Origin of the sequence: Streptomyces abikoensis, assembly GCF_014648775.1 — a bacterium.
Lineage (GTDB): Bacteria > Actinomycetota > Actinomycetes > Streptomycetales > Streptomycetaceae > Streptomyces > Streptomyces abikoensis.
In genome coordinates this window covers 284,153-335,274 of record NZ_BMRT01000008.1, presented here as the reverse complement: position 1 = coordinate 335,274, position 51,122 = coordinate 284,153, and the positions used below count along the sequence as shown (strand labels likewise).

The 51,122-nt window shown below is 71.9% G+C and carries 49 protein-coding genes and 1 riboswitch (1 of these 50 cut by a window edge); of the genes, 31 read left to right on the top strand and 18 right to left on the bottom strand.

From position 1 onward, the window contains the following. Positions 1 to 106: 106 nt before the first annotated feature. The gene (nadA, locus tag IE096_RS24815) at positions 107 to 1,294 is read right to left on the bottom strand and encodes a quinolinate synthase NadA (RefSeq protein ID WP_506005075.1); all 1,188 of its coding nucleotides are present in this window, start codon (positions 1,292 to 1,294) and stop codon (positions 107 to 109) included. Positions 1,295 to 1,565: 271 nt separating this feature from the next. Here nadA and erpA point away from each other — a divergent pair, with 271 nt between their 5' ends. Then, positions 1,566 to 1,922 (top strand): iron-sulfur cluster insertion protein ErpA, encoded by a 357-nt coding sequence (gene erpA, locus IE096_RS24810; RefSeq protein ID WP_121798529.1) that lies wholly within the window; start codon positions 1,566 to 1,568, stop codon positions 1,920 to 1,922. Positions 1,923 to 1,986: 64 nt separating this feature from the next. On the opposite strand, the gene IE096_RS24805 is transcribed toward erpA, so the two are convergent. Together IE096_RS24805 and IE096_RS24800 are read right to left on the bottom strand one after the other, a co-directional pair. Then, entirely contained in the window at positions 1,987 to 3,525 is a 1,539-nt protein-coding gene (locus IE096_RS24805; protein ID WP_189455328.1) for a hypothetical protein, read from the bottom strand. A 131-nt stretch (positions 3,526 to 3,656) separates the two neighbouring features. Next, positions 3,657 to 3,884 (bottom strand): hypothetical protein, encoded by a 228-nt coding sequence (locus IE096_RS24800; RefSeq protein WP_189455326.1) that lies wholly within the window; start codon positions 3,882 to 3,884, stop codon positions 3,657 to 3,659. 184 nt (positions 3,885 to 4,068) lie between these two features. On the opposite strand from IE096_RS24800, the gene IE096_RS24795 reads away from it, so the two are divergent. Further along, on the top strand, positions 4,069 to 5,043 hold the full coding sequence (locus tag IE096_RS24795) for a carbohydrate kinase family protein (RefSeq protein WP_189455324.1): 975 nt from the start codon (positions 4,069 to 4,071) through the stop codon (positions 5,041 to 5,043). A 127-nt stretch (positions 5,044 to 5,170) separates the two neighbouring features. Here the strand turns inward: IE096_RS24795 and IE096_RS24790 are convergent, their stop codons facing one another. Then, positions 5,171 to 6,556: a cysteine desulfurase/sulfurtransferase TusA family protein gene (locus tag IE096_RS24790; RefSeq protein WP_189455322.1), complete on the bottom strand. Its 1,386-nt coding sequence runs from the start codon at positions 6,554 to 6,556 to the stop codon at positions 5,171 to 5,173. A gap of 326 nt (positions 6,557 to 6,882) precedes the next feature. On the opposite strand from IE096_RS24790, the gene ctaC reads away from it, so the two are divergent. The 4 genes from ctaC (at position 6,883) to IE096_RS24770 (ending at position 11,360) form a co-directional block, all read left to right on the top strand. Further along, positions 6,883 to 7,854, top strand: coding sequence for an aa3-type cytochrome oxidase subunit II (ctaC, locus tag IE096_RS24785; protein ID WP_189455320.1), 972 nt, complete (start codon positions 6,883 to 6,885; stop codon positions 7,852 to 7,854). Further along, positions 7,851 to 9,578 carry an aa3-type cytochrome oxidase subunit I gene (gene ctaD, locus IE096_RS24780; protein ID WP_126913791.1) on the top strand — a complete coding sequence of 576 codons (1,728 nt, stop codon included), beginning with the start codon at positions 7,851 to 7,853 and terminating at the stop codon, positions 9,576 to 9,578. The genes ctaC and ctaD overlap by 4 nt, the downstream gene beginning before the upstream one ends. After that, positions 9,575 to 9,973 (top strand): cytochrome c oxidase subunit 4, encoded by a 399-nt coding sequence (locus tag IE096_RS24775; protein WP_126913790.1) that lies wholly within the window; start codon positions 9,575 to 9,577, stop codon positions 9,971 to 9,973. Before ctaD ends, IE096_RS24775 begins: the two co-directional genes overlap by 4 nt. A gap of 136 nt (positions 9,974 to 10,109) precedes the next feature. Further along, positions 10,110 to 11,360 (top strand): L,D-transpeptidase, encoded by a 1,251-nt coding sequence (locus IE096_RS24770; protein ID WP_189455318.1) that lies wholly within the window; start codon positions 10,110 to 10,112, stop codon positions 11,358 to 11,360. 18 nt (positions 11,361 to 11,378) lie between these two features. On the opposite strand, the gene IE096_RS24765 is transcribed toward IE096_RS24770, so the two are convergent. Then, complete coding sequence (locus IE096_RS24765; protein WP_126913788.1) at positions 11,379 to 11,780, bottom strand: hypothetical protein; 402 nt, start codon at positions 11,778 to 11,780, stop codon at positions 11,379 to 11,381. A gap of 216 nt (positions 11,781 to 11,996) precedes the next feature. Between IE096_RS24765 and ctaE the strand changes: the two genes are divergently transcribed. The 6 genes from ctaE (at position 11,997) to IE096_RS24735 (ending at position 19,093) form a co-directional block, all read left to right on the top strand. Further along, on the top strand, positions 11,997 to 12,617 hold the full coding sequence (gene ctaE / locus IE096_RS24760) for an aa3-type cytochrome oxidase subunit III (RefSeq protein WP_189455316.1): 621 nt from the start codon (positions 11,997 to 11,999) through the stop codon (positions 12,615 to 12,617). A 67-nt stretch (positions 12,618 to 12,684) separates the two neighbouring features. Next, positions 12,685 to 13,494: a cytochrome bc1 complex diheme cytochrome c subunit gene (gene qcrC, locus IE096_RS24755; RefSeq protein WP_126913786.1), complete on the top strand. Its 810-nt coding sequence runs from the start codon at positions 12,685 to 12,687 to the stop codon at positions 13,492 to 13,494. Then, positions 13,491 to 14,543, top strand: a complete 1,053-nt coding sequence (qcrA, locus tag IE096_RS24750) for a cytochrome bc1 complex Rieske iron-sulfur subunit (RefSeq protein WP_189455314.1) — start codon at positions 13,491 to 13,493, stop codon at positions 14,541 to 14,543. Before qcrC ends, qcrA begins: the two co-directional genes overlap by 4 nt. After that, positions 14,540 to 16,168, top strand: a complete 1,629-nt coding sequence (qcrB, locus tag IE096_RS24745) for a cytochrome bc1 complex cytochrome b subunit (protein WP_189455312.1) — start codon at positions 14,540 to 14,542, stop codon at positions 16,166 to 16,168. The genes qcrA and qcrB overlap by 4 nt, the downstream gene beginning before the upstream one ends. 150 nt (positions 16,169 to 16,318) lie before the next feature. Continuing rightward, on the top strand, positions 16,319 to 17,380 hold the full coding sequence (gene trpD, locus IE096_RS24740) for an anthranilate phosphoribosyltransferase (protein ID WP_189455310.1): 1,062 nt from the start codon (positions 16,319 to 16,321) through the stop codon (positions 17,378 to 17,380). Positions 17,381 to 17,458: 78 nt separating this feature from the next. Further along, a riboswitch (SAM riboswitch) is annotated at positions 17,459 to 17,573 on the top strand. 149 nt (positions 17,574 to 17,722) lie between these two features. Beyond that, on the top strand, positions 17,723 to 19,093 hold the full coding sequence (locus IE096_RS24735) for an aminotransferase class V-fold PLP-dependent enzyme (protein ID WP_189455308.1): 1,371 nt from the start codon (positions 17,723 to 17,725) through the stop codon (positions 19,091 to 19,093). 59 nt (positions 19,094 to 19,152) lie between these two features. On the opposite strand, the gene IE096_RS24730 is transcribed toward IE096_RS24735, so the two are convergent. Next, positions 19,153 to 19,434 (bottom strand): Lrp/AsnC ligand binding domain-containing protein, encoded by a 282-nt coding sequence (locus IE096_RS24730; protein ID WP_189455306.1) that lies wholly within the window; start codon positions 19,432 to 19,434, stop codon positions 19,153 to 19,155. Further along, positions 19,431 to 20,150 (bottom strand): rhomboid family intramembrane serine protease, encoded by a 720-nt coding sequence (locus tag IE096_RS24725; protein WP_189455304.1) that lies wholly within the window; start codon positions 20,148 to 20,150, stop codon positions 19,431 to 19,433. The genes IE096_RS24730 and IE096_RS24725 overlap by 4 nt, the downstream gene beginning before the upstream one ends. 146 nt (positions 20,151 to 20,296) lie before the next feature. Between IE096_RS24725 and IE096_RS24720 the strand changes: the two genes are divergently transcribed. From IE096_RS24720 to IE096_RS24700, 5 genes are all read left to right on the top strand, one after another. Beyond that, entirely contained in the window at positions 20,297 to 20,539 is a 243-nt protein-coding gene (locus IE096_RS24720; protein ID WP_126913779.1) for a hypothetical protein, read from the top strand. Positions 20,540 to 20,561: 22 nt separating this feature from the next. Beyond that, positions 20,562 to 21,932 carry an NYN domain-containing protein gene (locus IE096_RS24715; RefSeq protein ID WP_189455376.1) on the top strand — a complete coding sequence of 457 codons (1,371 nt, stop codon included), beginning with the start codon at positions 20,562 to 20,564 and terminating at the stop codon, positions 21,930 to 21,932. A 233-nt stretch (positions 21,933 to 22,165) separates the two neighbouring features. Further along, complete coding sequence (locus IE096_RS24710) at positions 22,166 to 23,239, top strand: C40 family peptidase (protein WP_189455302.1); 1,074 nt, start codon at positions 22,166 to 22,168, stop codon at positions 23,237 to 23,239. Between the two features lie 265 nt (positions 23,240 to 23,504). Continuing rightward, positions 23,505 to 24,584, top strand: coding sequence for a C40 family peptidase (locus IE096_RS24705; RefSeq protein WP_189455300.1), 1,080 nt, complete (start codon positions 23,505 to 23,507; stop codon positions 24,582 to 24,584). A gap of 34 nt (positions 24,585 to 24,618) precedes the next feature. Continuing rightward, positions 24,619 to 25,773 (top strand): Cif family virulence factor, encoded by a 1,155-nt coding sequence (locus IE096_RS24700; protein ID WP_229820576.1) that lies wholly within the window; start codon positions 24,619 to 24,621, stop codon positions 25,771 to 25,773. Between the two features lie 109 nt (positions 25,774 to 25,882). On the opposite strand, the gene IE096_RS24695 is transcribed toward IE096_RS24700, so the two are convergent. Beyond that, on the bottom strand, positions 25,883 to 27,124 hold the full coding sequence (locus IE096_RS24695) for a glycosyltransferase 87 family protein (protein WP_189455298.1): 1,242 nt from the start codon (positions 27,122 to 27,124) through the stop codon (positions 25,883 to 25,885). A gap of 123 nt (positions 27,125 to 27,247) precedes the next feature. On the opposite strand from IE096_RS24695, the gene IE096_RS24690 reads away from it, so the two are divergent. Continuing rightward, a complete protein-coding gene (locus IE096_RS24690; protein ID WP_189455296.1) occupies positions 27,248 to 28,390 on the top strand; it encodes a glycosyltransferase family 4 protein in 1,143 nt (380 codons plus the stop codon). Between the two features lie 70 nt (positions 28,391 to 28,460). On the opposite strand, the gene IE096_RS24685 is transcribed toward IE096_RS24690, so the two are convergent. After that, positions 28,461 to 30,257: an AMP-dependent synthetase/ligase gene (locus IE096_RS24685; RefSeq protein ID WP_189455294.1), complete on the bottom strand. Its 1,797-nt coding sequence runs from the start codon at positions 30,255 to 30,257 to the stop codon at positions 28,461 to 28,463. A 279-nt stretch (positions 30,258 to 30,536) separates the two neighbouring features. Between IE096_RS24685 and IE096_RS24680 the strand changes: the two genes are divergently transcribed. The 6 genes from IE096_RS24680 (at position 30,537) to IE096_RS24655 (ending at position 35,434) form a co-directional block, all read left to right on the top strand. Continuing rightward, positions 30,537 to 31,298 (top strand): metallophosphoesterase family protein, encoded by a 762-nt coding sequence (locus IE096_RS24680; protein ID WP_189455291.1) that lies wholly within the window; start codon positions 30,537 to 30,539, stop codon positions 31,296 to 31,298. An 84-nt stretch (positions 31,299 to 31,382) separates the two neighbouring features. Continuing rightward, positions 31,383 to 31,832: an SRPBCC family protein gene (locus tag IE096_RS24675; RefSeq protein ID WP_189455289.1), complete on the top strand. Its 450-nt coding sequence runs from the start codon at positions 31,383 to 31,385 to the stop codon at positions 31,830 to 31,832. A 40-nt stretch (positions 31,833 to 31,872) separates the two neighbouring features. Beyond that, positions 31,873 to 33,105 (top strand): ArsA family ATPase, encoded by a 1,233-nt coding sequence (locus tag IE096_RS24670; protein ID WP_189455287.1) that lies wholly within the window; start codon positions 31,873 to 31,875, stop codon positions 33,103 to 33,105. 71 nt (positions 33,106 to 33,176) lie between these two features. Then, positions 33,177 to 33,653, top strand: a complete 477-nt coding sequence (locus IE096_RS24665) for a DUF5304 domain-containing protein (RefSeq protein WP_189455285.1) — start codon at positions 33,177 to 33,179, stop codon at positions 33,651 to 33,653. A 57-nt stretch (positions 33,654 to 33,710) separates the two neighbouring features. Continuing rightward, positions 33,711 to 34,652 carry an ROK family glucokinase gene (locus tag IE096_RS24660; RefSeq protein ID WP_189455283.1) on the top strand — a complete coding sequence of 314 codons (942 nt, stop codon included), beginning with the start codon at positions 33,711 to 33,713 and terminating at the stop codon, positions 34,650 to 34,652. A 32-nt stretch (positions 34,653 to 34,684) separates the two neighbouring features. Beyond that, entirely contained in the window at positions 34,685 to 35,434 is a 750-nt protein-coding gene (locus IE096_RS24655; RefSeq protein WP_189455281.1) for an endonuclease/exonuclease/phosphatase family protein, read from the top strand. A gap of 4 nt (positions 35,435 to 35,438) precedes the next feature. On the opposite strand, the gene IE096_RS24650 is transcribed toward IE096_RS24655, so the two are convergent. Both IE096_RS24650 and IE096_RS24645 read right to left on the bottom strand, forming a co-directional pair. Next, a complete protein-coding gene (locus IE096_RS24650) occupies positions 35,439 to 36,005 on the bottom strand; it encodes a hypothetical protein (RefSeq protein ID WP_189455279.1) in 567 nt (188 codons plus the stop codon). Next, positions 35,998 to 36,768 carry an alpha/beta hydrolase gene (locus tag IE096_RS24645; protein WP_189455277.1) on the bottom strand — a complete coding sequence of 257 codons (771 nt, stop codon included), beginning with the start codon at positions 36,766 to 36,768 and terminating at the stop codon, positions 35,998 to 36,000. The genes IE096_RS24650 and IE096_RS24645 overlap by 8 nt, the downstream gene beginning before the upstream one ends. Before the next feature lie 139 nt (positions 36,769 to 36,907). On the opposite strand from IE096_RS24645, the gene IE096_RS24640 reads away from it, so the two are divergent. The 4 genes from IE096_RS24640 to IE096_RS24625 are packed head-to-tail and all read left to right on the top strand — an operon-like array spanning position 36,908 to position 40,694. Beyond that, complete coding sequence (locus tag IE096_RS24640; RefSeq protein WP_189455372.1) at positions 36,908 to 37,681, top strand: lysophospholipid acyltransferase family protein; 774 nt, start codon at positions 36,908 to 36,910, stop codon at positions 37,679 to 37,681. 28 nt (positions 37,682 to 37,709) lie between these two features. Continuing rightward, the gene (gene macS / locus IE096_RS31890) at positions 37,710 to 38,939 is read left to right on the top strand and encodes a MacS family sensor histidine kinase (RefSeq protein WP_268248347.1); all 1,230 of its coding nucleotides are present in this window, start codon (positions 37,710 to 37,712) and stop codon (positions 38,937 to 38,939) included. Next, positions 38,936 to 39,607 (top strand): response regulator, encoded by a 672-nt coding sequence (locus tag IE096_RS24630; protein WP_189455275.1) that lies wholly within the window; start codon positions 38,936 to 38,938, stop codon positions 39,605 to 39,607. Before macS ends, IE096_RS24630 begins: the two co-directional genes overlap by 4 nt. Before the next feature lie 55 nt (positions 39,608 to 39,662). Continuing rightward, positions 39,663 to 40,694 (top strand): 6-phosphofructokinase, encoded by a 1,032-nt coding sequence (locus tag IE096_RS24625; protein WP_189455274.1) that lies wholly within the window; start codon positions 39,663 to 39,665, stop codon positions 40,692 to 40,694. A gap of 127 nt (positions 40,695 to 40,821) precedes the next feature. Here IE096_RS24625 and IE096_RS24620 read toward each other — a convergent pair whose 3' ends face one another. Next, entirely contained in the window at positions 40,822 to 42,711 is a 1,890-nt protein-coding gene (locus IE096_RS24620; protein ID WP_189455273.1) for an anthranilate synthase family protein, read from the bottom strand. Between the two features lie 288 nt (positions 42,712 to 42,999). Here IE096_RS24620 and IE096_RS24615 point away from each other — a divergent pair, with 288 nt between their 5' ends. After that, a complete protein-coding gene (locus tag IE096_RS24615) occupies positions 43,000 to 44,349 on the top strand; it encodes a class II 3-deoxy-7-phosphoheptulonate synthase (RefSeq protein WP_189455272.1) in 1,350 nt (449 codons plus the stop codon). Between the two features lie 153 nt (positions 44,350 to 44,502). Then, positions 44,503 to 44,763 (top strand): (2Fe-2S)-binding protein, encoded by a 261-nt coding sequence (locus tag IE096_RS24610; RefSeq protein WP_189455271.1) that lies wholly within the window; start codon positions 44,503 to 44,505, stop codon positions 44,761 to 44,763. A 15-nt stretch (positions 44,764 to 44,778) separates the two neighbouring features. Here the strand turns inward: IE096_RS24610 and bfr are convergent, their stop codons facing one another. Then, positions 44,779 to 45,267 (bottom strand): bacterioferritin, encoded by a 489-nt coding sequence (gene bfr / locus IE096_RS24605; protein WP_189455270.1) that lies wholly within the window; start codon positions 45,265 to 45,267, stop codon positions 44,779 to 44,781. Positions 45,268 to 45,441: 174 nt separating this feature from the next. On the opposite strand from bfr, the gene IE096_RS24600 reads away from it, so the two are divergent. Then, entirely contained in the window at positions 45,442 to 46,074 is a 633-nt protein-coding gene (locus tag IE096_RS24600; RefSeq protein ID WP_189455269.1) for a sulfite oxidase-like oxidoreductase, read from the top strand. A gap of 16 nt (positions 46,075 to 46,090) precedes the next feature. On the opposite strand, the gene IE096_RS24595 is transcribed toward IE096_RS24600, so the two are convergent. From IE096_RS24595 to thiO, 5 genes are all read right to left on the bottom strand, one after another. After that, entirely contained in the window at positions 46,091 to 46,981 is an 891-nt protein-coding gene (locus IE096_RS24595; RefSeq protein ID WP_189455268.1) for a deoxyribonuclease IV, read from the bottom strand. A 5-nt stretch (positions 46,982 to 46,986) separates the two neighbouring features. Next, positions 46,987 to 48,972: a Stk1 family PASTA domain-containing Ser/Thr kinase gene (gene pknB / locus IE096_RS24590; RefSeq protein WP_189455266.1), complete on the bottom strand. Its 1,986-nt coding sequence runs from the start codon at positions 48,970 to 48,972 to the stop codon at positions 46,987 to 46,989. 244 nt (positions 48,973 to 49,216) lie between these two features. Continuing rightward, positions 49,217 to 50,014 (bottom strand): thiazole synthase, encoded by a 798-nt coding sequence (locus IE096_RS24585; RefSeq protein ID WP_189455264.1) that lies wholly within the window; start codon positions 50,012 to 50,014, stop codon positions 49,217 to 49,219. 9 nt (positions 50,015 to 50,023) lie between these two features. Beyond that, the gene (gene thiS, locus IE096_RS24580; protein ID WP_189455262.1) at positions 50,024 to 50,233 is read right to left on the bottom strand and encodes a sulfur carrier protein ThiS; all 210 of its coding nucleotides are present in this window, start codon (positions 50,231 to 50,233) and stop codon (positions 50,024 to 50,026) included. Next, positions 50,230 to 51,122, bottom strand: partial view of a glycine oxidase ThiO gene (thiO, locus tag IE096_RS24575; RefSeq protein ID WP_229820574.1) — the 3' portion only. Its footprint extends 256 nt past the window's final position; 893 of the gene's 1,149 nt are visible here — the last part of the coding sequence; its start codon lies off the right edge, out of view — the gene reads right to left on this strand; it ends in the stop codon at positions 50,230 to 50,232. Before thiO ends, thiS begins: the two co-directional genes overlap by 4 nt.

Below are 51,122 nucleotides of genomic sequence, written 5' to 3'. Positions count from 1 at the left end.
AGACCACAACTGCGTCTTGAAGACCGACGTCACGCAGGTCCCGAATTCGCCAACGGCATCCCGGGAGGGTGCGGGGCCGTCGTCGTGCCGTCGGAGTCCGTGCCGGTTACGGCAGCGCGAGCATCCGCTCCAGCGCCAGCTTGGAGTAGCGCGCGACCTCGGGGTCGACCTGGATGCGGTTGACGACCTTGCCCTCGGCGAGGGACTCCAGGGCCCACACCAGGTGCGGCAGGTCGATCCGGTTCATGGTCGAGCAGAAGCAGACCGTCTTGTCGAGGAAGACGATCTCCTTGCCCTCACTGGCGAAACGGTTCGCCAGGCGGCGGACCAGGTTCAGCTCGGTGCCGATGGCCCACTTGGAGCCCGCCGGGGCGGCCTCCAGCGTGTTGATGATGTACTCCGTCGAGCCCACGTAGTCGGCGGCGGCCACGACCTCGTGCTTGCACTCGGGGTGCACCAGGACGTTGACGCCCGGGATCCGCTCGCGCACGTCGTTGACGGAGTCCAGCGAGAAGCGGCCGTGCACCGAGCAGTGCCCGCGCCACAGGATCATCTTCGCGGCGCGCAGCTCCTCGGCGGTCAGGCCGCCGTTCGGGCGGTGCGGGTTGTAGACGACGCAGTCCTCCAGCGACATGCCCATGTCGCGGACGGCGGTGTTGCGGCCCAGGTGCTGGTCGGGCAGGAAGAGGACCTTCTCGCCCTGCTCGAAGGCCCAGGTCAGGGCGCGCTGGGCGTTGGAGGAGGTGCAGATGAGGCCGCCGTGCTCGCCGGTGAAGGCCTTGATGTCGGCGGAGGAGTTCATGTACGAGACCGGGACGGTCACCTCGGCGATGCCGGCCTCCGTCAGCACGTCCCAGCACTCGGCGACCTGCTCGGCGGTGGCCATGTCGGCCATCGAGCAGCCCGCGGCCAGGTCCGGCAGGACGACCTGCTGGGCGTCGGACGTCAGGATGTCCGCGGACTCGGCCATGAAGTGGACGCCGCAGAAGACGATGTACTCGGCGTCGGGCCGGGCGGCCGCGTCGCGCGCGAGCTTGAAGGAGTCGCCGGTGACGTCCGCGAACTCGATGACCTCGTCGCGCTGGTAGTGGTGGCCGAGGACGAAGACCTTGTCCCCGAGCTTCGCCTTGGCCGCGCGGGCGCGCTCCACCAGGTCCGGGTCGGACGGCGCCGGCAGATCGCCGGGGCACTCCACGCCGCGCTCGCTCCGCGGGTCGGACTCGCGTCCGAGCAGCAGGAGGGCGAGGGGGGTGGGCTGGACATCCAAGGGCTGGGCGGTGGTCACGACACGCACCCTTTCTGTTCTGCGGACGGCTCTGCGGACGGTGCGCACGGGTCCTTCCCGCCGAACCTTGTCGTCAATATGACGTTATCTATCATAACCGCTTCACGTCACTTTGACGATGGCCATCGCGTCGATGTGACGCATTCCCGTTCGGCCGACCGGTGTGCGAGCATGAAAGGCGGACATCACAGTCCACGCCCGGAATGAATCCGGGACCTCGGCGGTTGCTGGCGAGAGCAAGCAGTCCGCACCCGTACCGAACGACCCGGGAGTGAAGCAGATGTCCGTTCAGGACGAGAAGACCACGGTGAGCGACGGCATTCTCCTGTCCGACGCCGCTGCCGCGAAGGTCAAGACCCTGCTGGAGCAGGAGGGCCGCGACGACCTCGCCCTGCGTGTCGCCGTTCAGCCGGGCGGCTGCTCCGGTCTCCGTTACCAGCTCTTCTTCGACGAGCGCTCGCTCGACGGTGACGTCGTCAAGGACTTCGACGGCGTGAAGGTCGTCACCGACCGCATGAGCGCCCCGTACCTGGGCGGCGCCTCCATCGACTTCGTCGACACCATCGAGAAGCAGGGCTTCACGATCGACAACCCCAACGCCACCGGCTCCTGCGCCTGCGGCGACTCCTTCAGCTAAGCCTGACGCGAAGGGCGGCACCCCCGGTGGGGTGCCGCCCTTCGCCGTACCCGCGCGTACCGCGCTACTTCTGCTGCTGCTCCCGCACGGTCTCGCCGGACCCCAGGTCCACGACCTTGCGGTCGTCCAGCGGCCGGTCCAGCGACACCGTCGTGTCGAAGCGCTTGAGCATCATCACGCAGTACCGGCCCGGCTCCTTCTCCGTGCCCGTGACCTTCACCGTCACCGCCGCCCCGGACTCCTCCTTCGACGCCGCGTAGTCGCTGCACACCCCGCCCCAGAAGTGGAGCACCAGCTTCCGGCCGCCGTCCGTCGCGGTGTACGACTCCACGCGCACCACCCCGGACTTCGCCGGCCCGGAGCCCGGCGTCGTGCCCGGCGAGCCCGGCGGGGGAGCGCTCTGCCGGGCGATGAACTTCGGGTCCACGGCCGGCTGGGCGATCGTGACGGTGTCGCCCTTGCCGCCGCCCGGCAGATCCGCCGTGAACAGCCACGAGGGCACCAGCGCCGGCCGCCCGCCCACGGACTGCGCGGACAGCCCCGGCACCGCGCCGCGCACGGTGACCGTCGCGGGCCCGTCCGGCTTCCCGTCCGGCTTCCCCTCGCAGGGCGCCGTCGCGTCGTCCTTGTACGGCACCGGCGTCGCGCAGCCGCCGACCGCCGGAGTACCCGGCGCCGGGACCTTGTTGAGCTCGGCCAGCGCCCGGTCCGCGCTCAGCAGCGGATAGCTCGCGCCCTTCGCCGGGACCAGCAACCGTCCGCTGCCGCCGACCAGTTGCGCGTCCGACCCGACCCGCAGGCTGGTCTGCCAGCCGTAGGTGGGCAGGGAGTCCACCACCGGGTCGGCGGTGACGGTCCGCACGGCCCCGTACGTCTTGCGGGCGTCCGTCCGCGCGCCCTCCAGCCCCAGGGCCTTGAGCACGGGCGCGGCCACGCTCTTCGCCTTGTCCTCGGACACGGGCTGCGAGGCGGCCGGGTCCGGGGGGAGGGACGGGACGCCGTCACGGAAGGACGGGCAGCCCGGGGAGTCCGTGCCCTTCTTGGGGCCGGCGCCCGGCGGGTGCTCGCAGTGCGCCCCGCCCGGCACGCCGTAGCGCGAGTACGCCCAGTCGCCCGGGCCCTTCCGGCCCACCTGGAGCGTGGGGCCCGCGGCGTCGGGGGAGCCGCCGACCGTCCAGGTGTCCTGGACCAGCCGGGGCGCGCCCGAAACCCCGAGGGCCTTGGCGAGCGCCGCCACCTGCTCGGCGGTCACCTCGCGGTCGGCCACCCGGACGGCGCCGGTCCGCGGTCCCTCGGGCAGTGCGCCCTCCGCGCGGTAGCGCACCCCGTGGGGGTCCGGCTCGCCGACCGCGATGCCCTGCGACGGGCCGCCGGAGCCGCTCGTACGGCCGTAGCCGTCCAGCGCGAGCGGTGGGGGAGTGCCTCCGGTGTCGGCCGCCCGGGGTGGGGTGCCGCCGGCACCGCCCGTCGCCGTCGCCGCCCAGTACGCGCCTCCGCCGCCCGCCAGCAGCACGGCCGCCGCCACCGACGCCACCGCCAGCGGCGAGTGCCTGCGCCGCCGGTTCTCGGGGCCGCCGCCCGGACCGCCGCCCTCGGTGCTCACCACATCGCTCCTTCGCTCCGCTCAAAGTGATGTACAGCCACCTCCCCCGGGAGGGGGACGGCGCTTGGACGGAGCGCAGGAGCGAGCGGTTCCACCGGGCGGTCGGCACCGGGCGGGCCCCGGTGGCCGGGTCAGTCGCCGTACTCGGACATTCCGTCCAGCAGCCGGGCCGAGCGGTCGGGCACCGAGACCCCGTGGATGAGCGAGATCGGCGTCCTCCCCACCCGCCGCGTCTCCCGGGAGGCGGGGGGAACGGTCCAGTCGCGTGCCATCCGTGCGCAGTCCTCGCGCAGTCCGGCCAGGGACTCCGGGTCGGGTGCGGAGACGTGCGGAGTGACGTCCTTCACAGTCTTCGGCATATCCGCACCGTACGCACGGGAGAGCCCGCGATGAAAGACCTACTATTAGGTAGATTTACGTACCGAGTGGCGGGAAGCGGACCTGGTCATCCGGCCGGAACCCGGTAGCGTGGTGTGGCTCTGCTTGATGAGAGCCGTCGTTCATGTCATCCACAGTTACCGCCCCCCAGGGAGCAGACCCGTCGTGCGTATCGCTGTCACCGGCTCCATCGCCACCGACCACCTGATGACCTTTCCCGGCCGCTTCGCCGATCAGCTCGTGGCGGACCAGCTGCACACGGTCTCCCTCTCCTTCCTCGTCGACGAGCTCGACGTCCGGCGCGGTGGCGTGGGCCCGAACATCTGCTTCGGCATGGGGCTGCTCGGTCTCAAGCCGGTCCTGGTGGGCGCCGCCGGCGCCGACTTCGCGGACTACCGCGCCTGGCTCGACCGCCACGGCGTCGACACCGCCTCCGTGCACATCTCCGAGGTCCTCCACACCGCCCGCTTCGTGTGCACCACGGACACCGACCACAACCAGATCGCGTCCTTCTACACCGGCGCGATGAGCGAGGCCCGGCAGATCGAGCTCCAGCCCGTCGCCGACCGCGTCGGCGGCCTGGACCTGGTCCTGATCGGCGCGGACGACCCCGAGGCGATGCTGCGCCACACCGAGGAGTGCCGCGCCCGCGCCATCCCCTTCGCGGCCGACCCCTCCCAGCAGCTCGCCCGCCTCGACGGCGACGACATCCGGGTGCTGATCGACGGCGCGGCGTACCTGTTCACCAACGAGTACGAGAAGGCGCTCATCGAGTCCAAGACGGGCTGGACGGGCGAGGAGATCCTGGCCAAGGTCGGCACCCGCGTCACCACGCTGGGCGCCCAGGGCGTGCGCATCGAGCGCCTCGGCGAGCCGGTGATCGAGGTCGGCCCCGCCCAGGAGGAGGCCAAGGTCGACCCGACCGGCGTGGGCGACGCCTTCCGCGCGGGCTTCCTCGCGGGCGTCACCTGGGAGCTGTCGCTGGAGCGCGCGGCCCAGCTGGGCTGCATGCTCGCGACGCTCGTCATCGAGACGCTGGGCACGCAGGAGTACGAGCTGCGGCGCGGCCACTTCATGGAGCGGTTCGCGAAGGCGTACGGCCACGAGGCGGCGGCCGAAGTCCAGGCCCACCTGGCCTGACCCTTGGTGGGGGGCTCCGCCCCCCACACCCCCCGTTTCGCCCACCCGCCCACCCGATCACCCGGAAACGTCGATGCCGGGCAATCGGGCGGGTGGGTGGGCGAATCCCGCCGCGGTAGCGGCGGCTTCAGGCGCGGCGCCGCACCCGATACGCGACCCCGCGCTCAGCGGGCCGCTCCCCGAGATACTCCTGCGAGCGCATCTCGCACCACGCGGGGATGTCGAGCCGCGCGGCCTCGTCGTCGGACAGGACGGTGACGAGCCCACCCACCGGCACGTCCCCGATGACCTTCGCCAGCTCGATCACCGGAATCGGACACCGCTTCCCGAGCGAGTCGAGGACGACCTCCTCCTCGCTCCCGGCGGAGGCGGGCGCGCCCCCCGTCGGGGCGCCCAGCCGCTCCCGTACCTCCCGGACGGCACGGGGAAGCACCCGGAGGAACTCCTCCACGTCTTCCGAGGACGCCCCTCGGGGCAGCGAAACCCGCACGTTCCCCTCCGACAGCACCCCCATCGCCCGCAGCACATGGCTCGGCTCCAGCGTGCTGGACGTGCACGAAGACCCCGACGAGACCGAGAAACCCTCCCGGTCCAGCGCGTGCAGCAACGTTTCCCCGTCCACGTAGAGGCAGGAGAACGTCACCAGGTGCGGCAGCCGCCGTACCGGGTCGCCGACGACCTCCACGTCCGGGACGAGCTCGGGCACCCGGGCGCGGATCCGGTCGACCAGTGCCCGCAGCCGTGCGGCCTCCTCCGCGGCCTCCGCGCGCACGGCCCGCAGGGAGGCCGCGGCGGCGACGGCCGCCGGGAGGTCGGGGAAGCCCGGGGCGCGGCCGGACTCCCGTTCGTCCACCGGTCCGCGCGCCGCGAACCGCACGCCCTTGCGCACGGCCAGCAGACCCACCCCCGCCGGGCCGCCCCACTTGTGGGCGCTGGCGGTCAGCAGCGACCAGCCGGGGGCCACCGGGCCCCAGCCGAGCGACTGCGCCGCGTCCACCAGCAGCGGCACCCCCGCCTCCCGGCATGCCTCGGCCACCTCGGCGACGGGCTGTTCGGTGCCCACCTCGTGGTTGGCGGACTGGAGGGCCGCGAGCGCGGTGTCCGGGCGCAGGGCCGCCGCGTAGCCGGCGGGGTCGACGCGGCCGGCGCGGTCCACGGGGACCCGGGTGACGCTGCCGCCCTCCGCCTCCAGCGCGTCGCCCGAATGGAGGACGGCGGAGTGCTCCACGGCCGACACCACCAGATGGCGGCCGGCCCGGCGGCGTCCGGCGAGCGCGCCGGCGATGCCGTCGTGCAGGGCGCGGGTACCCGAAGGAGTGAATGCGAGCTCGTCGGGCCGGCAGCCGACGGCCTCGGCCGCGGCCTCGCGCGCGGCGTCCAGCAGCAGCCGGGCGCGGCGGCCCTCGCGGTAGAGGCGGGCGGGGTCGGCCCAGCCCTCGTCGAGGGCGGCGAGCAGCGCCTGGCGGGCGACCGGGTGGAGGGGGGCGGCGGAAGCGGCGTCGAAGTAGGGCACACATGAACGCTAACTCCGGGCGGGGGCAGGCCGCGGAGGCGTCCCCGCCCGCCCGTCGCGGAGGTCGTTCCCGAAGCCGCTCGCAGGGCTGTGGGCTGCGCGGACGCCCACTCCTGACGGTCCTCCAGATGGCCTCCGGAGCCCTTGATTCCACCCCTTCGGGGACCGGATCGGCGCGTTGGGCACCCTCCCCGCGCGACCCCAAATAGCGTCCAGTAGGGTTTGGTCCGCATAAACATCCAAACCCCTGCCCGCAGCGGGCCGGCGACCGACCAGCGAGACGGCCGCAGCCGGCCGCACGGGCGAGACTCTCGGGAAGGCGCTACGTGAGTCCCAACGGCTCCGACCGCTCGTCGCGGCGCCCGGTGCGGCGGAAGCTGCTGCAGGCGCTGGCCGCGGGCGCTGTCCTGGCGACCGCCACCGGTTGCACATCGAAGGACTTCCCCCGCCTCGGCATGCCAACGCCCGTCACGGAAGAGGCACCGCGGATCCTCTCCCTCTGGCAGGGCTCCTGGGCCGCGGCTCTCGCGGTCGGTGTCCTGGTGTGGGGCCTGATTATCTGGAGCGTCATCTTCCACCGGCGCAGCCGCTCGAAGGTGGAGATTCCCACGCAGACCCGGTACAACATGCCCATCGAGGCGCTGTACACCGTGGTCCCCATCATCATCGTGTCGGTGCTCTTCTACTTCACCGCGCGTGATGAGAACAAGCTGCTGACCAACCCTGACAAGCCGCAGCACGTCGTCAACGTGGTCGGCTTCCAGTGGAGCTGGGCGTTCAACTACATCGAGAACGTCGACGGCAACACGGCCACCCCGGCGCAGCCGCTCCGTGAGAACAAGGAGCTCAACGCCATTCCCGACCGGTTCCTGAAGAAGGCGCCGCAGGGAGCGGAGGGTGTCTACGAGGTCGGCGTCCCCGGCGACCGCAACCCGCAGACCGGCAACCCGGGTCCGACCCTGTGGCTGCCCAAGGGTGAGACGGTCGAGTTCGTCCTCACTTCGCGGGACGTCATCCACTCCTTCTGGGTGGTGCCGTTCCTGATGAAGCAGGACGTCATTCCGGGCCACACCAACAGCTTCACGGTGACCCCCAACAAGGAGGGCACCTTCCTGGGCAAGTGCGCCGAGCTCTGCGGCCAGGACCACTCCCGGATGCTCTTCAACGTCAAGGTCGTCTCTCCCGAGCGGTACAAGGCGCACCTGAAGGAGCTGGCGGCCAAGGGCCAGACCGGTTACCAGCCGGCGGGCATCGCGCAGACGGATCACGCGAAGAACGCGGAGACCAAGAACAAGTGAGCATCCTCAACGAACCCCAGGGTGCCGCCGCCGCAACAGCCACGGCAGCACCGCCCGTACGCCAGAAGCAGCCCGGCAGTCAGGTGATCAAGTGGCTCACCACCACTGACCACAAGACCATCGGCACGATGTATCTGGTCACGTCGTTCGCGTTCTTCTGCATCGGCGGCCTGATGGCGCTCCTCATGCGCGCCGAGCTGGCCCGTCCGGGCACGCAGATCATGTCGAACGAGCAGTTCAACCAGGCGTTCACGATGCACGGCACGATCATGCTGCTGATGTTCGCGACGCCGCTGTTCGCCGGATTCGCGAACTGGATCATGCCGCTGCAGATCGGCGCGCCCGACGTGGCGTTCCCGCGGCTGAACATGTTCGCCTACTGGCTGTACCTGTTCGGCTCGCTGATCGCGGTGGCCGGCTTCCTCACCCCGCAGGGTGCGGCCGACTTCGGCTGGTTCGCCTACTCCCCGCTGTCGGACGCGGTCCGTTCGCCGGGTGTCGGCGCCGACATGTGGATCATGGGTCTGGCCTTCTCGGGCTTCGGCACGATCCTCGGTTCGGTCAACTTCATCACCACGATCATCTGCATGCGCGCGCCCGGCATGACGATGTTCCGCATGCCGATCTTCACCTGGAACGTGCTGCTGACCGGTGTGCTGGTCCTGCTCGCCTTCCCGGTGCTGGCCGCCGCGCTGTTCGCCCTGGAGGCGGACCGTAAATTCGGGGCCCAGGTATTCAGTGCGGAAAACGGTGGAGCACTGCTCTGGCAGCACCTCTTCTGGTTCTTCGGACACCCCGAGGTGTACATCATCGCGCTGCCGTTCTTCGGCATCATTTCCGAGGTCATTCCGGTGTTCTCCCGGAAGCCGATGTTCGGTTACTGGGGCCTGATCGCGGCGACGATTTCCATCGCCGGTCTTTCCGTGACCGTGTGGGCGCACCACATGTATGTCACCGGTGGCGTGCTTCTGCCGTTCTTCTCCTTCATGACGTTCCTCATCGCGGTTCCGACCGGTGTGAAGTTCTTCAACTGGATCGGCACCATGTGGAAGGGCTCGCTGTCCTTCGAGACCCCGATGCTGTGGGCCGTCGGCTTCCTGATCACCTTCACCTTCGGTGGTCTGACCGGTGTCATCCTGGCCTCGCCGCCGATGGACTTCCACGTCTCGGACTCGTACTTCGTCGTCGCGCACTTCCACTACGTCATCTTCGGCACCGTGGTCTTCGCGATGTTCTCCGGCTTCCACTTCTGGTGGCCGAAGTTCACCGGCAAGATGCTGGACGAGCGCCTGGGCAAGATCACCTTCTGGACGCTGTTCGTGGGCTTCCACGGCACGTTCCTGGTGCAGCACTGGCTGGGTGCCGAGGGCATGCCGCGTCGTTACGCGGACTACCTCGCCTCCGACGGCTTCACCACGCTGAACACCATCTCGACCATCAGCTCCTTCCTGCTGGGCCTGTCGATCCTGCCGTTCTTCTACAACGTTTGGAAGACCGCCAAGTACGGCAAGAAGGTCGAGGTCGACGACCCGTGGGGCTACGGCCGCTCGCTGGAGTGGGCGACCTCCTGCCCGCCGCCGCGGCACAACTTCCTCACGCTGCCGCGCATCCGCTCCGAATCGCCGGCGTTCGACCTCCACCACCCGGAGATCGCGGCCCTGGAGCTCGAAGAGAACCTCGCGGGCGAGAAGGCCCTCGCGGGTGGCAAGGAGGCCGGCAAGTGAAGATCCAGGGCAAGATGTTCATCTGGCTCTCCGTCTTCATCCTCGCCATGGCGATCGTCTATGGCGTGTGGTCGAAGGAGACGGTCGGCACGACCGCGCTCTTCATGTCCTTCGGCCTGTGCATCATGGTCGGCTACTACCTGGCGTTCACCGCGCGCCGGGTGGACGCGGGTGCCCAGGACAACAAGGAGGCGGACGTCGCCGACGACGCCGGCGAGTTGGGCTTCTTCGCCCCGCACAGCTGGCAGCCGCTCTCCCTGGCGGTCGGTGGCGCCCTCGCCTTCATGAGCATCTGCTTCGGCTGGTGGCTCATGTACTTCTCGGCCCCGATCATCCTGATCGGCCTCTTCGGCTGGGTGTTCGAGTTCTACCGCGGCGAGAACCAGAACCAGTAGGTTCCGCGCACCACACGACGGGCCCCGCGCACCTCACGGTGCGCGGGGCCCGTCGCGTCGTTCACCCGTGTGCGGCGTTCACCCGTGTGCACTCGCACCGGAAGCCGCGCGCGTCGATCCTTCCTACGGTGTGACCATGAGTCAGTCACCCCGACACGGCACGGTGCCCTTCTGGACCCTGCTGCTGTCCTCCGTGGCCCTGGTGGTGGTCACCGCGTGCGGCGGCTCGTCGAACCCGCTGGCCGACGAGCCCTACGACGCCACGGACGTCGGCCTGGCCGGCGGCGCCGGGGACGGCCAGAAGGCGGATCCCGGCAGGCCCGTCGAGGTGACCGCCGAGGGCGGCGACCGCATCACGGACGTGACGGTCACGGACGCCTCCGGCCGGCGCGTCAAGGGCGACCTGGACGCCGACGGCTCCCGCTGGCGCAGCACCGGCGCCCTGTCCGCCGGGGTGCGCTACACCGTGCGCGTCAGCACGGAGGACGAGGACGGCGCCCAGGGCCGCCGGACGATGGATTTCGAGACCAGCCGGGCCAACCGGGTACTCCGGGTCGCGTTCGGCCCGCAGAGCGGCACCTACGGCGTCGGACAGCCCATCACCGCCGAGCTCAGCGAGCCCGTCCAGGACCCGGCCGCCCGCGCCGTCGTCGAACGCACCCTCAAGGTGGAGTCCGAACCCGCCGTCCAGGGCTCCTGGTACTGGGTGGACAACAAGACCCTCCACTACCGCCCGCAGGAGTACTGGCCCGCCCACGCCACCATCGACGTGCGCGCCACCCTGGAGGGCATCAAGGTCGGCAGCGGCCTCTACGGCGGCCCCGTCAAGGGCGTACGGATCACCACCGGCGACCGGGTGGAGGCCGTCACCGACGCCAGCGCCCACTACATGTCGGTCCTCAAGAACGGCCAGGAGGTCCGCTCCATCCCCGTGACCACCGGCAAGCCCGGCTATGCCACCCGCAACGGGGTCAAGGTCGTCCTGGGCCAGGAAGCCTTCGTACGGATGCGCGGCACCAGCATCGGCATCTCCGAGGGCAGTTCGGACGCCTACGACCTGCCCGTCTACTGGGCCACCCGGGTCACGTGGAGCGGCGAATACGTCCACGCCGCCCCCTGGTCCGAGGGCTCGCAGGGGGCGGACAACGTCAGCCACGGCTGCACGGGCATGAGCACCGCCAACGCCAAGTGGTTCTTCGACAACGTGCGCGTCGGCGACATCGTCAAGGTCGTGGGCAGCGCCGGGGCCACCATGACGCCCTTCGACAACGGCTTCGGCGACTGGAACATGCCCTGGAAGCAGTGGCGCGAGGGCAGCGCCCTGACCGCGGGGAAACGCGAGGGCACCGGTCCGGCCGACACGGCCCGGCTGCGCCCCCGCCTCTAGCCCGCGCGCCCGCGCCCGTCAGGCGTCCACCGACTGCCGCTGCCTCAGCAGCCCCGCCAGCGCCCCCGCGAGGGCCACCGGGTCCACCGGATGGGTGACAGCCGCGTCGGCCCTGCTCCAGGTGGCCAGCCAGGCGTCCTGCGGACGGCCGATGAGCAGCAGCACGGGCGGGCAGCGGAACACCTCGTCCTTCAGCTGCCTGCACACCCCCATGCCGCCCGCGGGCGCCGTCTCGCCGTCCAGGACGCACACGTCCACCCGGTGCTCCTTGAGGGTCCGCAGGACCGCCGGCAGGGTCGCGCACTCCAGATAGCGCACCTCCGGCACGTCGGCGGCCGGCCGCCGGCCCGCGGCCAGCCGCACCTGCTCCCGCTTGCTCGCGTCGTCGCTGTAGACCAGCACCGTGGCGGTCGTCCGCATCGTTCCTCCATGCTCGTGGGCAGGCAGGGCTGTTGTGCGCGGATGCTACTCCGCGAAGACCGCCCGGCAGGAGGGGCCGACGGCCCCCGCGAGGCGCCCGAAGTGCCGCTTCCTCCCTTTGGGGGACCGCCCCAATGGGCCATACGAGCTGGCCATACGGTCTTGACACACCGAACGGCACCCCCCGGGGTGAGCGCGAGATAAGCGACCGACATAATGTCGGTCGTGGCGACAGCAACAGCAACAGATACCGGGCACGCGCACCCGTCGGTCAATCGACCGAACCTCACCAGCGTCGGAACCATCATCTGGCTGAGTTCCGAGCTGATGTTCTTCGCGGCCCTCTTCGCGATGTACTTCACCCTGCGATCGGTGACCGGCCCCGACCACTGGAAGGAAATGGCGTCCGCGCTGAACCTTCCGTTCTCGGCCACCAACACCACGATCCTGGTGCTCTCCTCCCTCACCTGCCAGCTCGGCGTCTTCGCCGCCGAGCGCGGTGACGTGAAGAAGCTGCGCCTGTGGTTCGTGATCACCTTCGTGATGGGTGCCATCTTCATCGGCGGCCAGGTCTACGAGTACACCGCCCTGGTCAAGGAAGAGGGCCTCTCCCTCTCCTCGGACCCGTACGGTTCGGTCTTCTACCTGACGACCGGCTTCCACGGCCTGCACGTGACGGGCGGTCTCATCGCCTTCCTGCTGGTCCTGGGCAGGACGTACGCGGCCAAGAGGTTCACCCACCACCAGGCGACGGCGGCCATCGTCGTGTCCTACTACTGGCACTTCGTCGACGTGGTGTGGATCGGCCTCTTCGCCACGATCTACTTGATCAAGTAATCGGTCCCGTCCCGCACCGGACCAACAGTCCAGATCGACGCAGAAGATCCTGACACCGGGGTAATCCGTGAAAAAGCTCTCCGCACGACGACGCCATCCGCTGGCGGCGGTCGTCGTCCTACTCTTCGCGCTGGCGGTAACTGGGGGGCTGTACGCCGCGTTCGCGCCGGCCGACACGGCCAAGGCCGATGACAGCGCCCAGTCCCTCGCCATCGAGGAGGGCAAGAAGCTCTACTCCGTGGGCTGCGCAAGCTGCCACGGCACCGGCGGTCAGGGCACCACCGACGGGCCGAGCCTGGTCGGCGTGGGCGCCGCCGCCGTCGACTTCCAGGTCGCCACCGGCCGTATGCCGCTCCAGCAGCAGGGCGCCCAGGCGCCCCGCAAGAAGGCGATCTACTCCCAGGCCGAGATCGACCAGCTGGCCGCGTACATCGCCTCCCTCGGCGCGGGCCCCGCCCAGCCGACCAAGAGCCAGTACAGCCCGGAGGGCGCCGACATCGCGAAGGGCGGCGAGCTCTTCCGCACGAACTGCGCCCAGTGCCACAACTTCACCGGCAAGGGCGGCGCGCTCTCCAACGGCAAGTACGCCCCGTCGCTCGAGGGCGTCAACCCGAAGCACATCTACGAGGCCATGCAGACGGGCCCGCAGAACATGCCTTCCTTCCCCGACACCACCATGTCGGAGAAGAACAAGAAGGACATCATCGCGTACCTCGACACGGTCAACAGCGACAAGACCAAGAGCCCGGGCGGTCTCGAGCTGGGCGGGCTCGGCCCGGTCAGCGAGGGTCTGTTCGCGTGGATCTTCGGTCTCGGTGCCCTGATCGCCGTCGCCATCTGGGTCGCGGCCCACACCGCTAAGGCCAAGAAGTCATGAGTAGCCAAGACATTCCTGAAGAGACCCTGCCCGCCGCGCACGGCGACGCGCACGGTGCCGTAGCCACCGCCGACGACCCGTTCGCCGACCCGGGGCTGCCGCCGCACGAGCACCGCAAGCAGGACATCGACGAGCGGGCCGCCCAGCGCTCCGAGCGCGTGGTCGCGTTCCTGTTCACGCTGTCCATGCTGGCGACGGTCGGTTTCATCGCCGCCTATGTGTCCCTCCCGGTCGACAAGAGCATCTACGTCTTCCCGATCGGTCACATCAGCGCCCTGAACTTCGCGCTGGGCCTGACCCTCGGCGTGGCGCTGTTCTGCATCGGCGCGGGCGCGGTCCACTGGGCCCGCACCCTGATGTCCGACGTCGAGCACGCCGACGAGCGGCACCCGATCGAGGCCTCCCCGGAGGTCAAGGCCAAGGTGCTGGCCGACTTCAAGGCGGGCGCCGAGGAGTCGACCTTCGGCCGCCGCAAGCTGCTGCGCAACACCATGTTCGGCGCGCTGGCCCTGGTGCCGCTCTCCGGCGTGATGCTGCTCCGCGACCTCGGTCCGCTGCCCGGCACCAAGCTGCGCAAGACCGCCTGGTCCGAGGGCAAGATGCTCATCAACCAGAACACGCTGCAGCCGCTGCGCCCGGAGGACGTCCAGGTCGGCTCCCTCACCTTCGCCATGCCCGAGGGCATGTCCGAGGAGGACCACGACTTCCAGAAGGAGATCGCCAAGGCCGCCCTGATGATCGTCCGGCTCCGCCCGGAGAACATCAAGGACAAGAAGTCCCTGGACTGGTCCGCCGACGGCATCGTCGCGTACTCCAAGATCTGCACCCACGTCGGCTGCCCGATCAGCCTCTACGAGCAGCAGACGCACCACGTGCTGTGCCCGTGCCACCAGTCGACCTTCGACCTCTCCGACGGCGGTCGAGTGATCTTCGGCCCGGCCGGCCACGCCCTTCCGCAGCTGCGGATCAAGGTCAACGACAAGGGCTACCTTGAGGCCATGGGCGACTTCTCCGAGCCCGTCGGTCCTGCGTACTGGGAGCGCGGATGAGTACTGCCACCACTGACAACCGCCGCAAGGCACCCGCGGGCGAGCGGGTCGCCGACTGGGCCGACGGCCGACTGGGCATCTACAGCCTGGCCAAGGTCAACATGCGGAAGATCTTCCCGGACCACTGGTCCTTCATGCTGGGTGAGGTCTGCCTCTACAGCTTCATGATCATCATCCTCACGGGTGTGTATCTGACGCTGTTCTTCCACCCCAGCATGAACGAGGTCGTCTACCACGGCTCGTACGTCCCCATGCAGGGCATGCGGATGTCCGAGGCGTTCAAGTCGACCATGGACATCAGCTTCGACGTCCGCGGTGGTCTGCTCATCCGGCAGATCCACCACTGGGCGGCGCTCATCTTCGTCGCGGCCATGCTCGTGCACATGATGCGCGTCTTCTTCACCGGCGCGTTCCGCAAGCCGCGTGAGGTCAACTGGGTCTTCGGCTTCCTGCTGCTGGTCCTCGGCATGTTCACCGGTTTCACCGGTTACTCGCTGCCGGACGACCTGCTCTCGGGCACCGGTGTCCGGTTCATGGAGGGTGCGATCCTCTCCATCCCGATCGTCGGCACCTACGTCTCGATGTTCCTGTTCGGGGGCGAGTTCCCCGGCTCGGACTTCGTGCCGCGGTTCTTCTCGATCCACGTCCTGCTGCTGCCGGGCGTCATGCTCGGCCTGCTGGTGGCGCACCTGATCCTGGTCTTCTACCACAAGCACACCCAGTTCCCCGGCCCCGGCCGGACGAACAACAACGTGGTCGGCATGCCGCTGCTGCCGGTCTACATGGCCAAGGCCGGAGGCTTCTTCTTCCTGGTCTTCGGTGTGATCGCGGCCATCGCCGGCCTCGCGTCGATCAACCCGATCTGGGCCATGGGCCCGTACCGCCCGGACCAGGTGTCCACCGGCGCCCAGCCCGACTGGTACATGGGCTTCTCCGAGGGCCTCATCCGTGTGATGCCGGGCTGGGAGATCAACCTGTGGGGCCACACGCTCGTCCTGGGCGTGTTCATCCCGCTGATGATCTTCCCGCTGGTGCTGGCCGCCATCGCCGTCTACCCGTTCATCGAGTCCTGGGTCACCGGCGACAAGCGTGAGCACCACCTGCTGGACCGCCCGCGCAACGCCCCGACGCGCACCGCGTTCGGTGTCGCCTGGCTGACCTGGTACCTGGTGCTGCTGGTCGGTGGTGGAAACGACCTGTGGGCCACCCACTTCCACCTGTCGATCAACGCCATCACCTGGTTCGTCCGGATCGGCTTCTTCGTCGGCCCGGTCCTCGCCTTCATCGCCACGCGCCGGATCTGCATGGGTCTCCAGCGCCGCGACAAGGAGAAGGTGCTGCACGGCCGTGAGTCGGGCATCATCAAGCGCCTGCCGCACGGTGAGTTCGTCGAGATCCACGAGCCGATCTCGCAGGAGCAGATGCACACCCTCACGGCCCACGAGCAGCCCAAGCCGCTCGAGCTGGAGCCGGAGGTCGACGAGAACGGCGTGGCCCGCAAGATCGGCGCCGGCCAGAAGCTCCGCGTGAAGCTCTCGAAGGGCTTCTACGGCGAGGGGACCCACATCCCCAAGGCCACCGCGGAGGAGTACCGGGAGATCACGAGCGGCCACGGCCACCACTGATCCCCACAGCTGATCACTGATCGCCACGGCAAGAGCCCCGTCCAGTGCCTGGACGGGGCTCTTCGCCGTTCCCGGGCGTGGATAGGCTGGACCGCGTAACGGGGACCCCGGACGGTCCCCACCAGGGACCGACCACCAGGAGTGTGGACCATGAACGTGACCCCGACAGGCGGCGAGCGCTCGGTGGCCCACACCTGGCCGGGCCTCCTGGACGCCCTGCTCGGCGGTGTGGACCTCGGCGCCGACGACACGGCCTGGGCCATGGACCGGATCATGCGCGGGGAGGCCACCGACGCCCAGATCGCGGGCTTCGCCGTCGCCCTGCGGGCCAAGGGCGAGACGGTCGCCGAGATCTCCGGCCTGGTCCGGGCGATGTACCGGCACGCCAACCTCATCGAGGTGCCCGGCCCCAGTGTCGACATCGTGGGCACCGGCGGCGACGGCGCCAAGACCGTCAACATCTCCACCATGTCCTCGATCGTCGTCGCGGGCGCCGGGGCGAAGGTCGTCAAGCACGGCAACCGCGCCGCGTCCTCCGCGAGCGGCGCCTCGGACGTCCTGGAGAAGCTCGGGGTGAATCTGGAGCTGACCCCGCGCCGGGTGGTGGAGGTGGCCGAGGAGGCCGGCATCACCTTCTGTTTCGCGGTGAAGTTCCACCCCGCCCTGCGCTATGTGGCTCCCGCCCGCCGTGAGCTGGGCATCCGCACGACCTTCAACGTCCTGGGCCCGCTGACCAACCCCGCGCGGGTCAAGGCCCAGGCGACCGGCGTCGCGGACGCCCGGATGGCACCGATCCTGGCCGGGGTGCTGGCCGAACGCGGCTCCTCCGCACTGGTCTTCCGCGGCGACGACGGGCTCGACGAGCTCACCACCACGGCCACCTCGCGGGTGTGGATCGTGGGGGACGGCCAGGTGCGGGAGGAATCGTTCGACCCCCGGGACGTCGGCATCGACCTGGTGCCCATCGAGGCGCTGCGGGGCGCCGACGCCTCGTACAACGCCGATGTGGCCCGCCGGCTGCTCGCCGGGGAGACCGGCCCGGTCCGGGACGCGGTGCTGCTCAACTCCGCCGCCGCGCTGGCCGCCCTGACGCCGACGGACGCGCCGCTCACGGAGCGGATCCGGGCCGGGATGGCGCGGGCGGCCGAGTCCATCGACTCGGGCGCGGCCCGGCGGGTGCTGGAGAAGTGGGTGGAGGCCAGCAACCGCTGAGTCTCCCCGCCCAGGGCGCGGTCCGCATCGCGGACCGCGCCCTTGCGCATTCAAGATCCTGTGGCATGATGCTGCGCAGGTCACGAGTGACAGCGTTTCGGCCCCGGCTTGCTGTCCGGCAACCCTCCTTCCGTGGCGGGGTGCCCCGGGTGATGACCAGGCCGCAGGCAGACGCCTGTGGCAAGCGCGGATCCCTCGCCAGGGATCCTGGTTGTCGAGGGAGACCTTTCTGTGTTGCAGCGAATGCGATAGGGCCTACGGCCCCGTTTCCGGTAATCCCGCGTACGCCCTCGTGCGGCGTGCGCGTGCTGTCCTCCATCACCCCTGCCGGGAGAATTCGCCATGTCCGCATGCCCTGTTGCCCCTGCCGCCGCCACCCTTGCCGAGCCGCTGCCCGTTCTCGGTCACGACGTCCGCGTACCGCTCGTCACCGGGGGCGAGGTGACGTACGCCGCGCTCGACTACGCCGCCAGCGCACCGGCGTTGCGGCGGGTGTGGGACGACGTCGCCGCCTACGCGCCGTACTACGGCAGCGTCCACCGGGGCGCCGGGTACCTCTCACAGCTGTCGACCGACCTGTTCGAGGGATGCCGGGCCACCGTCGCCGGCTTCCTCGGCTGCCGCGAGGGCGACCAGGTGGTCTTCACCCGCTCCACCACGGACTCGCTGAACCTGCTGGCGTCCGTACTGCCCGCCGGCTGCCGGGTGTTCGTCTTCGAGACCGAGCACCACGCGGCCCTGCTGCCCTGGCGGGACGCCGAGGTCACCTACCTCGACGCCCCGCGTTCGCCGGACGAGGCCGTCGAGACACTGGAACGGGCGCTGGCCGACCGCGAGCCCTACGGCCCGGCGCTGGTGTGCGTGACCGGCGCGTCCAATGTGACCGGCGAGCTGTGGCCCGTACGGGAGCTGGCGGCGGCCGCGCACGCGCACGGCGCGCGCATCGTGCTGGACGCCGCCCAGTTGGCGCCGCACCACCCCGTGGACGTCGCCGGGTGGGACGTCGACTGGGTCGCCTTCTCCGGGCACAAGCTGTACGCGCCGTTCGGCGCCGGCGTCCTCGCCGGGCGGGCCGACTGGCTGCGGGAGGCCGAGCCGTATCTGGCGGGCGGCGGCGCCAGCCGCAGGGTGGCCCGGGACGCCGAGGGGGGCGTCGAGGTCGAGTGGCACGACACCGTGGCCCGGCACGAGGCCGGTTCGCCCAACGTCATCGGGGCCTACGCCATCGCCGCCGCCTGCAAGGCGCTCCAGGAGACCGGCTTCGACCGGCTGGTCGAGCGCGAAAGGGAGCTGATCGCGCGGGTGCGGGGCGGACTGGCGGACGTCCCGGGGGTGCGGGTGCTGTCGCTGTTCGGCGCGGACGCCCCGCGCGTGGGTGTCCTGTCCTTCGTCGTGGACGGCTGGAACAGCTCCCACTTCGCGGCGGCGCTCTCCGCGGAGTACGGCATCGGGGTGCGGGACGGGCTTTTCTGCGCGCATCCGCTCGTCCGCGTCCTGCTGGACGGCGATCGGGGGGCGCCCGGCGAGTGCGGCTCGCCCGACGGGCGGTCGCTGAATGCCATTCGGGTGAGCTTCGGGGCGGGGACGCCCGATGAGCATGTGGAGCGGTTCGTACGGGCCGTGCGGGAGCTTGTCACCGAGGGGGCTCGGTGGGAGTACCGCACCGAGGGTGGGCGGTGCGTTGCGGTTCGGCCGCGGGCCGTCGTGGGCTGAGCGCGCCCACGCGGCGGCAGCCGCATATCGACGCTGCCCCGCGCCCCTTCGGAGCCCGGCTAGTTGTCGAGGCCGATCGCGAAGGCCGCTTCCAGGTCGTGCTGGGAGTACGTGCGGAACGCGATGTGGGTCTCCGTCGAGGCCACGCCCGGGACCTTGCTGATGCGGCCCGGGATGAGGTCCGCGAGGTCGTCGTGCCGGGCCACGCGGACCATCGCGATCAGATCGGCCCCACCGGTGACCGAGTAGACCTCGCTGACGCCCTCGATGGCGGCGATGGTCTCGGCGATCTCGGGAATCCGGTCCACGTCGGTCTTGATGAGCACGATCGAAGTGATCACGTCGGTTTGTCTCCTTCGGTGGACCTGGCTGCGCCCTTCACTCTAGCCGCAGGTGTGCGAAGGCCCCAGGCGTAGCCGAATCCGAGTGCGAATCCCACGACGTGGGCCAGATAGGCGACCCCGGGGCGCCCGGCGTCCGTCCCCGTCGCCAGCCACTGGAGTGCGAACCAGAACAGCAGTACGGCCCAGGCGGGGAAGCGCAGCGGCAGGAAGAACAGGAACGGGAAGAGGCTGGTGACCCGCGCCCTGGGGAAGAGATAGAGGAACGCGCCGAGCACCCCGGAGATGGCTCCCGACGCGCCCACGAGCGTGCGTTCGGAGTGGGCGTGCACGGCGGCGTAGCCGAAGAGGGCGAGATAGCCGGTGAGGAGGTAGCAGCAGAGGAACGCGGCACGGCCCAGGTGGGCCTCGGTCATGGCGCCGAAGACGTAGAGGAAGAGCATGTTGCCCAGCAGATGCAGCCAGTTCCCGTGCACGAAGAGCGCGGTGAGCGGGGTGCACAGAGCCCAGGGGGAGCCGTGGAGGAGCTCCTGCGGCACGACCCCCCAGTGCTCGAAGTAGTCGGTCTGGGCTGCCAGCAGTCCGGGGCCGGTGCCGTAGACCGGATTCAGGCCGGAGACGGGGCCGATCAGGAAGACCGCGCCGCAGACGGCCAGGATCGTCCAGGTCACCCAGGGGGTGTCCGGGCGGCCCGGGCGCCCTGCCGTTTCGATCATGGCCAGATCATGGCGTACCGGGCGCAACCCGTGCAGAGCGCCTCGCCGGGCCGTCCGTGCGGGCCGCACGCCCCGCGCCCGGCGACCGGCAGGCCGTAGGGTTACGGGGAGCACCCCGCGGACCACAGACGAGGACGGACGACACGATGGGCGTTGTTCCCCAGCCGACAGCCGGGAACCGGTGGCGCTGCACCCTGTGCGGCAACCTCACGCGTTTCGACGTCACGCGGACGACCAAAGCCGTGGAGTTCGTGCACCTCGACCTGGCGGGGGAGCCCGCGGTGGAGGAGCGCGAGATCGTCAGTGAGACGATCGAGTCCGTGCGTTGCCGCTGGTGCAACGCCGTCGACCAGATCGAGCTGGTGGCCCGGCCGGGCGCCGATGCCTGACGAACGGGAGCGATAAGCGGTGGTGGAGCACACGGACGGCGTGGAGGCGGCCGGTGACGCCGGCGGGGCCGACGACGGCGTCAGCGAGGTGCTCGACCGCCCGCTGCCCGAAGGCATCCGGCGGCGGGTCATCGGGCTCGTCGCGGAGGCGTTCGGCGGACTGACGGTCGCGGAACTGCCCGCCCAGTTGCGGCAGTACGCCCGGTTCACCCCGTCCCGCCGGGCCAAGTTCGCGGGGAACGCCATGGCCGCGGCCGTGGAGAGCGACTCGGCCTTCCGGCAGCGGATCTCCGCGCGGCTGCGGGAGACCGGTTCCGAGCTGGCGGAGGCCCTGGAGGCCGGTTCGCCGCCGGCGGCCGCCGATCCGGAGGACGTGGCCGCCATGGCGTTCGTGCTGCGGCCGGCCGGCTGGGTCAAGCTGGTCACCGCGGCGGGCGAGGAGGCGGCCCGGGCGAGCGCCGAGCGGGCCGACGAGGAGGCCCGGCACGAGCTGACGCGGCTGCGCGAGGAGCTGGCGGCGGCGCGGGCGGAGGCGAAGGCCGAGGCCGACCGGGTCCGTGCCGAGCTGGAGACCGTCCGGCGGGACGCCGAGTCGTTGCACCGCAAGCTGCGCAGCGCGCAGAGCGATGTGCGGCGCGGCGAGGCGGCGCTGCGCAAGGTCCAGGGCGAGCTGGAGGCGTTGCGCGCCGAGGCCGCCGCCGAGAAGGCGGCGGCGCAGGGCGAGGCGCGCCGGGCCAAGGCCCGGCTCGCGGAGGCCGAGGCGGCCCTGGAGGCGAGCCGCCGGGCGACGCGCGAGGGCCGCAGCGTGGAGGACGTCCGGCTGCGACTGCTGCTGGACACCGTGCTGGACGCGGCGCAGGGGCTGCGCCGCGAGCTGGCGCTGCCGCCGGTCTCGGTGCCGCCGGCCGACACGGTGGACGCGGTGCGGCCGGGCACGATGACGCCCCGGGACATCGCGACGCGGGCGCTGTCGGAGACCGATCCGGCGCTGCTGGACCAGTTGCTGGCACTGCCTCAGACGCATCTGCTCGTCGACGGCTACAACGTCACCAAGACCGGCTATCCGACGATGCCGCTGGACAAGCAGCGGCTGCGGCTGCTGGGCGGGCTGGCGATGCTGGCCGCGCAGAGCGGCGCCGAGGTCACGTGCGTCTTCGACGGCGCGGAGCTGGCCGCCCCGGTGCTGCTGGCGCCGCCGCGCGGGGTGCGGGTGCTGTTCAGCAAGCCGGGTGTGACGGCGGACGAGCTGATCCGTCAGCTCGTGCGGGCCGAGCCGCCGGGCCGGCCGGTCGTCGTGGTCTCCACGGACCGTGAGGTGGCGGACGGGGTGGCCAAGGCGGGGGCGCGGCCCGTCGCATCGGCCTTGCTGCTCAAGCGACTTGCCCGCACCTGACGGTCCTCGCAGCTGACCGTCAAGCGGTCATTACCGACTGTGTCAGGTTGGTAAAGGATGTACCGCTGACAAAGATTTTTCGCAAGAAAATTTGAACGGTGGCGACGGTGGTCACTAGGGTCATGCCTCGAACCTTCATTCGCGGAATCACCCGTTCGGGTGGGCGGTGAAGGTCCCGTCGTGCCCCAGGACTTCGCGCGGCGGGCGGCCCAGAGTAGAAGGAGCTCGTCTCCGTGGCGTCCCACCGTCGTCCCAAGAAGCCGAGCCGCACTCGGGCCACCGTGCTGACCGCGACCGCGGCCATGGCCGTGGCCCTCTCCGCGCAGGCCGCGCACGCCGACACCAAGCTGTCGAAGTCCGAGGCCAAGGACCAGGTCGACAAGCTCTACGAAGAGGCCGAACAGGCCACCGAGAAGTACAACGGGGCCAAGGAGCAGCACGACAAGCTGGAGAAGCAGGTCAGTGAGCTCCAGGACAAGGTCGCGCGCGGCCAGGACGAGTTCAACCGGATGCGCGGCGCCCTCGGCCTGATAGCCACCTCGCAGTACCGCACCGGCTCGATCGACCCCACGCTCCAGCTGCTGCTCACCTCGGACCCCGACACCTACCTGGACCGGGCCTCCAGGCTCAGCCAGCTGAGCGCCAAGCAGGCCGACACCCTCCGGCTGATGGCCGCCAAGCAGCGCACCCTCAAGCAGGAGCGCGCGGCGGCCGCCTCCAAGCTCGCGGACCTGGAGTCCACCCGCAAGGCCGTGGAGCAGCACAAGGACGAGGTCCAGGGCAAGCTGGCCGACGCCCAGAAGGTGCTCAACCAGTTCTCCGAGAAGGAGCGCGCGGAGATCACCGGCGGGGACCAGAAGGGCGCCTCCGGAAGCAAGGCCGACAGCGGCAAGAGCGGTGGCGACAGCGGCCGCGCCAGCCGCTCCGAGAGCCGCCCCAACATCCCCGCGGGCTCCGGCCACGCCGCCGCCGCTCTGGCCTACGCGCAGAGCCAGGAGGGCAAGCCCTACGAGTACGGCGCGACCGGAATGTCCACCTGGGACTGCTCCGGCCTCACCCAGTGGGCCTACGGCCAGGCTGGCGTCTCCCTCCCGCGCATCTCCCAGGACCAGGCCAACGCCGGCACCCGGATCTACGACCAGAGCCAGCTCAAGCCCGGCGACCTGGTCATCTTCTACGGCGACCAGCACCACGTCGGCCTCTACGCGGGCAACGGCCAGGTCTTCCACGCCCCCCGCACCGGCGCCTACGTGCGCTACGAGGCGATGGGCAACATGCCCTTCCAGTTCGGCGTGCGCGTCGGCTGATCGGGTTAACACCTCTGCTGAACCTCTGCCGTTCATCACTTCCGCCGCGCCATGCCGCCCTTTCGGGCGAATCACGACTACGGCAAGTGACACCGCGCCCCGCCGATGACCTGCGTCTGTCGGCGGGGCGCCGTTTTTGCCGCCCGCGAGGTCTTTGAACCCGGGGTGAGCACGCCGCTACTGTCTGGCGCGCGGTGCCCGGCCGTCGTCCGCCCGTCGACCGGGCGGCAGGGTCCGCACACAGTGGAAGGGAGTGCGGCACCCCGTGGCGTCCCATCGCCGTTCGCAGTCCGGTCTCACCCAGAGTGTCCGGGTCACCGTCCTGTCCGCCGCCATGGCCACCGCCGCGGCCGCCTTCTCGGCGGCCCCCGCGCTCGCCCGGCCCGGTGACCCCGCCGACGACTCCAAGACCTCGGGGACGGTGAAGGCGCGGCTCGACCAGCTCTACGAGCAGGCCGAGCAGGCCACGGAGAAGTTCAACGCGGCGGGGGAGCGCGCCGACGCCCTGCGCGAGCGCGTGGAACAGGTCGCCGACCGTGTGGCGCGCGGCCAGGAGAAGGTCAACCGGATGCGCGACGCCCTCGGCCTGATCGCCACCGCCCAGTACCGCCACGGCGCCGTCGACCCCGCCATCGAGCTCATCCTCTCCTCGGACCCCGACGGCTACCTGGACAAGGCCGCCACCCTCGACCGCGTCACGGGCCGTCAGGCCGGGCAGCTGCGCGCCCTGCTGGCCGCCCAGCGCACCCTGCGCCAGGAGCGCCAGGAGGCCGCCCGTACCCTCGCCGAGCTGGAGGACAGCCGCCGGGCGGTCGAGCAGCACAAACGGGAGGTCGAGGACAAGCTCGCCTCCGCCCGCCGGCTGCTCAACTCCCTGCCGGACGCCGCCCGCGAGGAGTACGCCCGCGCCTCGCGCTCCGAGGAGCGCTCGGGCGGCCCGCTGCGGGCCGCCGCGGCCGCTCTGCCCTCCCTCGGCGACGTCTCCGCGGCCGTCGGCTCCGGCCGGGGCCTCGCCGCGGCCATGGCCGTCCGGCAGGCCGTCGGCTCGCCCTACGCCTGGGGCGCCACCGGGCCGGGCGCCTTCGACTGCTCCGGGCTGATGCAGTGGGCGTACGGCCGGGCCGGGGTGGGCCTGCCGCGCACCTCGCAGGCGCAGCGCAACGCCGGGCGGCACGTCTCGCTCTCCGAGGCCCGGCCCGGCGACCTGGTGATCTACCGCGACGACGCCAGCCACGTGGGGATGTACGTGGGCAACGGCCAGGTCGTCCACGCCCCCTACCCGGGGGCGCGGGTGCGCTACGACCGGGCCGACATGATGCCCATCTCGTCCGTCACCCGTCCCTGACGGCGGCCGCCCGCGCGGTGCGTACGATGCGGGGGTGACGGACGGTGACGGCAGCGGCAACACGGGGATCGGGCGGCGGGCGGTGTGCGCGCTGGGCGTCGCCGGGCTGCTCGGGCTCTCCGGCTGCGGGCCCGCCGCGACGTCCGAGCCGGACGAGGCGTCCGTGCGGCGGCTGCTCGACCGGTGGGCGGCGGCGGTGCGGCAGCGGGACGAGGCCGCCTACCTGGCCGTCATCGACCCCGCCGCCGACGGCTACCGCGCCGAGCGCCGCCTGGTCCTCGCCAACCTCGCCGCCGTGCCGCTGGCCTCCTGGGAGTACCGGCTGGTGCGGCTCGCGCGCGGCGCCGTCGCCGAGGCCGAGCTGCGCTACCGGCTCGCCGGCCACGACGCGGCCCCCGTCACCGTCCCGCTCCGGCTGACGCTCACGCGGCGGAGCGGCCGCTGGTACGTCGCCGGGCAGGAGGCCCGGCACCCGGCGGGGCAGCTGTGGGAGCAGGGCCGGGTCACGGCCGTGCGGGGCGGGCACAGCCTCGTCCTGGGCGTGGGCCAGGACGAGTCCCTGCTGCGCGCGGTGGCCGGCCTCGCGGACGCGGCGGTACCGGCGGTGGACGCGGCGTGGGGCGGGCGCTGGGCCCGCCACGTCGTGGTCGAGGTGCCCGCTTCGCTGGAACGGATGGGTGCCCTCTTGGAGACGCCCGCCGCGAACTACCGGGGCATGGCGGCGGTGGCCACGGGCGACCGGGTCGTCGTCAATCCCGAGGCGTACGGGGAGCTCGCCGACTTCGGGCGGCGGATCGTGTTCACGCACGAGACGACGCACGTCGCGACGCGGGCGGTGACGACGGCGGCCACGCCGAAGTGGCTCTCCGAGGGCTTCGCCGACTGGGCCGCGTACCGGGGCACGGACCGCACGGCCCGGCAGGCCGCGCCCGAGCTCGCCGCGTCCGTCGACGCGGGCGACCTGCCGTCGGGGCTTCCCGCCGACGACGACTTCGCCTTCACGGGCGGGGCGGGGCGCTTGGCACGCGCCTACGAGGGCGGCTGGCTGGCCTGCCGCCTGATCGCGGAGGGGTGGGGGGAGGGGGCGCTCAGGGCGTTCTACCGGACGGAGGCGTTCCGGGAGTTGCTGGGGGCGAGCGAGGGGGAGTTCGCGCGCAGGTGGCGGTCGTACGTGGCGGGGGCCTTTTGAGGTGCCCCGGTCCCGCCCTTTCACCGTTTCGTCCTCAAACGCCGGACGGGCTGAAATCAGCCCGTCCGGCGTTTGAGGACCGGGGTCCGGGGCGGAGCCCCGGGAACAACTACCCCGGCACCAGCGCCGACTCCCGCTCCGCCGGCGGATCCGGCTCCCCCTGCGGCAGGTGGCCCTCGGTAACCGTCTCGCGCCACAGCCGCGAACACGCCACCACCGTCGCCGCCACCAGCAACCCGTTGCGCAACGTGAGCGTCGCCACCCCCAACTTGTCGCTCGCGACCACGTGCGAGAACCAGATGGGAAACTCCAGCTGCGTCAGCGGCGCGGCCATCAGCACCAGCAGGATCGGCAGCCGCTGCCGCGGCGTCCCCATCGTGACGCAGACCGCCGCCAGGCCGATCAGCCAGATCATGTACTGGGGGCTGATCACCCGGCTCGTCGTGGTGAAGAGCAGCACCGCCGCGAACGCCGCGTCGTACGGCGTCGTCGGCGTGAAGCGGCGGGCCCGCAGCCGCCACAGCAGCAGCCAGCCGAACGCCAGCACGCTCAGCCCCAGCGCCAGCGCGCTCACCGCGTGGACGTGCCGGCCGAGGAATTCCACCGAGCCGTAGTTGAGGCGCGCTTTGCCGTGCCAGCCGATGTGCCGGGCCAGGTGGAAGACCAGCGAGCCCAGGGACTCCACCTCGGTGCCCCGGTCGCGCTGGAAGGTCAGGAACGCCAGCGCCCCCGGCATCGCGGCCGTGAAGAACATGCCCAGCACCCCCGCCGTCACCAGCGCCGCGCTCCAGACGGACCGGGTGGCGCGCCCGCGCGGGGTGCCGATGACCAGCAGGACCGGCCAGATCTTGAGCAGCGCGCCGAAGCCCGTCAGGGCACCTGCCAGCCGGGTGCGGCGGCCCACCGTCAGCAGCGCGGCGACGGCGACGGCGGTGACCATCACGTCGTAGCGGGCGTAGACGATCGGCCCGAGCAGCGGGACGCCCGTCACCCACACCCAGACGCCCAGCGGGCCGCGCCGGCCGTCGCGCGCCGCGTACAGCAGCATCCCCATGACGGCCGCGTCGGCCGCGAGGCAGAGGACGAAGAACGCCGGCGCGTAGTTGAGGAACGGCAGCAGTCCGGGGGCGAGGACGGCCAGCGCGGCGGCCGGCGGGTACTGCCAGGTCACGTCGTCGTACGGGAAGATGCCGCTGCGCAGGACGCCGTACCAGCCCTGGTAGATCACCTCGATGTCGACGGACACGTCCGAGCCGGGCATGTCCCACACCCGGAACACGCACATCATCAGAACGGCCCGGGTGACGGTCCACACCCCGATCGAGAGCCGCAGACCAGTGCCCGCCACCATCACTTCACCTCATCCCGCCGTAGGCATGTGGTAACTGAGAGGAATCATGCCGGTCGAGGGGGCCCGCGCGCGCGGCGACGCGGCGCGGTTGACGCCTGTTCGAACCCGGTACTGTCGGCGGCGATGGACAAGACCCTGATCGTCACGAACGACTTCCCGCCCCGCCCCGGCGGCATCCAGGCCTTCCTCCACAACATGGCGCTGCGTCTGGACCCGGCGAGCATCGTCGTCTACGCCTCCACCTGGAAGCGGAGCGAGGAGGGCCGCGAGGCCACCGCGCGCTTCGACGCCGAGCAGCCCTTCCCGGTGGTCCGCGACCGGACGACCATGCTGCTGCCCACGCCCCGGGTGACCCGGCGCGCGGCCGAGCTGCTGCGGGAGCACGGCTGTACGTCGGTGTGGTTCGGGGCGGCCGCGCCGCTGGGGCTGATGGCGCCCGCGCTGCGGCGGGCCGGGGCCCGCCGGCTGGTGGCCACCACCCACGGTCACGAGGCGGCGTGGGCCCAGTTGCCGGGCTCGCGGCAACTGCTGCGCAGGATCGGCGAAGGCGTCGACACGATCACCTATCTGGGGGAGTACACGCGGTCCCGGATCGCCTCCGCGCTGACGGACGAGGCGGCGGCCCGCATGACGCAACTGCCGCCCGGCGTGGACGAGAAGACCTTCCACCCGGCATCCGGCGGCGCTGAGACCCGGGCGCGGCTCGGGCTCGCGGACCGGCCGGTCGTGGTGTGCGTCTCCCGGCTCGTCCCCCGCAAGGGCCAGGACACCCTGATCGAGGCCATGCCCCGGATCCTCGCGGCCGTGCCCGACGCGGTGCTGCTGATAGTCGGCGGCGGTCCCTACGCGGATGACCTGCGCGAGCTCGCCGACAGGACCGGTGTCGCCCACGCGGTCCGCTTCACCGGGCCCGTCCCCTGGGAGGAGCTGCCCGCCCACTACGGCGCCGGAGACGTCTTCGCGATGCCCTGCCGGACGCGCCGGGGCGGCCTGGACGTCGAGGGGCTCGGCATCGTCTACCTGGAGGCGTCCGCGACGGGCCTGCCGGTGGTCGGCGGCGACTCGGGAGGCGCCCCGGACGCGGTGCTGGAGGGGGAGACGGGCTACGTCGTGCGCGGCGGCTCCGCCGAGGAGGCGGCCGACCGGATCGTCACCCTGCTGAACGACCCGGAGCTGCGCCGCCGTATGGGCGAACGCGGCCGGGCGTGGGTGGAGGAGCGCTGGCGCTGGGACCTGCTGGCGGAGCGCCTGAAGGAACTCCTCTGACAATGGCTCCTCTGACAATGGGTAAGGGGCTCGCGCCGTGGCGCGAGCCCCTTACCCATTGTCGGCCGGGTCAGCCGTGGTAGATCGCCTCGATCTCGTCCGCGAAGTCCTTCGCGACGACGTTCCGCTTGAGCTTGAGCGACGGCGTCACATGGCCGGACGCCTCCGTGAACTGCGCGGGCAGGATGCGGAACTTGCGCACCGACTCGGCCTTGGAGACCGCCGCGTTGCCGTCGTCCACCGCCTTCTGCACGTCCGCGAGCAGCTCCGGGTCGTCGGCCAGCTCGGCGGCCGTGAGCCCGGCGGGCTTGCCGTGCTGCTCCAGCCAGCGCGGCAGGAAGTCCTCGTCCAGCGTGACCAGCGCGCCCACGAACGGGCGGCCGTCGCCGACGACCATGCACTCGGCGATCAGCGCGTGCGCCCGGATCCGGTCCTCGATCACGGCGGGGGCGACGTTCTTGCCGCCGGCGGTGACGATGATCTCCTTCTTGCGGCCGGTGATCCGCAGGAAGCCGTCCTCGTCGAGGGTGCCGAGGTCGCCGGTGTGGAACCAGCCGTCGGAGAGCGCCTCGGCCGTGGCCGCCTCGTTGTTCCAGTAGCCGGTGAACAGGTGCTCGCCGTGGAGCAGCACCTCGCCGTCGTCGGCGATCCGCACCACGGAGCCCGGCAGGGGCTGGCCGACCGTGCCGATCCTCGGCTTGTCCCACGGGTTGAAGGCGGTGGCGGCGCACGACTCCGTCAGGCCGTAGCCCTCCAGCACCGTGAAGCCGATGCCCCGGTAGAAGTGGCCCAGCCGCTCGCCCAGCGGGGCGCCGCCGGAGATCGCGTGGGTGGCGCGGCCGCCGAGGACCGCGCGCAGCTTGCCGTAGACCAGCTTGTCGAAGATCTTGTGCTTGAGCCGCAGGCCGAAGGAGGGGCCCGCCGCGGTGTCCAGCGCCCGGCTGTAGGCGATGGCGGTCTCGGCGGCCTTGTCGAAGACCTTGCCCTTGCCGTCGGCCTGCGCCTTGGCCCGGGCACCGTTGTAGACCTTCTCGAAGACCCGCGGCACGCCGAGGACCAGCGTGGGACGGAAGCCCTGGAGGTCGTCGGTGAGGTTGCGGATGTCGCTGACGAGACCCAGCCGGATGGGGGCCATCACCGAGGCGATCTCGACCAGGCGGCCGAAGACGTGGGCGGCGGGCAGGAACAGCAGCACGGACGACTCGCCCGTGTTGAACAGCGGCTTGAGCCGCTCGACGACGTTGCCGCACTCGGCGAAGAAGCTGCGGTGGGTGAGCACACAGCCCTTGGGGCGGCCCGTGGTGCCGGAGGTGTAGACGATGGTCGCGGGCGAGTCCGCGGTCGCCAGCGCGCTGCGCTCGTCCACCGCCTCGTCCGTCAGCGCCTCGCCCGCGGCCCGCAGCCGGTCCAGGGCGCCGCGCTCGATCTGCCAGATGTTGGCGAGGTCCGGCAGCCGGTCGCGCACGGACTCGACCGCCGCCTCGTGCGCCGGCGTCTCCACCAGGCAGGCCACGGCACCGGAGTCGCCGAGGATCCACTGGATCTGCTCGGGGGAGCTCGTCTCGTAGACCGGCACGGTCACCGCGCCCGCGCTCCAGATGGCGAAGTCCAGCAGCGCCCACTCGTAGCGGGTGCGCGACAGCAGGCCGATCCGGTCGCCCGGCTCGATCCCCGCGGCCATCAGTCCCTTGGCGACGGCCCGCACCTCGGCCAGGAAGCCCTCGGCGGTGACGTCCTCCCAGCGGTCGTCGACCTTGCGCCCTATGACCGCCACCTCGGGGTGGAGTGCGGCGTTCCGGCGGATGAGATCCGTCAGGTTGCCGTCGGCGGGGACCTCGTACAGGGCCGGAAGGCTGAACTCGCGCAAGACTGCTGCTCCTCGTCGGGCGCCGGCGCCGCCGCGTCTTCGAGGGGCGCTGCGTCGGCTGCGGTCCATTGATCAGGCAGGGGGGATGCTGGACAGCGTGGACTGCCCGGACGTTACCCACCAGTACGGATTTCGAACAGAGGGTCGTGCCCAGATGTTCCATGCGTCACATGCCACGGGACCGCTCCCCGCACCCTAGCCCCTAGGCCAGGTGACCGGGAAGTAACCGCAGGTCGGGACCCTTCCGGAGGCCCCGCCGCAACACCTAGGGTGATCCGTATGCGAGTCCATGTGGTCAGCGACGTGCACGGCAACGCCGAGGGGCTGGCGCGGGCCAAAGACGGCGCCGACGCCCTCGTCTGTCTCGGCGACCTGGTCCTCTTCCTGGACTACGCCGACCACTCGCGCGGCATCTTCCCCGAACTGTTCGGCGTCGAGGCCGCCGACCGGATCGTCGAGCTGCGCACCGCACGCCGCTTCGAGGAGGCCCGCACCCTCTCCCGGGCGCTGTGGGAGGGCATCGACCGCGAGCGGGCCGTCGAGGAAGCGGTGCGCAAGCAGTACGCCGAGCTCTTCGCCGCCTTCCCCACCCCCACCTACGCCACCTACGGCAATGTGGACATCCCCACCCTCTGGCCGGAATTCGCCCGCCCCGGCACCACCGTCCTCGACGGCGAGCGCGTCGAGATCGGCGGCCTCGTCTTCGGCTTCGTCGGCGGCGGCCTCCGCTCCCCCATGCGCACCCCCTACGAGATCGACGACGAGGTCTACGCCGCCAAGCTCGCCGCCCTCGGCGAGGTCGACGTGCTCTGCTCCCACATCCCGCCCGACGTCCCCGAGCTCTGCTACGACACCGTCGCCCGCCGCTTCGAACGCGGCAGCGCGGCCCTGCTGGAGACCATCCGCGCCACCCGCCCCAGATACGCGCTCTTCGGCCACGTCCACCAGCCGCTGGCGCGCAGAATGCGCATCGGGGCGACCGAATGCGTCAACGTCGGCCACTTCGCCTCCACCGCGACACCCTGGGTGCTGGAGTGGTGACTCGCGGCGGGAGGTAGCCTTCACCGGCAGACCTTTCAGCTGACCATTCACCAGGGCGCGCACCGGTACGGAGGAGCCACACAGATGGCCGAACACACCAGCTCGAGCATCACGATCGAGGCGACGCCGGACGAGGTCATGGCGGTCATCGCCGACTTCGGCCGCTACTCGGAGTGGACGGGCGAGGTCAAGCAGGCCGAGGTGCTCGAGACGGACGAGCAGGGCCGCGCCAGCAAGGTGCGCCTGGTCCTGGACGCCGGCGCCATCAAGGACGACCACACCCTCAACTACAGCTGGCCCTCGCCCGGCGTCGTCGAGTGGTCCCTGGACAAGTCCCAGATGCTGCGCCAGCTCGACGGCTCGTACAGCCTGGAGCCCGAGGCGGGCGGCAAGCACACCAAGGTGACCTACACCCTCACCGTCGATGTGAAGATCCCCATGCTCGGCATGATCAAGCGCAAGGCGGAGAAGGTCATCATCGACCGCGCCCTCGACGGCCTGAAGACCCGCGTCGAGAGCGGCGCCGCGTCCTGACGCCCTGACCCCCACGCACACTCCGCCCGGAAGGCTCTCCTTGCGCACGGTCCTCGTCACCGGTCCCGGCGGCGCGGGCCGCACCACCGTCGCGGCGGCCACCGCCCTGGCCGCCGCCCGCGTGGGACACCGGACACTGCTGCTCACCAGCGACCGCGGCCCCGCCCCGGACGCCGTCCTCGGCACCGCCCTCCCCACCGGGGGCACCGACGACGACCGGGGCGGACCGTGGGCACCGCCCGTGGCCGCCGCCCCCGGACTGTGGGCCGCCCGTGTGGCCCCGGCCGCCCACTTCCGCGCCCTGGCCGGCGAACTCCAGGAGCGCGGCGCCGCCGTCTTCGACCTCCTGGGCGCCACCCCCCTCGACCCCGAGGAGCTCACCGAACTCCCCGGCGCCGAACCCCTGGCCCTGCTCGCCGCCCTCCGGGCCGCCCACGGCGAGCCGGACCGCTGGGACCTGCTCGTCGTCGACATGCCGCCCCTGCTCCAGACCGTGGCCCTGCTGGGCCTCCCCGAGCAGCTCGGCCGCTATCTGCACCGCCTCCTGCCCCCCGAGCGCCAGGCCGCCCGCGCGCTGCGCCCCATGCTCGCCCAGCTCGCCGGCGTGCCCATGCCCGCCCAGCGGCTCTACGAGACCGCCGAACGCTTCCAGCGGGAGCTGGCCGCCGTCCGCGACGTCCTGGAGGCGCCCGGCACGACCGTACGGCTCGTCGCCGAACCCGGCCCGCAGGCCCTCGCCGCCCTCCGCACCGCCCGCGCCGGGCTCGCCCTCCAGGGCTGCCGGATCGATTCGCTCGTGGCGAACCGGCTGCTGCCCGAGGACTCCGCCGACCCCTGGCTGGCCGCCCTCGCCGCCGAGCGGCGCGGCGCCCACAAGACGCTGTGCGACGAGTTCCTCGCCGACGGCGTCACCGTGCGCGAGCTGCCCCACCTCGGCCGCGCCCCCCAGGGCCTCGCGGACCTGGAGCTCCTCGCCGCCCGCGCCACCCTGCCCACCGCGGACCGGCCGCCCGCCGAACCCTGGGCCGTCGAGGACCGCCTCGCCGCCGACGGCATGCTGATCTGGCGGATCCCGCTGCCCGGCGCCACCCGCGAGGGCCTCGGCCTCGTCCGCCGGGGCGACGAACTCGTCGTCTCCGCCGGTCCGTTCCGCCGCGTCCTCACCCTGCCCTCCGCGCTGCGCCGCTGCGGCGTCGCGGGGGCGGGGCTGCACGACGGCGAGCTGTGCGTGCGCTTCGTCCCGGACCCCGGCCTGTGGCCCCGGACACCCTGACCGGGACGCCCGGAACGGCCCGGCGTCGGTCGGGTAACGTCGAAGGAAAATCCAGCCAGCGGGAGTCCGTCATGAGCGAAGCCACCGAGCGCCCCGGCCCCGGCCAGGCGCCCGACCCCGACGCCTGGGAGCGGGCCTGCGCCGAGGACCTCGCCGCCGAGAACACCCGCCGCGCGGCCGGCGGACCGGGCGAGCAGCCCGGCAGCGCCGCCGAGGAACTGCGCAGACTCGTCGAGGCCGTGGCCGGCAAGGTCACCGCTCAGCTGCCGCTCGCGGGCGCGGCCGCGCAGGGAGCGGTGCGCGAGATCGTCGAGACGGCCAAGGCGGCCGCGCAGCCCGTCATCGAGCGCAACCCCCAGGTCTTCGACCACCTGGCCGCCGCCGGCTCCGAACTGCTGGCCGCCTACCGTGCCGCCGTGACGGGACAGGAGGCGCGCTGGACCCGCGACGAACCGGCGCACGAGCCCCCCGCGCCTCGCGCGCAGGGAAGCGAGCCGCGCGAGGGCGAGGCGAAGAACGGGGGGAGCGAGCGCATCGACCTCGACTGATCCCGCCCTCCGGTACGGTTACTCCTGGCGGGGTTCGAGCGAAAAACCGAGGTACACATGGGACTCACCATCGGCGTCGACATCGGCGGCACGAAGATCGCGGCCGGCGTGGTCGACGAAGAGGGCTCGATCCTCGCGACGTGCAAAGTGCCGACCCCGGACACCCCCGAGGGCGTGATCGACGCGATCGCCGACGCGGTCCGCACGGTCAGCGAGGGCTTCGAGGTCGAGGCCGTCGGCATCGGCGCCGCCGGCTACGTGGACGACAAGCGGGCCACGGTCCTCTTCGCCCCGAACATCAACTGGCGGCACGAGGCGCTCAAGGACAAGGTCGAGCAGCGCGTCGGCCTCCCCGTCGTCGTCGAGAACGACGCCAACGCCGCCGCCTGGGGCGAGTACCGCTTCGGCGCCGGCCAGGGCCACGACGACGTCATCTGCATCACCCTCGGCACCGGCCTCGGCGGCGGCATCATCATCGGCAACAAGCTCCGCCGCGGCCGCTTCGGCGTGGCCGCCGAGTTCGGCCACATCCGCGTGGTGCCGGACGGGCTGCTCTGCGGCTGCGGCAGCCAGGGCTGCTGGGAGCAGTACGCGTCGGGCCGCGCGCTCGTCCGCTACGCCAAGCAGCGCGCCCAGGCCACCCCGGAGAACGCGGAGATCCTGCTGGGCCTCGGCGACGGCACCGTCGAGGGCATCGAGGGCAAGCACGTCAGCGACGCCGCCCGCCAGGGCGACCCCGTCGCCATCGACTCCTTCCGCGAGCTCGCCCGCTGGGCCGGCGCGGGCCTGGCCGACCTGGCCTCGCTCTTCGACCCCTCGGCGTTCATCGTCGGCGGCGGCGTCTCCGACGAGGGCGACCTCGTCCTTGACCCGATCCGCAAGTCCTTCCGCCGCTGGCTCGTCGGCGGACAGTGGCGCCCCCACGCGCAGGTGCTCGCCGCCCAGTTGGGCGGCAAGGCCGGCCTGGTGGGAGCGGCCGACCTGGCCCGTCAGGGCTGAATCCTGGGACGAGTTCCTTGAGCGGAGGGGCGATGCTCGCGGACCTGCCGGAATCCTCGACCGAAGCGGACGGGTCCGTGGTCCGCGTGCTCTCCTACAACATCCGCTCCATGCGTGACGACGTCGCGGCGCTGTCCCGGATCATCCGGGCCTGTGCGCCCGACGTCGTCTGCGTTCAGGAGGCGCCGCGCTTCTTCCGCTGGCGCAAGGCGGCCGCCCGCCTCGCCCGGGAGTCGGAGCTGGTGTACGTCACCGGTGGCGGCACCGCCTCGGGGCCGATGATCCTCGCCTCGCTGCGCGCCCATGTGGAGCGCGCGGAGGACGTGCTGCTGCCCCGGCGCCGCGGGCTCCACCAACGGGGGCTGGCCACGGCCGTCCTGCGCTTCGGCCGGGCCCGGCTGGGCGTCGTCAGCTGCCACTTGAGCATCGACGCGGACGAGCGGTACGCGCAGGGACGGCTGCTGCTGGAGCGGGTACGGGGGCTGGGGGTGCCGCACGCCGTCGTGGCGGGCGACCTCAACGACCGGCCCGACGGACGGACGTTCGGCCTGCTGGCGGGGGAACTCCAGGACGGATGGGCCGTCAGGCCGTGGGGGCGCGAGCACACGACGCGGCTCGGGGACCCGCTCCAGCGGATCGACGCGGTCTTCGCGACCGGGGGCGTCGAGGTGCTGGGGTGCGGGGTGCCGATGGGGTTGCGGGGGGTCGCCGAGAGCGATCTGCGCGCCGCGACGGATCATCTGCCGGTGCTGGCGGCTCTGCGGGTGCCGACCGCTCCCTGATCGGCTAAACCACCGCTCCGCGGCCCGGGTCGTCATCGTCCTCGTCGCCGTCCTTCATGCGCAGGACGAGCGTGGCGAAGCCGCCCAGGAAGCCGCCGACGCCCAGCGTCGTCACCCACCAGGTCAGCTCCTGGCGCAGCAGCACCATGACGAGCAGCAGCAGGGGGCCACCGAGGACCGCGAGCCAGGCGAAGCGCGAGGTGACGTCACCCGTGGGCAGGGGCGGGGGCTCCGGCGGGACGAAGTGGCCCTCGTCCGCCGCCGGGGCGCCGGCGTCGGCGCCGGTGGGACCGGGCTCCGGCTCCGGCGTGGTCCAGTCGCGCGGGCCGATGCCCGGGGCGAAGACGACGGAGCCTCCCGGCCGCTCGGGCGCGGCCGGCGGGGGCTTCTCCTCGGGGGCCGGCTCCGGCGCGGCGTCCTTCGCCTCGTCCAGGTCGCCGGTCGCGGGCCAGCGGCCCTTCTCCGGGTCGGGCTGCTCGCCGTAGGCGGCGACGAGCTCGGCCCAGGCGCGGTCCTCGTCCAGGGGGTCGCGGCTGTCGTCGCGGTCGCGGTTCGCGTCGGGCTCAGCCATGGGACGCCGCCGCGGGGGAGCCGGCGAGCCGGCTGATGAACGCGTGGGTCTCCTCGAAGATCGTCTCCGCGTCGTGGTCCAGGGTGGCCACGTGGTAGCTCTTCTCCAGCAGTCGCTCGGTGACGTCCAGGGAGGAGACCCGGGACAGGATGCGCGCGGAGTCGGCCGGCGGCACCACATGGTCCTGGGGGCTGCGCAGCAGCAGCAAGGGCTGCGTCACCTGCGGCAGTTCGGTGTCGAGCTTCCGCAGGAAGCCGCGGAAGGAGTGCGCCGCGTGGAGCGGCACCCGGTCGTAGCCGGTCTCCTCGATGCCCGGCTTGGCTATGTCGCTGGCGATGCCCTTGGTCGTCGGCACGAGGTGGCGCATCACCGGCAGGGTCCGGGCGGCCAGGCCGTGCACCTTGTTGGCCGGGTTGACCAGGACGATGCCGGAGACCGCCGCCCCGTGGCGGGCCGCGAGGCGCAGCGTCAGGGCGCCGCCCATGGACAGCCCGCAGACGAAGACCCGGGAGCACCGCTCCCGCAGCCGCCACAGCTCACGGTCGACCTCCGCGTACCAGTCCTGCCAGCCGGTGATCGCCATGTCCTGCCAGCGGGTGCCGTGCCCGGGCAGCAGGGGAAGCGAGACCGTCAGGCCCCGCTCCGCGAGATAATTGGCCCAGGGCCTTACGGACTGCGGGGAACCGGTGAAGCCGTGACACACGAGGACGCCGACCTCTCCGCCGTCATGGCGGAACGGCTCGGCTCCGGGGAGGAGCGGCACCGGGATCTCCGATCAAGGGAACGAGACAACGGACAACGAGAGGGTCTGGCCCTCAGCCTACGCGGAGCGCCGCACGGCGGGTAGGCAGGTTAAGGTCTCCTCGTCACACACAGGAGGTTCTCGGTTGTTCTACGGCGCAATGAAGCTGTCCATCGGCGGGTCGCTGAAGCTTGCCTTCCGGCCGTGGGTGGAGGGCTTGGAGAACATCCCGGCCGAGGGGCCCGCGATCCTCGCGAGCAACCACCTGTCGTTCTCGGACTCCTTCTTCCTTCCCGCGGTACTGGATCGCAAGATCACGTTCATCGCCAAGCAGGAATACTTCACCTCCCCCGGGGTCAAGGGGAAGCTGACGGCGGCGTTCTTCAAGGGCGTCGGCCAGCTCCCGGTCGACCGTTCCGGTGCCCGTGGTGCCGGTGAGGCCGCGATCAAGAGCGGTATCGAGGTGCTGGAGCGCGGTGAGCTCTTCGGCATCTACCCGGAGGGCACCCGCTCCCCGGACGGCCGTCTCTACCGCGGCAAGCCGGGCGGGCTCGCCCGGGTGGCGCTGGCCACCGGCGCGCCCGTGATCCCGGTCGCCATGATCGACACGGAGAAGGTGCAGCCGCCCGGGAAGGTCCTGCCGAAGATGATCCGGCCGGGCATCCGGATCGGAAAGCCGCTGGACTTCAGCCGTTACCACGGCATGGACGGCGACCGCTTCATCCTCCGCTCGGTGACCGACGAGGTCATGTACGAGATCATGAAGCTCTCCGGCCAGGAGTACGTCGACATCTACGCGACCGCCGCCAAGCGGCAGATCGCGGAGGAGGCGAAGAAGAAGGCCGAGGAGGAGAAGGCGGCCAAGGCCGCCGGCCTCGACAAGGCCGACTCGACGGAGAAGGCGGAGAAGACGGAGGACGAGCCCGGGGCGTAGCCGCCCGGGCCTCGGGGGGTCACGTCACATGACACAGCGCACCGGCACCGGGCGCCCGCGTGCCGTGCGGATGTCGGTGGAGCTGCCGCTGTGGCGTGCCCTCACCGGCTACCGCATCCTGACGCTCGGCTACGCGCTGGCCCTGTTCTGCGTCAACTACCACGAGTACGCCCACCCGCTCGGTGCGGCGCTCTACATGGGCGTACTCACCCTGTGGATGCTGCTGACCTGGAACAAGGTCTCGGCCCCCGAACGCTGCACCAGGTCCTTCCTGATCGCCGATCTGAGCATCGCGCTCGGCGGAGTCCTGCTCAGCGCCGTCGTCGACTCCGCCCAGCGCGTCGACGGAGGCGCGGCCACCCTCCCGTCCATCTGGACGGGCGGCGCGGTACTGGGCCTGGCCATCAAGGGCGGCTGGCGCTGGGCGGCCGTCGGCTCCACGCTGGTCGCCGTCGCCAATCTCGTCGAGCGCGGCCACCCGGCCCGCGACACCGTCCACAACGTGCTCCTGGTCTGGGTCTCCAGCATCGCCATCGGCTACATCGTGGAGGTGGCCCGTGCCAGTGAGCGCACCCTCGCCCGCGCCCTCCAGATCGAGGCGGCCACCCGGGAGCGCGAGCGCCTCGCCCGCGACATCCACGACAGCGTCCTCCAGGTCCTCGCCATGGTGCAGCGCCGGGGCGCGGCCCTCGGCGGCGAGGCGGCCGAGCTGGGCCGGCTGGCCGGCGAGCAGGAGATCGCCCTGCGCACCCTGGTCGCGGGCGGTCTGGTGCCCCCGCGGGGCACACCACGGCAGCTCGCCGAGGACGCCGAGCTCGTACGGTCCACAGGCACCCCGCCACGCCCCCCGGAGGGGCCCTGCGACCTGGGCGCGCTGCTCGCACCGCACGCGGGAGCCGCCGTCTCCTACGCCGGGCCCGGCACGCCCGTCCTTCTGGAGGCGGCCGCGGCGGCGGAGCTGGCGGCCGCCGTCGGCGCCGCACTGGACAATGTCCGTGAGCACGCCGGGGACGGCGCGCGGGCCTGGATCCTGCTGGAGGACGAGCCGGACGCCGTGATCGTCACCGTGCGGGACGACGGGCCCGGCATCGCCGAGGGCCGGCTGGCGGCAGCCGAACGGGAGGGGCGCATGGGCGTCGCCCTGTCGATCCGCGGCAGACTGCGGGACCTGGGCGGCAGCGCCGAGCTGCTGTCCGTGCCCGGTCAGGGCACAGAAGTCGAGTTGAGAGTCCCACGGGGGAGCGAGGCCGGGAAATGAGTGGCGAACAGACCGTGAAGGTCATGGTGGTCGACGACCACCCCATGTGGCGCGACGCCGTCGCCCGCGACCTGGCCGCCGCCGGGTACGACGTGGTGGCCACCGCCGGCGACGGCCCCCAGGCCGTGCGCCGGGCCCAGGCCGCCCTCCCCGACGTCCTGGTCCTCGACCTCAACCTGCCCGGCCTGCCCGGCGCGGCCGTCTGCAAGCAGCTCGTCGCCGACCGGCCCGAACTGCGCGTCCTGGTGCTCTCCGCGAGCGGCGAGCACGCCGACGTCCTGGAGGCCGTCAAGTCCGGCGCCACCGGCTACCTCCTGAAGTCCGCCGGCGCGGAAGAGCTGCTGGACGCCGTCCGCCGCACGGCCGTCGGCGACCCCGTCTTCACCCCCGGCCTGGCCGGACTGGTCCTCGGCGAGTACCGCAGGCTGGCCGCCGACCCCGCCCCCGCCGCCCCCGACGAGCCCGGCGCGCCGCGGCTCACCGACCGCGAGACGGAGGTCCTCCGCCTCGTCGCCAAGGGACTGTCGTACAAGCAGATCGCCGAACGGCTGGTTATTTCCCACCGGACGGTGCAGAACCATGTGCAGAACACCTTGGGCAAGCTCCAGCTGCACAACCGCGTGGAGCTCGTCCGCTACGCGATAGAGCGAGGTCTCGACGACGCCTGACCGCGCGTTCCCGGCCGGGCGGCCTTCGAGGCCCCCGGCGAACGGAAGGTGTGTCATGCGGATCGGAGTGCTCACCGGTGGCGGCGACTGCCCCGGCCTCAACGCGGTCATCCGCGCGATCGTCCGCAAGGGCGTCCAGGACCACGGTCACGACTTCATCGGCTTCAAGGACGGCTGGCGCGGCCCCCTCCACGGCTCCGCCGTCCCGCTCGGCATCCCGGCGGTCCGCGGCATCCTGCCGCGCGGCGGCACGATCCTCGGATCGTCCCGGACCAACCCCTTCAAGGAGCCCGACGGCGTCCGCCGCATCACGGAGAACCTCGCCGGGCACGGGGTGGACGCCCTGATCGCCATCGGCGGCGAGGACACCCTCGGCGTCGCGGCGCGGATCGGTACCGAGTACGGCGTCCGCTGCGTGGGCGTGCCCAAGACCATCGACAACGACCTCTCCGCCACGGACTACACCTTCGGCTTCGACACCGCCGTCAACATCGCCACCGAGGCCATCGACCGCCTCCACACCACCGCCGAGTCCCATATGCGGGTCCTCGTGGTCGAGGTCATGGGCCGGCACGCGGGCTGGATCGCGCTCCACTCCGGCCTGGCGGGCGGCGCCAACGTCATCCTTGTCCCCGAGGTGCGCTTCGACGTCGACGAGGTCTGCGGCTGGGTCACCTCCCGCTTCCGGGCCAGCTACGCGCCGATCGTCGTCGTCGCGGAGGGGGCCATGCCGCGGGACGGCGACGTGGTCCTGAAGGGTGCGGCCGCGCTGGACTCCTTCGGGCACGTCCGGCTCTCCGGGGTGGGGGAGTGGCTGGCGAAGGAGATCGAGTCCCGCACGGGGAAGGAGGCACGGACGACCGTGCTGGGGCACGTGCAGCGCGGGGGGACGCCGAGCGCGTTCGACCGGTGGCTCGCCACGCGGTTCGGGCTGCACGCGATCGCCGCTGTGGGGGACGGGGATTTCGGGACGATGGTCGCGCTTCGGGGCGCGGACATCGTCCGCGTTCCGTTGGCTGACGCGACGGCGCGGTTGAAGACCGTGCCGCTGTCTCTTTACGAGGAGGCCAAGACGTTCTTCGGCTGACCCGCCGTGGGGGGTTCCGCGCCTTCGGCGCGGTCCTCCCCCACCCGCCCGCCCGGCGCCCAGCAACGTCATGACGTTTCCGGGTAATCGGGGGGCGGATGGGGGAAACCGCCGCGTCAGCGGCGGCTCAGACCCGCACCGCGGAGAGCAGCTCGGCGACGATCGCCGACCCGTTCAGCGTCAGGACGGACTCCGGGTGGAACTGGACCCCCGCGAAGCCGGGCCCCCGCAGCGCGTGGACATCCCCCGTCGCGGGATCCCCGCACACCTCCACGCCCTCGGCGTCCCCCCGTGCCGTGAACGTGTTGTAGAACCCCACCGTCTCCTCCCGCCCGAAGAAGTCGATCCGCTCCTGCGCCCCCTGGAACGGCACGTCCTTCCGGACGATCTCCAGCCCCAGCTCCGCCGCGATCAGCTCGTGTCCCAGGCACACGCCCAGCAGCCCGTGCCGGTGCCCCCGCAGCAGTTCCCCCGCCAGCCCGCGCAGCGTCCGCATCTTCGGGTCGGCCGCGTCCGAGGGGTTCCCCGGGCCGGGCCCCAGCACCACCGGGCCCTCGTGGCCCAGCGCCGCGTCCCGCAGCCCGGGCTCGTCGTAGCGCCGCACCGACACCGTCAGTCCCGAGGTGCGCAGGAGATGGGCGAGCATCGCCGTGAAGGTGTCCTCGCCGTCGACGACCAGCGCGTGTCCGCTCAGCACGGAGGCGGAGTCGGCGGACTGCATGCGCAGCCAGAAAGGGGCCAGGTCGGCTCGGCGCGCGTCCAGCGCGCTCCGTACCCGGGGGTCGTCGGCGAGCCGGACGTCCGGGGCCGTCGCCGGGCGTACCGGTCCTCGGCGCACGCCCAGGGCCGTCAGGACGCCCGCCGCCTTGGCGTGGGTCTCGGCGACCTCGCCGTGCGGGTCGGAGCGGCGCACCAGCGTCGCGCCGACGCCGACCCGGAGCCGGCCGTGGCGGTCGATGTCGGCGGTGCGGATGAGGATGGGCGAGTCCAGCGTCTGGGCGCCGCCCGCGTCCCGGCCGATCAGGGCGAGGGCGCCCGCGTAGTAGCCGCGGCCGCGGGGTTCGTGGCGCTCGATGACGCGGCAGGCGTTCTGCACGGGCGAGCCGGTGACGGTCGCGGCGAACATCGTCTCGCGCAGCACGTCGCGCACGTCCAGCGAGGAGCGGCCGCGCAGCTCGTACTCGGTGTGGGCGAGGTGGGCCATCTCGCGCAGCCGGGGGCCGACGACGACACCGCCCATGTCGCCGACGGTGCACATCATCTTCAGCTCCTCGTCGACGACCATCGAGAGCTCCTCCACCTCCTTGCGGTCGTGGAGGAAGCCGAGCAGGTCGTCGGCGGACGGGCCCCCGGCGGGATAGCGGTAGGTGCCGCTGATCGGGTTCATCACGACCGTGCCGCCCGCCATCCGCACGTGCACCTCGGGGCTGGCGCCCACCAGCGTGCGCTCGCCGGTGTGCACGACGTACGTCCAGTACGCGCCGCGCTCGCGGATGAGCAGCCGGCGGAAGAGGGCCAGCGCGTCGGGCGCCTGGAAGCCGTGGATCTCGCCCTCGAAGGTGCGGCGGATGACGAAGTTGGCGCCCTCGCCGGTGCCGATCTCGTCCTCGACGACGCGCCGGACGATCTCCGCGTACTCCTCGTCGGCCACGTCGAAGGCCCCGCCCTCCACCCGCACCTCGTGTGCGGGGAGCGCGCCGAGGACCTCGTCCAGCGGCAGCTCGTGGGTCTCCTCCGGCCGCAGGACCAGCAGGGGCGTGCCGTCGTCGCGGACGTCGAAGCCGCGCTCGCGGATCTGGCGGAAAGGGACGAGGGCCAGCGCGTCGTGCACGGGCGCGCCGCCGGCGGGCGGTCCCGCCGGGAGCGGGATGCCGGTCAGGTGCTCCACCTCGGTGACCGGGCCGCTGAGCAGTTCGACGACGCCCTCGGGGTGCCCGGGGGCGCGGCGGTGGAGCAGGGCGAAGGGCGGGTGACCGGCGGTGGTGAGCCGGGCGAGGAGGGCGGCGGTACGGGACATGGGCGGGTTCCTTCCTGGTGGGGGAGGAACGGCCCTCGTCCGGCGCCTTCAGACGCCGAAGGCCGCCCCTCTGGGCGGCCTTCGCGAGAGCGCTGGTGGGTACGCGCGTCAGTGGGCCGCCGAAGGAGCGGTCCACCACCACAGCTGGTTGGAGAGCACGTACATGGGCGGCACAGTACCCGACGATCGGCGGGGATGTCGCCGGATTTCGGGGAATCCGTCTCAGTCCGTGTCTCAGAGTCCGGTCCGGCCCTTGGGTCGCCGTCGCGACCCCGTAATGTTGAGGGCGTGACCGTGAACGCTGAAATCCACGCCGGTGGCAACACCTGGCGCTCCCTGCCCGCGGCGCAGCAGCCTGACTGGCCGGACCAAGAGGCTCTGCGCGATGTGATCGCCGAGCTCGAGTCCTATCCGCCTCTCGTCTTCGCGGGCGAGTGCGACCAGCTGCGCCAGCGTCTGGGAGCCGTCGCCCGTGGAGAGGCGTTCCTGCTGCAGGGCGGCGACTGCGCCGAGGCCTTCGACGCCGTCGGCGCCGACCAGATCCGCAACAAGCTCAAGACGCTCCTGCAGATGGGCGCGGTGCTGACGTACGCCGGTTCGGTGCCGGTCGTCAAGGTCGGCCGCATCGCCGGCCAGTACAGCAAGCCGCGTTCGAAGCCGACCGAGACCCGCGACGGCGTGACCCTGCCGACCTACCGCGGCGACTCGGTCAACGGCTTCGCCTTCACCGCCGAGGCCCGTACGCCGGACCCGCAGCGGCTGAAGCGGATGTACCAGGCCTCGGCCTCCACGCTGAACCTGGTGCGCGCCTTCACCACCGGTGGCTACGCCGACCTGCGCCAGGTCCACGCCTGGAACCAGGACTTCGTGAAGTCCTCGCCCTCCGGCCAGCGCTACGAGCAGCTGGCCCGGGAGATCGACCGCGCGCTGAACTTCATGAACGCCTGCGGGGTGGACCCGGAGGAGTTCAAGACCGTCGAGTTCTACGCCTCGCACGAGGCGCTGGTGCTGGACTACGAGTCCGCGCTGACCCGTGTGGACTCGCGGACCGGGCAGCTGTACGACGTCTCGGGCCACATGGTGTGGATCGGTGAGCGCACCCGGCAGCTGGACGGGGCGCACATCGAGTTCGCCTCGAAGATCCGCAACCCGATCGGGGTGAAGCTCGGGCCGACGTCGACGCCCGAGGAGGCGCTCACCCTCATCGAGCGGCTCGACCCCGAGCGCGAGCCGGGCCGGCTGACGTTCATCACCCGGATGGGCGCGGACAAGGTCCGCGAGAAGCTCCCCACCCTGGTGGAGAAGGTCACCGCCTCCGGTGCCCAGGTGGCCTGGATCTGCGACCCGATGCACGGCAACACCTTCGAGGCGGCCTCGGGCCACAAGACCCGCCGCTTCGACGACGTGCTGGACGAGGTCAAGGGCTTCTTCGAGGTCCACAAGGCCCTCGGCACCCACCCGGGCGGCATCCACGTCGAGCTCACCGGTGACGATGTCACCGAGTGCGTGGGCGGCGGCGACGAGATCTTCGTCGACGACCTCCACCAGCGCTACGAGACGGCGTGCGACCCCCGCCTCAACCGCAGCCAGTCCCTGGACCTGGCGTTCCTCGTCGCGGAGATGTACCGCGACCAGTAGGAAGATCTGTAGCGAGACGCCGTGGGGCGCGGATCGACGTGATCCGCGCCCCACGGCGTTGTCTTTCGGCCACCCGGCCGGGTAAGGTAAGGGTTACCTTATTGATCAATAAGGTAATGGGCCCTTCTCGTTCCCCGGCAAGGCGGTGACCGCGTGTACGTCTGCTCGTGCTTCGGCATCACGGAGCAGCAGGTGCGCGAGCACGCGGACAAGGGGGCGTGCACGCCCCGCAAGATAGCCTCCGCCTGCAAGGCCGGCACCGACTGCGGCAGCTGTGTGCGCCGCATCCAGGCCCTCCTCGGCCGGGGCGCGTGCCCGCGCCGGGAGCTGGCCGACCAGGGGGGCGCCGACGTGCTGGGCGCCGACACGGCGCTCGTACCGGCCTCCGAGGCCGTGGCGCCGGTCGCCGCCTAGCCGGCGCCGCCGGGCCTAGTTGCTGCCGCCGTTCTCCTGCTCGATGAACTGGGCGATGTACAGCGGCTCACCGAGTTTCTCGATCAGCTCCAGCTGGGTGTCGAGATAATCGATGTGATCCTCCTCGTCCGCGAGGATCGACTCGAAGATATTGGCCGAGGTGATGTCGCCCTTGGCCCGCATGACCTCCACCCCGCGCCGCAGCCGGTCGATGGCCTCGACCTCGACCTGGCGGTCGGCCTGGAACATCTCGGTGATCGTCTGGCCGATCCGGACGTGGAAGAGCCGCTGATAGTTGGGCAGCGCCTCCAGGAAGATGATCCGGTCGGTCAGGGTCTCCGCGTGCCGCATCTCGTCGAAGGACTCGGCACGGGTATGCGAGGCGATCTTGGTCCAGCCGTGGTGTTCCTGGAGTTTGGCGTGCAGGAAGTACTGGTTGATGGCGGTCAGCTCGGCCGTCAGCTGTTCATTGAGGAACTCGATGACCTCGGGGTCTCCCTGCATCGCAGAGGCTCCTTCCCAGCAGGTGTCCAGCAGTTTGCGCGCATCCTCGCACCGCCCGGGGGAGCCGTCCAGTAAGTGCACACTTAGTGGGAGTTGCCCGGATATGGAGTGAGGGGGCCCGCTGTGGGCGTCCCCCGGTCATCAGCACCCCCACGGGTCTGACACCATTGAGCCATGGGGCTCTCGAAAAATACCGAAAGCCGCAAAGGGGAACATCTTCAGCTGCCTCCGGGGCAGCGGCTCCAGCGCGGATGGCCGGTTACGCACTACGGCCCGGTACCGAAGTTCAAGCCGGACCGCTGGGAGTTCCGTGTCTTCGGCTCGACCGCCGACGGCGACAAGCGCTGCTGGACGCACGACGAGTTCTCCGCGCTGCCGTACACGACGGTGGTGGGGGACCTCCACTGCGTCACGAAGTACAGCATGCTCGGCGCCGAGTGGGGCGGGGTCTCGACCCGGACGATCCTCGAACTGGCGCCGCCCGCGCCCGAGGTCACGCATGTGATGGTGTGGGCCGAGTACGGCTTCAGCTCGAATCTGCGGCTGTCCGACTTCGCCTCGGAACAGAGCATTTTCGCCACCCACAAGGACGGCGAACTCCTCACCGCCGAGCACGGCTTCCCCGTCCGGCTGGTCGTCCCGCACCTCTACGCCTGGAAGGGCCCCAAGTGGGTGCGCGGCGTGGAGTACATGACCGCCGACCGGCGGGGCTTCTGGGAGGAGCGGGGCTACCACAACGTCGGCGACCCCTGGCGCGAGCAGCGCTACTCCTACCAGGAGCTGCCGGGGGAGGGGCCGGAGCTCTGAGGCTCCGCCGGGTCTCTCAGACCGGCTCGCGCAGCGCCTTCAGGCGGGCCACGTCGGCGGCGTGGCCCTCCTTGCCGCCGGGCGTCTCGATCGTCAGCGGCACGCCCGCCGTCTCCGGGTGCAGGAACAGCTCGGCGAAGGGCTCGGCGCCGATGTGGCCGGAACCGATGTTCTCGTGGCGGTCCTTGTGGGCGCCGACGACGTCCTTCGAATCATTGGCGTGAATCAGCCCCAGCCGCCCCGGGCCGGTCACGGCGACCAGCTCGTCGAGCGTCCGCTTCATCCCGCCGGGCTCCGCGAGGTCGTGCCCGGCCGCGAAGAGGTGGCAGGTGTCGAGGCAGACGCCCAGCTTCGGATGGTGCTCCAGCGCCTCGAAGTACGGGCCGAGGTCCTCGACCAGGGAGCAGAGCGAGGAGCCCTGCCCGGCCGTGGGCTCCAGCAGCAGCCGGGGATCGTCGTCGTGGGTGAGCTCCGCCAGCAGCGGCAGCAGCCGCTCGTGGACCTGCGCCAGCGCCTCCGCGCGCGGCCGCCCGCCGGTCGCCGAGCCGGTGTGGACGACGACGCCGAGCGCGCCGATCTCCCGGCCCCGGCGCAGTGAGTGCCGCAGCGAGTCCACGGACTTCTCGACGGTGGCCTCGGTGTGCGAGCCGAAATTGATCAGATAGGGGGCGTGGACGTAGGCCGGTACGCCCTCGGCGGCGCAGGCCGCCCGGAACTCCTCGTCCTGCCGGGGGTCGCCGGGCGGGGTCGCCCAGCCGCGCGGGTTGGCGACGAAGACCTGGACGGCCTCGGCGGCCAGCTCTCGCGCGTAGGCCAGGCCGACCCTGGCGAGCCCGCCGGCGACGGGGACATGGCCGCCGACGGGATTGCGCGCAGGGCCGGGCAGGAGGTCGTGGGTATCGCTCATGACGCTCAGAAACCGCTCTTCAGCTTGATGACGATGGTGTCGCCCTTGGCCGCCTGCGAGCCGCCCCGCACGGACTGGCTGTCGACGGAGTCCTGCGGGAAGAAGAACGGCCGGTCGACCTTCACCTGGAAGCCCGCGGCGGTCAGGATCTGCTTGGCGACGGCCTCGCTCTTGCCGGTGACGTCCGGGACCGTGACCATCTCCCTGCCCTTGGAGACCGTGAGGGTGACGGTGTCGCCCTGGGCGGCCTTCTCGCCCTGGCCCGGGGACTGCTGGGCCACCGCGCCCTGGGGCTTGTCGGAGTACACCTGGGCGTCCGCGACCTTGACGTCGAAACCGGCGTCCCGCAGCGTGGCGGTGGCGTCCGCCAGCGGCATGCCCGTCACGTTCGGCACGGGGATCTGCTTGCCCTTGCTGACGACGACGGCCACGGCCGTGTCGGGCCGCAGCTCGGTGCCCGGCCTGGGGTCGGTGGACAGGACCGATCCCTTGGGGGTCTCGTCGCTGAACTGCTGGGTGACGTCCCCGACCGTCAGGCCCTGGCCCTGGATCTTCTTCTTCGCATCGTCGAGGGACAGCCCGGCGACATTGGGCACCTCCGACTTCTGCGGGCCGCGCGAGACGGTGATGGTGACCTTGCCGGTGTTGCGGATGCGCTCGCCCGGCTTGGGGTCGGTGGCGATGACGTGGCCGCGCTCGACGGTGTCGCTGAACGCCTGCTGCGTCTTCACGCCGAGCCCGGCCTTGTCCAGCTCGGCCGTCGCCTTGTCCTGCGTCATGTCCAGGACCGCCGGCACGGAGGTGAACTGGCCGGAGTTGATGTACCAGACGCCGGTGCCCGCCAGCACGGCCAGCAGCGCGGCCGCGACCGCGAGGACCCAGCGGCGGGACAGCCCCGCCAGCGGTCCCCGGCGCGGCCCGGGAGCGGGCGCGGGCGCGTGCCCGTAGGCGTGCCCGTGCCCGTGTTCGGGGCCCGGCGGTGGGGGCGGCGGCGTCGCCGGGAGCTCCAGCCGCGTGGTGCGGTTGAGCGCGTCCTCCTCGGCGGGCAGCGGGGCGGCCGGGCGGGGGATCACGCTCGTACGGTCCTCGGAACCGGCCGGGGCGGGGGCCGCCGCCCTCGGCGGGACCAGGTCCAGCTGCTCCTCGGACAGTGCCGCGCGCGCCTGGCGGAGCTGCCCCAGCAGGCCGGCCGCGTCGGCCGGGCGCAGCCGCGGGTCCCGGGCCGTGGCCGAGGCCACCAGGGCGTCCAGCTCCGGCGCGAGCCCCGGGACGGCGGCCGACGGGGCCGGCACGTCCTCGTGGAGGTGCTGGTAGAGGACCTGCGCGGGGGTGCCGCCGCTGTGCGGCTTGGCGCCGGTCAGCATCTCGTACAGGACGACGCCGCAGGCGTAGACGTCCGCGCGGGGATCGGCCGTGCCCTGCTCGATCTGCTCGGGCGCGAGGTACGACACCGTGCCCAGGACGGCACCGGTGCTGCTCGTGGTGTTGGTGTCCACCGCGCGGACGAGCCCGAAGTCGGCGACCTTGACCCGGCCGTCGTCGCCGATGAGGACGTTCTCCGGCTTCATGTCCCGGTGCACCAGCCCCGCGAGGTGGGCGGCGCCCAGGGCGGCCAGCACGGGCTCGGCGATGTCGAGCGCGGCACGCGGGCCCAGGGCGCCGCGCTCGCGCAGGATGTCACGGAGGGTGCAGCCCGCGACGTACTCCATCGCCAGATAGACGTACGCGCCGTCCGTGCCCTGGTCGAAGACGCTCACCACGTTGGGGTGGTCGAGCCGGGCGACGGACTTGGCCTCGCGGATGAAACGCTCCACGAAGGCGGCGTCCGCGGCGAGGGAGGGGTGCATCACCTTCAGGGCGAGCACCCGGTCGAGCCGGGTGTCCAGGGCGCGGTAGACGGTGGCCATGCCGCCCACGGCGACTCGCGCCTCGACGCGGTAGCGGCCGTCGAGCAGCTGGTCGACAAGGGGGTCGGGCAGGGTCGTATCCACGGCACACGAGTCTACGAGTCGATACCGGGTGGCCCGTATGGCCTGCGGCTCGTGCGTCTGTTCTGCAGCCGAACGGTGACAGGGGCGCTGGTGGCGGGCCCTGCGGGCGCTCGCCCCAGCCCCGCCCTTTCACCGTTTCCGGGAGGGGCTGCGCCCCCTCGCACCCCCACCGGTTTGTGGGCAGGCGTTCCGCAAGGCGGAACGGGTGGGCACAAACCGACCCACCGGGCCGCACCGCCCCCGGCTACGCGAACGCCGGTCGCTCCGGGTCCAGCATCGCCAAGCCCTCCGCAGGAGACGACGCCTCGGCGAAGTGCCGCCGAGGGATGCGCCCCGCGCGGTGGGCCAGCCGGCCCGCCTCGACCGCGTGCCGCATCGCCTCCGCCATGAGCACCGGCTCCTGCGCCCGCGTCACCGCCGACGCCAGCATCACCGCCGCGCACCCCAGCTCCATCGCCAGGGCCGCGTCCGACGCGGTGCCCGCGCCCGCGTCGAGGATCACCGGGACGGTGGCGCGCTCGGTGATCAGCTGGAAGTTGTGGGGGTTGCGGATGCCCAGGCCCGAGCCGATGGGCGCGCCCAGCGGCATGATCGCCGCGCAGCCGACGTCCTCCAGCTTCCGGGCCAGGACGGGGTCGTCGTTGGTGTACGGCAGCACGGTGAAGCCGTCGTCGACGAGGATCTCCGCCGCGTCCAGGAGCTCGATCGGGTCGGGCAGCAGGGTGCGCTCGTCGGCGATCACCTCCAGCTTGACCCAGTCCGTGCCGAGCGCCTCCCGGGCCAGCCGGGCGGTGAGGACCGCCTCGCCCGCCGTGAAGCAGCCCGCCGTGTTCGGCAGCACCCGGATGCCGTGCTTCTCCAGGACGGAGAGCACGGACCCCCGTACCGTCGCGTCCAGCCGCCGCATGGCGACCGTCGTCAGCTCCGTGCCGGAGGCGATGAGGGCGCGTTCCAGGACGTCCAGACTGGGGGCACCACCCGTGCCCATGATCAGCCGGGAGGTGAACGGGGTGTCCGCGATGGTGAGCAGATCGTCCGCCATCTGTACTGATCAGCCTCCCTGCACCGCGGTGAGCACCTCGACGCGGTCGCCCTCGCCGAGGGCGGTCGCCGGCCACTGGCCCCGGGGGACCACGGCCTCGTTGACGGCGGCGGCGACCCCGCCGCGCGCCGTGGTGAGCGTCGCCACGAGCCCGTCGAGCGTCGTCCCCGCCGGGACGGCGCGCCGCTCGCCGTTGACGCTGATGATGTGCGTGGTCATGCGGGCTGCTCCTGGAGTACGGGGGTGGTGAAGCGTCGGGGGGAGAACGGGTGGGCCTCCTCGGGCAGCCGGCCGGTGGTCAGCACCTCGGCCATCACGTCCCCGGTGACGGGGGTGAGGAGCACGCCGTTGCGGTGGTGGCCGGTGGCCGCGTACAGGCCCGGCAGGGCGGTCGGGCCCAGCAGCGGGGCGTTGTCGGGCGAGCCGGGGCGCAGCCCGGCGAGGGTCTCCACGAGCGGCAGCTCGGTGATGCCGGGCACCAGCTCGTGGGCGTCGCGCAGCAGCTCGTAGACGCCGCCGGCCGTCACGGTCGTGTCCCAGCCCAGTTCCTCGGTCGTCGCCCCGACGACCAGCTCGCCGTTCTCGCGCGGCACGAGGTAGACGTGCCCGCCGCGCACCACGGCCCGGACGGTCCGGGAGAGGAACGGCCCGTTCACGGCCGTGTACGAACCCGGCACCCGCAGCCGCAGGACCTGGCCCTTGACCGGGCGCACCGGCGGTACGACGTCCTCGGGCAGGCCCGCCAGCCGGCCGCTGAGGCTCCCGGCGGCCAGGACGGTCCGGTCGGCGGCCAGCCGGGTGCCGTCCGCGAGCAGCGCTCCCGTGGCCCGGTCGCCGGTCAGCAGCAGCCGTACCGCCTCCGAGCGGTGGAAGGCGACGCCCTCGCGCTCGCAGGCCACCAGCAGCGCCCGGGCGAGCCGCCGGGGGTCGGTCTGGTGGTCGCCGAGGGCGTGGAGTCCGCCGCGCACGCCCGGCGCGAGCATCGGTTCGAGCCGGCGGCACTCGCGCCCGGTCAGCCACCGGGATTCCAGACCGCAGCGCTGCTGGAGGGCGTGGAGCTCCCGCAGATGGGCCCGGTCGTCGGCGTCCAGGGCGACCGCGAGCGTCC

Excerpts from the sequence above, each read along its gene's own strand:
- IE096_RS24630 (WP_189455275.1), top strand. The coding sequence starts at position 38,936 with ATGAGTGGCGAACAGACCGTGAAGGTCATGGTGGTCGACGACCACCCC.
- IE096_RS24800 (WP_189455326.1), bottom strand. The coding sequence starts at position 3,884 with ATGCCGAAGACTGTGAAGGACGTCACTCCGCACGTCTCCGCACCCGAC.
- IE096_RS24675 (WP_189455289.1), top strand. The coding sequence starts at position 31,383 with ATGGCCGAACACACCAGCTCGAGCATCACGATCGAGGCGACGCCGGAC.
- IE096_RS24690 (WP_189455296.1), top strand. The coding sequence starts at position 27,248 with ATGGACAAGACCCTGATCGTCACGAACGACTTCCCGCCCCGCCCCGGC.
- thiS (WP_189455262.1), bottom strand. The coding sequence starts at position 50,233 with ATGACCACGCACATCATCAGCGTCAACGGCGAGCGGCGCGCCGTCCCG.
- IE096_RS24660 (WP_189455283.1), top strand. The coding sequence starts at position 33,711 with ATGGGACTCACCATCGGCGTCGACATCGGCGGCACGAAGATCGCGGCC.
- IE096_RS24695 (WP_189455298.1), bottom strand. The coding sequence starts at position 27,124 with ATGGTGGCGGGCACTGGTCTGCGGCTCTCGATCGGGGTGTGGACCGTC.
- IE096_RS24625 (WP_189455274.1), top strand. The coding sequence starts at position 39,663 with ATGCGGATCGGAGTGCTCACCGGTGGCGGCGACTGCCCCGGCCTCAAC.
- IE096_RS24665 (WP_189455285.1), top strand. The coding sequence starts at position 33,177 with ATGAGCGAAGCCACCGAGCGCCCCGGCCCCGGCCAGGCGCCCGACCCC.
- IE096_RS24735 (WP_189455308.1), top strand. The coding sequence starts at position 17,723 with ATGTCCGCATGCCCTGTTGCCCCTGCCGCCGCCACCCTTGCCGAGCCG.
- IE096_RS24725 (WP_189455304.1), bottom strand. The coding sequence starts at position 20,150 with ATGATCGAAACGGCAGGGCGCCCGGGCCGCCCGGACACCCCCTGGGTG.
- IE096_RS24765 (WP_126913788.1), bottom strand. The coding sequence starts at position 11,780 with ATGCGGACGACCGCCACGGTGCTGGTCTACAGCGACGACGCGAGCAAG.
- IE096_RS24680 (WP_189455291.1), top strand. The coding sequence starts at position 30,537 with ATGCGAGTCCATGTGGTCAGCGACGTGCACGGCAACGCCGAGGGGCTG.
- IE096_RS24640 (WP_189455372.1), top strand. The coding sequence starts at position 36,908 with ATGAAGCTGTCCATCGGCGGGTCGCTGAAGCTTGCCTTCCGGCCGTGG.
- IE096_RS24620 (WP_189455273.1), bottom strand. The coding sequence starts at position 42,711 with ATGTCCCGTACCGCCGCCCTCCTCGCCCGGCTCACCACCGCCGGTCAC.
- macS (WP_268248347.1), top strand. The coding sequence starts at position 37,710 with ATGACACAGCGCACCGGCACCGGGCGCCCGCGTGCCGTGCGGATGTCG.
- IE096_RS24770 (WP_189455318.1), top strand. The coding sequence starts at position 10,110 with ATGAGTCAGTCACCCCGACACGGCACGGTGCCCTTCTGGACCCTGCTG.
- IE096_RS24595 (WP_189455268.1), bottom strand. The coding sequence starts at position 46,981 with ATGAGCGATACCCACGACCTCCTGCCCGGCCCTGCGCGCAATCCCGTC.
- IE096_RS24655 (WP_189455281.1), top strand. The coding sequence starts at position 34,685 with ATGCTCGCGGACCTGCCGGAATCCTCGACCGAAGCGGACGGGTCCGTG.
- IE096_RS24585 (WP_189455264.1), bottom strand. The coding sequence starts at position 50,014 with ATGGCGGACGATCTGCTCACCATCGCGGACACCCCGTTCACCTCCCGG.
- bfr (WP_189455270.1), bottom strand. The coding sequence starts at position 45,267 with ATGCAGGGAGACCCCGAGGTCATCGAGTTCCTCAATGAACAGCTGACG.
- trpD (WP_189455310.1), top strand. The coding sequence starts at position 16,319 with ATGAACGTGACCCCGACAGGCGGCGAGCGCTCGGTGGCCCACACCTGG.
- qcrB (WP_189455312.1), top strand. The coding sequence starts at position 14,540 with ATGAGTACTGCCACCACTGACAACCGCCGCAAGGCACCCGCGGGCGAG.
- IE096_RS24650 (WP_189455279.1), bottom strand. The coding sequence starts at position 36,005 with ATGGCTGAGCCCGACGCGAACCGCGACCGCGACGACAGCCGCGACCCC.
- ctaE (WP_189455316.1), top strand. The coding sequence starts at position 11,997 with ATGTCGGTCGTGGCGACAGCAACAGCAACAGATACCGGGCACGCGCAC.
- IE096_RS24720 (WP_126913779.1), top strand. The coding sequence starts at position 20,297 with ATGGGCGTTGTTCCCCAGCCGACAGCCGGGAACCGGTGGCGCTGCACC.
- erpA (WP_121798529.1), top strand. The coding sequence starts at position 1,566 with ATGTCCGTTCAGGACGAGAAGACCACGGTGAGCGACGGCATTCTCCTG.
- qcrA (WP_189455314.1), top strand. The coding sequence starts at position 13,491 with ATGAGTAGCCAAGACATTCCTGAAGAGACCCTGCCCGCCGCGCACGGC.
- IE096_RS24600 (WP_189455269.1), top strand. The coding sequence starts at position 45,442 with ATGGGGCTCTCGAAAAATACCGAAAGCCGCAAAGGGGAACATCTTCAG.